Annotated in this window: 53 protein-coding genes and 2 pseudogenes (2 of these 55 only partly in view); 33 read left to right on the top strand and 22 right to left on the bottom strand. The window is 71.4% G+C overall.

What is annotated here, in order from left to right; translation table 11 throughout:
* From ABH940_RS24610 to ABH940_RS24640, 7 genes are all read left to right on the top strand, one after another.
* Positions 1-307: the 3' end of a type I polyketide synthase gene (locus tag ABH940_RS24610; RefSeq protein WP_370106183.1), read on the top strand. Its footprint begins 3737 nt before the window's first position; the window shows 307 of its 4044 coding nt (coding positions 3738-4044); the start codon falls outside the window, past its left edge; the stop codon is at positions 305-307.
* Between the two features lie 316 nt (positions 308-623).
* Positions 624-1241 carry a TetR/AcrR family transcriptional regulator gene (locus ABH940_RS24615; protein ID WP_370106184.1) on the top strand — a complete coding sequence of 206 codons (618 nt, stop codon included), beginning with the start codon at positions 624-626 and terminating at the stop codon, positions 1239-1241.
* Between the two features lie 171 nt (positions 1242-1412).
* Positions 1413-2627: a metallophosphoesterase gene (locus ABH940_RS24620; protein ID WP_370106205.1), complete on the top strand. Its 1215-nt coding sequence runs from the start codon at positions 1413-1415 to the stop codon at positions 2625-2627.
* Between the two features lie 16 nt (positions 2628-2643).
* On the top strand, positions 2644-2949 hold the full coding sequence (locus ABH940_RS24625; protein ID WP_370106185.1) for a hypothetical protein: 306 nt from the start codon (positions 2644-2646) through the stop codon (positions 2947-2949).
* Positions 2950-3155: 206 nt separating this feature from the next.
* Positions 3156-3947, top strand: a complete 792-nt coding sequence (locus ABH940_RS24630; RefSeq protein WP_370070845.1) for a class II aldolase/adducin family protein — start codon at positions 3156-3158, stop codon at positions 3945-3947.
* Positions 3948-4013: 66 nt separating this feature from the next.
* On the top strand, positions 4014-4289 hold the full coding sequence (locus ABH940_RS24635; protein ID WP_370070741.1) for a hypothetical protein: 276 nt from the start codon (positions 4014-4016) through the stop codon (positions 4287-4289).
* Positions 4290-4353: 64 nt separating this feature from the next.
* Positions 4354-5544: a PucR family transcriptional regulator gene (locus ABH940_RS24640; protein ID WP_370106186.1), complete on the top strand. Its 1191-nt coding sequence runs from the start codon at positions 4354-4356 to the stop codon at positions 5542-5544.
* Between the two features lie 7 nt (positions 5545-5551).
* Here the strand turns inward: ABH940_RS24640 and ABH940_RS24645 are convergent, their stop codons facing one another.
* Both ABH940_RS24645 and ABH940_RS24650 read right to left on the bottom strand, forming a co-directional pair.
* A complete protein-coding gene (locus tag ABH940_RS24645; protein WP_370106187.1) occupies positions 5552-6328 on the bottom strand; it encodes a G1 family glutamic endopeptidase in 777 nt (258 codons plus the stop codon).
* Positions 6329-6441: 113 nt separating this feature from the next.
* Positions 6442-7155 carry a G1 family glutamic endopeptidase gene (locus tag ABH940_RS24650; protein WP_370070735.1) on the bottom strand — a complete coding sequence of 238 codons (714 nt, stop codon included), beginning with the start codon at positions 7153-7155 and terminating at the stop codon, positions 6442-6444.
* 561 nt (positions 7156-7716) lie between these two features.
* Here ABH940_RS24650 and ABH940_RS24655 point away from each other — a divergent pair.
* The 7 genes from ABH940_RS24655 (at position 7717) to ABH940_RS24685 (ending at position 19695) form a co-directional block, all read left to right on the top strand.
* Positions 7717-8277 carry a DUF6542 domain-containing protein gene (locus ABH940_RS24655; protein ID WP_370106188.1) on the top strand — a complete coding sequence of 187 codons (561 nt, stop codon included), beginning with the start codon at positions 7717-7719 and terminating at the stop codon, positions 8275-8277.
* 38 nt (positions 8278-8315) lie between these two features.
* Positions 8316-9911 (top strand): LCP family protein, encoded by a 1596-nt coding sequence (locus ABH940_RS24660; protein ID WP_370106189.1) that lies wholly within the window; start codon positions 8316-8318, stop codon positions 9909-9911.
* Between the two features lie 265 nt (positions 9912-10176).
* Positions 10177-10686 carry a hypothetical protein gene (locus tag ABH940_RS24665; RefSeq protein ID WP_370070729.1) on the top strand — a complete coding sequence of 170 codons (510 nt, stop codon included), beginning with the start codon at positions 10177-10179 and terminating at the stop codon, positions 10684-10686.
* 93 nt (positions 10687-10779) lie between these two features.
* Positions 10780-13803, top strand: coding sequence for an AAA family ATPase (locus ABH940_RS24670; RefSeq protein WP_370106190.1), 3024 nt, complete (start codon positions 10780-10782; stop codon positions 13801-13803).
* 188 nt (positions 13804-13991) lie between these two features.
* Entirely contained in the window at positions 13992-15638 is a 1647-nt protein-coding gene (locus tag ABH940_RS24675) for a protease pro-enzyme activation domain-containing protein (RefSeq protein WP_370070725.1), read from the top strand.
* A 229-nt stretch (positions 15639-15867) separates the two neighbouring features.
* The gene (locus ABH940_RS24680) at positions 15868-16194 is read left to right on the top strand and encodes a hypothetical protein (protein ID WP_370106191.1); all 327 of its coding nucleotides are present in this window, start codon (positions 15868-15870) and stop codon (positions 16192-16194) included.
* A 129-nt stretch (positions 16195-16323) separates the two neighbouring features.
* Positions 16324-19695, top strand: a complete 3372-nt coding sequence (locus ABH940_RS24685; RefSeq protein ID WP_370106192.1) for a BTAD domain-containing putative transcriptional regulator — start codon at positions 16324-16326, stop codon at positions 19693-19695.
* A 50-nt stretch (positions 19696-19745) separates the two neighbouring features.
* Here ABH940_RS24685 and ABH940_RS24690 read toward each other — a convergent pair whose 3' ends face one another.
* Positions 19746-20582: an ABC transporter permease gene (locus ABH940_RS24690; protein WP_370070719.1), complete on the bottom strand. Its 837-nt coding sequence runs from the start codon at positions 20580-20582 to the stop codon at positions 19746-19748.
* Positions 20579-21634: an ATP-binding cassette domain-containing protein gene (locus tag ABH940_RS24695; RefSeq protein ID WP_370070716.1), complete on the bottom strand. Its 1056-nt coding sequence runs from the start codon at positions 21632-21634 to the stop codon at positions 20579-20581. Before ABH940_RS24695 ends, ABH940_RS24690 begins: the two co-directional genes overlap by 4 nt.
* A gap of 248 nt (positions 21635-21882) precedes the next feature.
* Between ABH940_RS24695 and ABH940_RS24700 the strand changes: the two genes are divergently transcribed.
* Both ABH940_RS24700 and ABH940_RS24705 read left to right on the top strand, forming a co-directional pair.
* Positions 21883-22080: a ferredoxin gene (locus tag ABH940_RS24700; protein ID WP_370070714.1), complete on the top strand. Its 198-nt coding sequence runs from the start codon at positions 21883-21885 to the stop codon at positions 22078-22080.
* Positions 22081-22150: 70 nt separating this feature from the next.
* Positions 22151-23350, top strand: coding sequence for a cytochrome P450 (locus tag ABH940_RS24705; protein ID WP_370070712.1), 1200 nt, complete (start codon positions 22151-22153; stop codon positions 23348-23350).
* 67 nt (positions 23351-23417) lie between these two features.
* Here the strand turns inward: ABH940_RS24705 and ABH940_RS24710 are convergent, their stop codons facing one another.
* Positions 23418-24986, bottom strand: coding sequence for a cutinase family protein (locus ABH940_RS24710; RefSeq protein WP_370106193.1), 1569 nt, complete (start codon positions 24984-24986; stop codon positions 23418-23420).
* Positions 24987-25285: 299 nt separating this feature from the next.
* Between ABH940_RS24710 and ABH940_RS24715 the strand changes: the two genes are divergently transcribed.
* Complete coding sequence (locus tag ABH940_RS24715; protein WP_370070708.1) at positions 25286-25681, top strand: hypothetical protein; 396 nt, start codon at positions 25286-25288, stop codon at positions 25679-25681.
* An 88-nt stretch (positions 25682-25769) separates the two neighbouring features.
* Here the strand turns inward: ABH940_RS24715 and ABH940_RS24720 are convergent, their stop codons facing one another.
* The 4 genes from ABH940_RS24720 to ABH940_RS24735 all read right to left on the bottom strand — a co-directional run bounded on the left by ABH940_RS24720 (position 25770) and on the right by ABH940_RS24735 (position 27591).
* Entirely contained in the window at positions 25770-26009 is a 240-nt protein-coding gene (locus ABH940_RS24720; RefSeq protein WP_370070706.1) for a hypothetical protein, read from the bottom strand.
* A 91-nt stretch (positions 26010-26100) separates the two neighbouring features.
* Positions 26101-26373 (bottom strand): hypothetical protein, encoded by a 273-nt coding sequence (locus ABH940_RS24725; protein ID WP_370070704.1) that lies wholly within the window; start codon positions 26371-26373, stop codon positions 26101-26103.
* A 152-nt stretch (positions 26374-26525) separates the two neighbouring features.
* Complete coding sequence (locus ABH940_RS24730) at positions 26526-26861, bottom strand: hypothetical protein (protein WP_370070702.1); 336 nt, start codon at positions 26859-26861, stop codon at positions 26526-26528.
* A gap of 355 nt (positions 26862-27216) precedes the next feature.
* Positions 27217-27591 carry a hypothetical protein gene (locus ABH940_RS24735; protein ID WP_370070700.1) on the bottom strand — a complete coding sequence of 125 codons (375 nt, stop codon included), beginning with the start codon at positions 27589-27591 and terminating at the stop codon, positions 27217-27219.
* Positions 27592-27890: 299 nt separating this feature from the next.
* Here ABH940_RS24735 and ABH940_RS24740 point away from each other — a divergent pair, with 299 nt between their 5' ends.
* The 6 genes and pseudogenes from ABH940_RS24740 to ABH940_RS24765 all read left to right on the top strand — a co-directional run bounded on the left by ABH940_RS24740 (position 27891) and on the right by ABH940_RS24765 (position 31993).
* Positions 27891-28094, top strand: coding sequence for a cold-shock protein (locus ABH940_RS24740; protein ID WP_370070698.1), 204 nt, complete (start codon positions 27891-27893; stop codon positions 28092-28094).
* 279 nt (positions 28095-28373) lie between these two features.
* Positions 28374-29588, top strand: a pseudogene (locus ABH940_RS24745) (DEAD/DEAH box helicase); the annotation flags it as partial.
* A gap of 176 nt (positions 29589-29764) precedes the next feature.
* On the top strand, positions 29765-30256 hold the full coding sequence (locus ABH940_RS24750) for a DUF5994 family protein (protein ID WP_370106194.1): 492 nt from the start codon (positions 29765-29767) through the stop codon (positions 30254-30256).
* Between the two features lie 185 nt (positions 30257-30441).
* On the top strand, positions 30442-30924 hold the full coding sequence (locus ABH940_RS24755) for a CBS domain-containing protein (RefSeq protein WP_370106195.1): 483 nt from the start codon (positions 30442-30444) through the stop codon (positions 30922-30924).
* 147 nt (positions 30925-31071) lie between these two features.
* The gene (locus ABH940_RS24760) at positions 31072-31293 is read left to right on the top strand and encodes a hypothetical protein (RefSeq protein WP_370070692.1); all 222 of its coding nucleotides are present in this window, start codon (positions 31072-31074) and stop codon (positions 31291-31293) included.
* 268 nt (positions 31294-31561) lie between these two features.
* Positions 31562-31993: an SRPBCC family protein gene (locus ABH940_RS24765; protein ID WP_370070690.1), complete on the top strand. Its 432-nt coding sequence runs from the start codon at positions 31562-31564 to the stop codon at positions 31991-31993.
* Between the two features lie 64 nt (positions 31994-32057).
* Here ABH940_RS24765 and ABH940_RS24770 read toward each other — a convergent pair whose 3' ends face one another.
* Complete coding sequence (locus ABH940_RS24770) at positions 32058-32492, bottom strand: CBS domain-containing protein (protein ID WP_370070688.1); 435 nt, start codon at positions 32490-32492, stop codon at positions 32058-32060.
* A 114-nt stretch (positions 32493-32606) separates the two neighbouring features.
* Positions 32607-34148, bottom strand: a complete 1542-nt coding sequence (locus ABH940_RS24775) for a ricin-type beta-trefoil lectin domain protein (RefSeq protein ID WP_370070686.1) — start codon at positions 34146-34148, stop codon at positions 32607-32609.
* A gap of 329 nt (positions 34149-34477) precedes the next feature.
* Here ABH940_RS24775 and ABH940_RS24780 point away from each other — a divergent pair, with 329 nt between their 5' ends.
* The 7 genes from ABH940_RS24780 to ABH940_RS24810 all read left to right on the top strand — a co-directional run bounded on the left by ABH940_RS24780 (position 34478) and on the right by ABH940_RS24810 (position 43517).
* Positions 34478-34777 carry a WXG100 family type VII secretion target gene (locus ABH940_RS24780; protein WP_196194734.1) on the top strand — a complete coding sequence of 100 codons (300 nt, stop codon included), beginning with the start codon at positions 34478-34480 and terminating at the stop codon, positions 34775-34777.
* A 94-nt stretch (positions 34778-34871) separates the two neighbouring features.
* Positions 34872-39320 (top strand): FtsK/SpoIIIE domain-containing protein, encoded by a 4449-nt coding sequence (locus ABH940_RS24785; RefSeq protein WP_370106196.1) that lies wholly within the window; start codon positions 34872-34874, stop codon positions 39318-39320.
* Entirely contained in the window at positions 39320-39595 is a 276-nt protein-coding gene (locus tag ABH940_RS24790) for a hypothetical protein (protein WP_370070681.1), read from the top strand. The genes ABH940_RS24785 and ABH940_RS24790 overlap by 1 nt, the downstream gene beginning before the upstream one ends.
* Before the next feature lie 79 nt (positions 39596-39674).
* On the top strand, positions 39675-41201 hold the full coding sequence (locus ABH940_RS24795; protein ID WP_370070679.1) for a hypothetical protein: 1527 nt from the start codon (positions 39675-39677) through the stop codon (positions 41199-41201).
* Between the two features lie 32 nt (positions 41202-41233).
* Positions 41234-41989 carry a hypothetical protein gene (locus tag ABH940_RS24800; protein WP_370070677.1) on the top strand — a complete coding sequence of 252 codons (756 nt, stop codon included), beginning with the start codon at positions 41234-41236 and terminating at the stop codon, positions 41987-41989.
* Positions 41986-42765 carry a hypothetical protein gene (locus tag ABH940_RS24805; protein ID WP_370070675.1) on the top strand — a complete coding sequence of 260 codons (780 nt, stop codon included), beginning with the start codon at positions 41986-41988 and terminating at the stop codon, positions 42763-42765. The genes ABH940_RS24800 and ABH940_RS24805 overlap by 4 nt, the downstream gene beginning before the upstream one ends.
* A gap of 35 nt (positions 42766-42800) precedes the next feature.
* Positions 42801-43517: a helix-turn-helix transcriptional regulator gene (locus ABH940_RS24810; protein ID WP_370070673.1), complete on the top strand. Its 717-nt coding sequence runs from the start codon at positions 42801-42803 to the stop codon at positions 43515-43517.
* Here the strand turns inward: ABH940_RS24810 and ABH940_RS24815 are convergent.
* The 7 genes from ABH940_RS24815 to ABH940_RS24845 form a co-directional block, all read right to left on the bottom strand.
* Entirely contained in the window at positions 43432-45927 is a 2496-nt protein-coding gene (locus ABH940_RS24815; RefSeq protein WP_370070671.1) for a BTAD domain-containing putative transcriptional regulator, read from the bottom strand. The genes ABH940_RS24810 and ABH940_RS24815 overlap by 86 nt on opposite strands.
* A 118-nt stretch (positions 45928-46045) precedes the next feature.
* Positions 46046-47155: a carbohydrate kinase gene (locus ABH940_RS24820; RefSeq protein ID WP_370106197.1), complete on the bottom strand. Its 1110-nt coding sequence runs from the start codon at positions 47153-47155 to the stop codon at positions 46046-46048.
* Positions 47155-48144 carry a zinc-dependent alcohol dehydrogenase family protein gene (locus ABH940_RS24825; RefSeq protein ID WP_370070667.1) on the bottom strand — a complete coding sequence of 330 codons (990 nt, stop codon included), beginning with the start codon at positions 48142-48144 and terminating at the stop codon, positions 47155-47157. The genes ABH940_RS24820 and ABH940_RS24825 overlap by 1 nt, the downstream gene beginning before the upstream one ends.
* Positions 48141-49013, bottom strand: coding sequence for a carbohydrate ABC transporter permease (locus ABH940_RS24830; RefSeq protein WP_370070843.1), 873 nt, complete (start codon positions 49011-49013; stop codon positions 48141-48143). The genes ABH940_RS24825 and ABH940_RS24830 overlap by 4 nt, the downstream gene beginning before the upstream one ends.
* A gap of 11 nt (positions 49014-49024) precedes the next feature.
* Positions 49025-49987: a carbohydrate ABC transporter permease gene (locus ABH940_RS24835; RefSeq protein ID WP_370070665.1), complete on the bottom strand. Its 963-nt coding sequence runs from the start codon at positions 49985-49987 to the stop codon at positions 49025-49027.
* A 12-nt stretch (positions 49988-49999) separates the two neighbouring features.
* The gene (locus tag ABH940_RS24840) at positions 50000-51367 is read right to left on the bottom strand and encodes an ABC transporter substrate-binding protein (protein ID WP_370106198.1); all 1368 of its coding nucleotides are present in this window, start codon (positions 51365-51367) and stop codon (positions 50000-50002) included.
* 185 nt (positions 51368-51552) lie between these two features.
* Entirely contained in the window at positions 51553-52314 is a 762-nt protein-coding gene (locus ABH940_RS24845; protein ID WP_370070661.1) for a DeoR/GlpR family DNA-binding transcription regulator, read from the bottom strand.
* 476 nt (positions 52315-52790) lie between these two features.
* Between ABH940_RS24845 and ABH940_RS24850 the strand changes: the two genes are divergently transcribed.
* Together ABH940_RS24850 and ABH940_RS24855 are read left to right on the top strand one after the other, a co-directional pair.
* Complete coding sequence (locus ABH940_RS24850) at positions 52791-53600, top strand: DUF3050 domain-containing protein (RefSeq protein ID WP_370106199.1); 810 nt, start codon at positions 52791-52793, stop codon at positions 53598-53600.
* Between the two features lie 155 nt (positions 53601-53755).
* Entirely contained in the window at positions 53756-54961 is a 1206-nt protein-coding gene (locus ABH940_RS24855) for a PP2C family protein-serine/threonine phosphatase (protein ID WP_370106200.1), read from the top strand.
* Between the two features lie 26 nt (positions 54962-54987).
* On the opposite strand, the gene ABH940_RS24860 is transcribed toward ABH940_RS24855, so the two are convergent.
* The 4 genes and pseudogenes from ABH940_RS24860 to ABH940_RS24875 all read right to left on the bottom strand — a co-directional run bounded on the left by ABH940_RS24860 (position 54988) and on the right by ABH940_RS24875 (position 56197).
* Positions 54988-55191: a hypothetical protein gene (locus ABH940_RS24860; protein WP_370070655.1), complete on the bottom strand. Its 204-nt coding sequence runs from the start codon at positions 55189-55191 to the stop codon at positions 54988-54990.
* 57 nt (positions 55192-55248) lie between these two features.
* Complete coding sequence (locus ABH940_RS24865) at positions 55249-55437, bottom strand: hypothetical protein (protein ID WP_370070855.1); 189 nt, start codon at positions 55435-55437, stop codon at positions 55249-55251.
* A gap of 122 nt (positions 55438-55559) precedes the next feature.
* Positions 55560-55937 (bottom strand): annotated as a pseudogene (locus tag ABH940_RS24870) (DUF5994 family protein); the annotation flags it as partial.
* 89 nt (positions 55938-56026) lie between these two features.
* Positions 56027-56197, bottom strand: coding sequence for a hypothetical protein (locus tag ABH940_RS24875; protein WP_370070653.1), 171 nt, complete (start codon positions 56195-56197; stop codon positions 56027-56029).
* Positions 56198-56673: 476 nt separating this feature from the next.
* Between ABH940_RS24875 and ABH940_RS24880 the strand changes: the two genes are divergently transcribed.
* A protein-coding gene (locus tag ABH940_RS24880) for a DUF5994 family protein (RefSeq protein WP_370070651.1) crosses the window boundary here: on the top strand, positions 56674-57052 show its 5' portion. 101 nt of this gene lie beyond the right edge of the window; only the first 379 of its 480 coding nucleotides appear in the window; its start codon is at positions 56674-56676; its stop codon lies beyond the right edge, outside the window.

Here is a 57052-nt window from a genome sequence, read left to right on the forward strand (position 1 = left end):
CGAGTGGGCCCGCCGCAGCGAGCCCGAGCCCGTCGTGCCGACCGGTTCGGATCTCCCCGCCGACCGGCTCATCGTCCACGCCGCGACGGTCCTCGGCACCACCGTCGAGCGGGTCGACCCGCGTCGGCCGTTGCGCGACCTCGGCCTCGACTCCCTCATGGCGGTCCAGCTGAGGCGGATCCTGGAGCGGGACTTCGGGGTGGAGGTGTCGACCAGCCGACTGCTGGGCGACGAGAGCACGGCCGCCATCGCGGCCGGTCTGGAGAAGGCACGTGCCGGACTGGCAGGGGGAGTTGTCGCTGCGTAGCGGCCCTCACGCACCGCCTTGCGCATAGCCTTACGTACGGCCTCACCAGCGGCTGCACCGCGTTTCCTCGGCGGTGCAGCCGCTTCTCACGTTTCCGGAAGGTTGCCGCGCATCTAGCACTGAGATGTATTGATGCACTACAGTACACGAAAGCGTTACGCAGGGGCGGGCCCTGTGACGCGCCGGCACGAGTGCCGTCGTCGGGCTTCGAAGAGAGTCGGAGACTCGTCGACGGGCCAAGGAAAGAGAGACGATGACGACTGAGGCAACCCCGGCCGTGCGCACCCCCGGCAGAAGGGAGCGGAGCAAGCAGCGTGTGCATGATCGCCTGTACACGTCCGCTCTGGAGCTCTTCGCCGAGCAGGGATACGAACACACCACCATCGACCAGATCACCGAGCGCGCCGACGTGGCCAGGGGAACCTTCTTCAACCACTTCCAGCGCAAGGAAGACCTCGTCACCACCTGGGCCCACCGGCGTCAGGAGCAGCTCCGGGAGTTCATGGAGAAGTCCCTGGCCCACACGGACGACGGAACCACCGTCCAGCTGGAGCGGTGCATGTCCGCGCTCGCCGACTTCAACGAGGCGGACAACAACCTCACCCCGGTCATGCTGGCCGCGTGGGTGAAGTCCGGCCAGCCGCTCCAGGAGGAGACCGAGTACGCCAGTCACGTCTTCGTCCGGGTGCTGTCGGCGGGCCGGGACCGGGGCGATGTGGCCTCCGACGTCGATCCGGTGATGGCAGGCAACATGCTGCGGGACGCCTACCTGGGGCTCCTCTACCGGTGGAGCCAGGCCACCGACGAGGTGGTGCCGCTGCACGCCGAACTCCGCGCCCTGCTCAGGATCGCGCTCTGCGGCGTCCTGTCGTACGCCAGCCGCTGCGGCGGCACGACGCAGCGGACCCCGGAGACGGCCGCATCCGGGGCCTGACGCACACCGAGCGGCAACCACGGGGGTGCTCGGGCCTGTTCTGGCCCGTGTGGGTCGCTCGGACGCATGCGGGATGATGGGGTCAGGCGAACGGTCGACGCAGACGACCTGGCAGATCACATGAGGGGCGGCGCTGTGGCAGACGGCGTATCCACCGGCGTGTCCACCGACGTGTCCACGGACGCATCCGCGGAACCGCGTTCGGTCCGCGAGGACGGCTCCGAGGCCGCAGCGGCCCCGCGGGCTTCGCTGCGTCGGCGACTGGGTGGGGGTGTGGTCTTCCTCGTCCTGGTCCTGTTGTTCGCGCTGCCCTGGGGCACGCTCTTCGCCATGGGCGTCCACTGGCCGTTGCCGGTCTTCGTGGCGGGCACCGTCGTCTTCGCCGTGGGCCTCGTCTCCTTCCCGTTCCTGATGGTCGCGGGCCATGGACGCCGGCGGATCGACCGGGCCTCCCGGATCGCGGACAGCACGCTCGGGATCGTCTGGGTGCTCTTCACCTGGTCCGTCCTCGGTGACCTGGCGCACCTGATCCTGGTCGCGCTGGGCATGGGCGGGGTCGGCCAGGCCCGGATCATCGCTGTCGCCGTCGTCGTGGTCGCGACCACGCTGCTTGCCTGGGGCCACTTCGAGGCGATGAGGGTGCCCCGGGTGAAGCAGGTGGAGGTCACCCTGCCGCGGCTCGGCGCGGGCCTCGACGGCACGCGTGTCGTCGTGCTCGCCGACACCCACTACGGCCCGATCGACCGGGCACGCTGGTCGGCGGGCGTCACCGAGGCGGTGAACGCGCTCGACGCGGATGTCGTGCTCCACGCCGGCGACATCGCGGACGGCACCCCCACCCAGCGCCGGGAGCAGTCGGCGCCGCTGGGGTCGATCCGCGCACGCCTGGCCAAGGTCTACGTGACCGGTAACCACGAGTACTTCAGCGAGGCGCAGGGCTGGCTCGACCGGATGACCGAGCTCGGCTGGGAGTCGTTGCACAACCGCCACGTGATCGTGGAGCGCGGCGGCGACCGGCTGGTGCTGGCGGGCGTCGACGACGTGACCGCCGAGTCCTCCGGCCTGGCCGGGCACCGCGCGAACCTGCTGGGCGCACTGGCCGGGACGGACCAGGACCAGCCGGTCCTGCTGGTCGCCCATCAACCCAAGTACGTGGCACAGGCCGCCGCCGCAGGGATCGACCTGCAGGTCTCCGGGCACACCCACGGCGGCCAGATCTGGCCGTTCAACTTCCTCGTCCGCGTCGACCAGCCGGTCGTGAGCGGCCTCAGCCGACACGGGGAGCGCACCCAGCTCTACACCAGCCGGGGCACCGGCTTCTGGGGACCGCCCTTCCGGGTCTTCGCACCGAGCGAGATCACCCTGCTCACGCTCCGGGCAGGGTGACGACAGGAGGCCGGCATTGTCCGCAACGCTGACGGTGACGCACAAGGCCATCGGGGCCGAGGTTCGGCGCAGCCCCTACGACGTCGTGCTCGACGGGGAACGCGTCGGGACGGTCGCCATGAACGCCATGTTCGAGACACCGGTCGAACCCGGCCGTCACGCCCTGCAGGTCCGCAGCGGCCGAAACTGCAGCCGCACCACGACCTTCGACGCCGCCGAGGGTGAGACCGTCGCCTTCCGCTGCACCGGAAAGAGCTTCCTGCCGGTCTTCCTCCTGTCCTTCGCCGTCCCCAGCCTGGCCCTCCGGCTCAAGCGCCAGTAGGCACGGTTCGCGGGCTGCCGTTGTGCCGGGCGACAATCCGGCACCCGCATTCCGCGTCCCCTGGACCAAGACGGTGTGCCGTCGCGCCCGCCAGCATGGGTCGAAGCCTCGCCAGGCCGCACGCCGTATGCCGCACGCCGTATGCCCGATCAGGAGGACCCGTGACCGCCCAGCCGACCGCGAACGAGCACCCCCAGGCCGAACCGCTGAGCCGCACCGACCTCGTGCCCGTGCCGGAGGAAGAGCTGATCTTCCGGCTCCCGCCGGTGTTCACCGATCCCGCCGTCGAACGCCGCCACCGCAAGGAGCGGCTCGCGGGCGCGCTGCGGCTGTTCGGGCGCTTCGGCTTCGAGGAGGGCGTGGCCGGCCACATCACGGCACGCGACCCGGAGTTCACCGACCACTTCTGGGTCAACCCCTTCGGCGTCTCCTTCAAGCACATCAAGGTCAGCGACCTGCTGCTGGTCAACCACGACGGCGACGTCGTCCAGGGCCGACACCGGGTGAACCGGGCCGCGTTCGCGATCCACGCGGCGGTCCACGCCGCCCGGCCGGACGTGATCGGCGCGGCGCACAGCCACTCCGTGCACGGCAAGGCCCTGTCCGCGACCGGGCAGTTGCTGGAGCCGCTCACCCAGGACGCCTGTGCCTTCTACGAGGACCACGGCTGTTACGAGACCTACTCCGGCGTCGCCAACGACCCGGAGGAGGGCCGCCGGATCGCGGCCGCCCTCGGTGGGAACAAGGCGGCGATCCTGCGCAACCACGGCCTGCTGACGGTCGGGGCGACCGTCGACTCCGCCGCCTGGTGGTTCATCACCATGGAGCGCTCGGCCCAGGCACAGCTCCTGGCCAAGGCCGCCGGCGAGACGATCCGGATCCCGCACGAGGAGGCAAAGCTGACGTATGGTCAGGTCGGCTTCGAGCTGGCCGGCTGGGTCCAGTTCCAGCCGCTGTTCGACCAGATCTCGCGTACCGATCCCGACCTGTTCGACTAGGACGCGATCACCCTTGCGAGAGCGGCCCAGGACAGCGCCCGACTCTACGGCGGAACGCCGAGACTGATGGCCATGCTGTCCATGCGCGAGGCGTTCGGCCACGCGAGCGCCCGGGACCAGGGGGCCACCCACCAGGCCATCGAGGATGCCCACCACCACTTCAACCGAATCAACGCCGGTGACGACGACCCCGCCTGGGTCCAGTACTTCGACCGGACGAGGTCTACATGCTCGTCTGACCCCGATGCTCAGCCTGAGCTCCCCCTGGTGCTCCGCGCGGCGGACGTGGCCCGGCACGGATACGGCCCGGCGGTCGTTGATCGCTCCGGCCTGCGGTTCTAGCCTGCCGTGGACGGGCCCTGTGCGCGGGCCCGCCGCGAGTGGACCGGACGAGCAGGGGAGCAGCGTGGATTCCGCCGATTCCGCGATCAGGGAGCTGTGCCGCCGTGCCTTGACGAACGCGGACGACCTCGCCTCCCGCGTGGTGGAGCAGATCGTCCGCGACGAGTCCGAACTGGCCGACGGCTCGGAGGTGTCGGTCGCCGAGATCAGTGACGCCACCGGGCATCTGATCCGCAACTTCCTTCTCCACATGGCTGAAGGAGTCCCTCCGGACCTCGGCGCGGTGCGGGCACTCGGACATCGCCGCGCCCAGCAGGGCGTGCCGCTGCCCGCCCTGCTGCACAGCTTCCGGATCGGGTTCCGGTTCGCCTGGTCGTACCTCGTCGACCAGGTCGTCCCGGTCGACACCGACACCCTGCGTGCGCTGGTAGAACAGGCCGACCGGATGTGGGTGCTGCTCGACGACTACTCCGCCGAACTGCGCGACGCCTACCGGGACCGCACCGCCGAACTGCTGCGGATGGCGGAGGCCGAGCGCCACCAGCACCTCGACACCCTGCTCGCCTCGGGGCCGGTCGAGACCAGCAGGCGACTGCAGAGCGCGGAGGCGCTGGGGCTCGCGCGCAAGGGCCGCTACCTCGTGATCGCGGCCCAGGGTGCCGGGCCGGCCGTGCGAACGGCCTGGGAGGGCGCACTTGCCGGTCGCGGCGCCGGAGTCCTGTGGCGCGACTCCCCGGACGGTACGGTCGGGGTCGTCGGCGCAGGGCGGGCACCGCTCGACTGGGCGGGACTCCCCGACCTGCTCGACGCCGAGGACGTCCGGCTCGGGTCGAGCGAGACCTTCACCTCGATCCTCGACGCGGCCCGCGCGCTGCGCCAGGCACGGCTGGCACTCGGCAGCATCCCCGGAGGCGCCCGCGGCCATCACCGCTACGGCCAGTTCCCGCTGGGATGCCTGATCAGCGCGAACCCCGAGGACGCGCTCGACCTCGCCGTGAGCACCCTGCACGGCCTGGCGGACCTCCCGCAGCCCCAACGCGACGCCCTGCTGGACACGTTGACCGCCTGGTTCGACGCCGGCGGGTCCACGGACGGTGCTGCCCAGGCGCTCTACTGCCACCGCAACACCGTCCGCTACCGGCTGCGCCACGTCGAAGAACTGACGGGGCTACAGCTGAAGGACCCGAGGGACGCGTCCCATCTCTATCTGGCGGTCCAGGCCTTCGACCAGTTCGGTCGCTCCGACCTGAATTGACGAGCCGTCAGGCATGCAGCCAGGAGACCGGGAAGGAGCTGCCGGAGAGCGCGCCGTCCTGGGTGAGCAGGGTGCCGGCGCGTTCGAGGTTGGTGGTGTTCACCGTCCCTGCCGAGGCGAAGTCCTCGCCGTTCGCGGTGACGTTGCTGAACTGCACCTGGTGGAAGTCGGGGCACGGCGGGATGGTCTGGCTGCCGATCGCCTCGACGATCACCTCGGCCGAGCTGAGTTGCGCGTTCGCGAGGGTCTTGGTGTAGGTCTTGGTCCAGCCCCGGGTGGGGTCGGCGAGGGTGAGCGTGAAGTCACCGCTGCCGTCCGTGGTGACCGAGGACGTCATGGTGTCGCCGGCCTTGATCGTCTCGGTGAAGTAGATCGAGTTGGCCGGGTACATCTCGACCCACGGGTTGTACTGGACGGCGCCCTTCCGGGTGCAGACCGCGTCGAGACCGATCTGCTCGACGGTGGTGCTGGACCATCCGTCCAGGCCGGACCAGAAGGATATGTCTCCGGCGGTGGCCGAGCAGTCCAGCGCCGGAACGGTCCAGTCGCCGGTGACGGTGTGGTAGGTCCCGCCGGTGACGGCGTAACCACCCCAGTTCTCGTTGCCGCTCTGGTGCCGGCGCAGACGGTGGTCCAGGTGCGGCACGGGTGCGGGCTTCGAGGCTGTCGCGGCGACGCGCGAGCCGGCGGGAGCGGCGGAGGCGTCGGCGGTGGCGCTGGTCGGAGCGGCGAGGACGCCGGCGAGAGCAAGTGTCAGCAGTGCGGCCGGTGCGGTGCGGCGCATGGGGGTCCCCTGTTCAACATGGCTGCGGTCGAGGGCGTGACGGATGCAGGAGAGGGCGGGTCCCCGAGCGCGTGTGGAGGACGCCGCTCGGGGACCAGCCCTGCCCTGCTCGGTTACTCGTGCAGGAACGTTTCTGTGAAGCTGGTGCCGCTGGAGCCGAGCGCGCTGGTGTGGGCCTCGGTCACGCCGTTCGAGGGGTCGAGCGCGGTCGGGCTGGAGGAGCCGAGCGACTTGCCGTTGACTGTGGCCGAACTGAAGCTCAGGGTGCCGAAGTTCGGGTAGGCGCCGGTCGGCGACTCGATGATGACCTCGGCGCTGGCCCGCGATGCGGAGAGCGACTTGGTCGTGGTGTACGTCCAACCCTTGGTCGAGTCGGCCAGCTTCAGGGTGTAGCGGTTGCTCCCGGCGTACGTCACCGACGCGGTGAGGTGGTCGCCCGCGGAGACCGGGTGCGAACTCGTGCTCAGGTAGACCGGGTTCGCCGGGTACATCTCGTACCAGGGCTCGTCCACCGGGCTGCCGCTGGAGCAGTCGGTCGCCACCCCGGTCTGCTCCACGGTGGAGGTGCCGTAGCCGTCGATCCCGACCCAGGGGGCGTAGAGGTCGTTGCTGGAGTTGCAGGTGGCGCTCGGCTCGGTCCAGCTCGCCGAGACCGAGGTGAAGCCACTGCCGGTGGCGGCGTAGCCGCCCCAGTTGTAGCCGTTGATGTTGTAGTGCAGCGGGCGGAACGACAGTCCCTGGGCAGCCGCCGCGGTGGCCGGCACGGCGGGGGCGGCGAGAGTTGCTGCGGCCGCGACGGTGGCGACGCGTATCAGAAATCGGCGCATGCTGGCTCCTTGGTGAGGGGCGATCAGGACGCTCGTAAGCTGGCCCTCGTGTGGGCAGCGGTGCCGAGCATGCCGATTGTCATGGGACACAGCAAGAGGTTGCGCAGTGCAAAGTTGTGGGCGAACTTCCACGCAGGGCTGAAGAATGACGAAGTATCAGACTAAAGCGGTCGCGGAAAATCCCGGATCGGTCCCGGCGGCGAGAACGGCCGAGGATGTCCGCCCGAAGACCGCGGGCTCGGTTGCCGGTGAGCCGGACGCCCTCCCCGCGTGGGCGCCGCGACCTGGCGGGTGGCTCAACCCGTGGAGTCGGGTAAGGAACCGGTAAGAGGAGCGGGCGGCGTATTGGCGCGGCCTTGACGCCCGGGGGCAGGGCGGGCCGCATTCCGGCGGGTTGCGGGCCGGTGTGGCTGGTCGGGGATTCTCATCTTTCGGGGGTCCCCGGCGGGCGACACGCATTCGCCTTGCTAGATTGCGCAACTCTGCAACCGTCCGTGTGGTCGGAGCGTCCCTCGGGTGAACGCGGTTGCCGTGGTCGCTGGAGTGCGAAAGGTGTGAACGATGTCCGACGCGTGGGGCGGTCCTCCCTCGGGAGGCGGCTTGCAGCAAGGCGGCGACCCGTATCCGGGCCCGGACGCGGCCGGACGGGCGCCGCAGGCGACGGGTGCCGCCCGGCGGTCCGTGCCGGAGCAGCGCGGCGCGGGGGAGCCCGCGGTGGGTGGCCGCGCGGACCGCCGTCGGGGCGCAGCGGAGGCATCGCAGGAGCGGCGCCGTCCCGGCGCGGTGTCGGCTTCGGTGCTGATCGGGCTGCCGCTGGTCGGCGCCCTGGTGAGCGGGGGCGGCGGTGCGGCGCTCGACGCCGGTGCCGTGCTGGGTGCCCTGTGCGCCGCGCTGCTCTGCTCGCGGCCGGGTGTGTGGTGGGTGTCCACCGGTGCTCCGCCCGTCGTGCTGCTGATGGCCCTGGCCGGCTTTGTGGTGCGCGACTCCGGAGGCTCGACGGGGAAGTTCGCGACCGACATGGCCAAGTGCGTCGCGGGGGCCTTTCCCGCGATGGCGGCGGCGATGGCTGTCGCGGTGGTCGTGGGTGTGGCGCGGCTGGTGGCCGCGCGTCGGAGCGGGTGACGCAGGTTGTGGCGGAACGCCGGGAGGAGCAGAGCGGCATGGGCAGGGCGGCACAGCGGGGCAGGGGCGCGGCCCGACGTCCGGGGAGGGCGTCGAAGGCGGTCGTCGTCGGGCGGACGGCGGCGGTCTTCGGGTCGGTGACGGTGCTGGGCGTGGCCGGGGTGTCCTGGTACGGGGTGCAGCAGTTGACGTCGGGTGTGCTGAGTTCCAACGCCCTGGCGGTGTCGGGGCAGAACGCGCCGCCGAAGCTGGACAACTCGGAGAACATCCTGCTGATCGGGCTGGACAGCCGGAAGAACAACGACGGCTCGAACCTGCCGGGTTGGTTCGTCCAGGACGAGCTGCACGCGGGGTCGTCCAGTGACGTCGGCGGCTACAACACCAACAGCCTGATCCTGCTGCACATCCCGGCGGACGGGAGCGCCAAGGTCCAGGCGGTGTCGATCCCGCGTGACGACTACGTGATGACCTACAACGGCGACGGCTCCGAGCAGGGCATGCACAAGGTCAAGGAGGCCTACGGCCTGGCCAAGGCCGCAGCCATGCCGGGGCTTGAGGCCAAGGGCCTGACGGGTGCGGCGCTGGAGCAGGCCAGCCGTGAGGTGGGGCGTGAAGCGACGCTGACCACGGTGCAGAAGTTCCTCAACGTGCACATCGACCACTTCGCCGAGGTCAATCTGATCGGGTTCTACGACATCGCCCAGGCGATCGGCCCGGTCACGGTCTGCCTCAACCACGCCACCTCCGACCCGGCGGAGGACGGCCAGGGCTCGGGCGCGAACTTCCACGCCGGTCTCAACGTGCTGCAGACGCCCGCCGAGGCGCTGTCGTTCGTGCGCCAGCGGCACAACCTGACCAACACCGACGGCGACGGCGGCGACTTCGCCCGCACCCACCGTCAGCAGGCCTACATCACCTCGGCCGAGACCCAGTTGAAGAAGGGCGGGGTGCTCTCGGACCTGACGAAGCTTCAGGGACTGTTGAACGTGGTCAAGAAGGACGTGGTCATCGACAACCAGTGGTCGATCCTCGACTTCGCCCAGCAGGCGCCGAACCTGACCGGCGGCAAGGTCACCTTCAACACCCTTCCCATCACCGGACTTCCCACCGTGGACATCCCTGGCGAGGGCATGCAGTCGGTCAACTCGGTCAGCGTCCCGCAGGTCCAGCGCACCGTCACGGCCCTCTTCGCGGACGCCCCGGCGCCGTCCTCCGCGCCCAAGGCCGGCGCGTCGTCCGCGCCTGCGTCGGCGACGACCGTTGACGTGCTCAACGCCTCCGCGCCGACCGGGTCGGCCGGGGTCGAGTCCGCCGCGCTGGTCGCTGCCGGGTACACCAAGGGCCTGGTCGGCGACCACGCCCCCGTCAGCAGCACCGAGATCCTCTACGGCGCGGGCGAGCAGGCCGCCGCGCAGCAGATCGCGTCGAAGGTGGGCGTCGGCGCGCCGCAGGCGAGCAGCGCGGTGGCCGCCGGGCACGTCGAGGTGATCCTGGCCTCGGACTTCACCCCGCCCGCCGCCGGATCCGCCTCCAGCGGCGCGGGCAGCACGCCCAGTCCGGCCAGTACCGCGCACCTGGTCTTCCAGGGCCCGGCGGTCAACGGCGGTGGCAGCGGCATCCCCTGTGTCGACTAGGGCCTGTCGTCAAACTCCCGCCGGGCCCGGCCCGCCTGGCACGCCCATCTGCTGCGTTGTCGGATCACCCAAGTACGGCCCAGTACGTGGGCGACCCTCCGCCTTGCATCTGACCGCGCCAGACGAGCCGGGCTGATCCGACGGGAGTTTGACGACAGGCCCTAGTTCCGCGCCCGCCGGCCCTTGCCCGCCAAGCCGCGGCGTCCGGGGCGTGCGCACGCCGGCCCGGTCGCTCTGACGCCAACGAAGCTCCTGGAGGCAGCCCATGACCGAGTACGAGCACCTTCCCCACCCGCACATGCCCTCGCGACGGGCCAACCACCCGGTGCGCACCGCGGACCAGCATCCCCAGGGGAGCGCGGTCAGCCGCTTCAACACCAAGGTGGCGCTCATCGTCACCCGCGCTGTCGGCAGCATGTGGTGCGCCTACGCGTTCGCCCTCTTCGACCTGATCAGCCTGCCGTCCGCGATCCAGGGCGGGGCCTCGGCCATCGTCTCCTGGGTGGCCCAGACCTTCCTGCAACTGGTCCTGCTGTCGGTCATCATGGTCGGCCAGAACGTGCAGGCCGACGCCGCCGACAAGCGCTCCCAGGCCACCTACGAGGACGCCGACGCGACCCTCCACGAGGTGGCGCTCCTTCAGGCCCACCTCGCGGCCCAGGACATGCTGCTCACCCGCATCGCCGAACAGGTCGGTGTGAGCCCGGTTCCGGTCATCGACCCGCCGACCGGGATGACCATCCCCGCCCCCGCGGGTGGCGCCGAGCGGTTGTAACCACGGCGTGGGGTTACTCAACACCCGATTGTCGTGTAGACAGTGGCTCTGAACTTCCTCTGAACTGTTCCACTGCAGGAGGGGAGCCAGTTGGTGCGCCAACTCGATGCCGCCGCCGCGACGGTGACCCGCGATGACGTCCTGGACAGCGCCGTCCGGGCACTCCACGAGGCACCGGGGCTGGTCCTCCTCGGTGCGGCCGGCAGCGGTCGCTCCCACATGGTCGAGCGGCTGGTCGAGCACGGCCGGATCAACGGCGTGCGGGTGCTGCGCTGCGCGCCGGCCGAAGCCGAACTGCCGCTGCCCTTCATGTGCCTGATCGATCTGTTCGACACGGTCCCCGACGAGACCCTGGAGGCGCTGCCGACCGGGCAGCGGGACGCCCTGCGCGCGGCGTTGTTGCGCGGCGCGGACGAGGACGTGGATCCGGCCGGGGCCCGGGTCCCGCTCGCGGTGCTCACCCTGCTGCGCCGGTTGGCCGCCGAGGGCCCGGTCTGGCTGGTGGTGGACGACGCGCAGTGGGTGGACGAGCCCACCGCCCGGGTCCTCTCCTTCGTCGCCCGCCGCACCGCGGGGACGGGGCTGCGGATCATCGCCACCGAGCCGACCGGCTGCGGTCGGGCACTCGTCCATGACGTGCTGTGCCCCGACGGTGCCGTGCGGCTGACCGTGCCGCCGATGGGGCCTGCCGAGTCGGCCGCGCTGCTCGCGGAGCACGCGGGCGGCGCCCCGCTGCCCAGCAGCACCGTGCAGCGGATCGTCGAAACCGCCGCGGGCAACCCCCGCTACGCGCTGGAGTTGCTCCGCTCGCTACCGCCGGGCGGTCGCCCGGAGGCGGCGGCGTTGGGCGGCGCCGACCGCGCCGACCGCGCCCCGCTGCGCGGCCTGCTGCTCGACCGCCTGCACGCGCTGCCGCAGGAGGTACGCGAGGCGCTCGTACTCGTGGCCGCGGCCACCCGCCCCGACCTCACGCTGCTGGCCACGGCGGGCGGCCCGTCCGTGACGCTGCATCTGGAGACCGCGGAACGCCTGGGGACGATCCGCATCGGACCGGACGGACACGTCCACTTCGACAACCCACTGCTGCGCAGTGCCCTCTACACGGAGGCGAGCGGACACGAGCGACGGAACGCCCACGCCCGGCTCGCCGACGCGGTGATCGAGCCGGTGGAGCGGGCACGGCATCTCGCGCTCGCCAACCCGGCCCGGGACGAGGGCGTGGCACAGACCCTGATGGTCGCCGCTGCCGCCGCCCGTCGCCGCGGCGCCCCCGGGGCGGCGGCGGAACTCGCCGCCCTCGCCGTGGTCCGCACGCCCGCCGACGCCGAGGCCGCCCGCACCGAGCGGCAGTTGGCCGCGGCCGACTATGCCGTGGACGCGGGCCGCCGCGATGTCGCCCGCACCGAGGCGCAGTTGCTGATCACCGAGGCCCGGAGCCCGGAGACGCGGGCGCAGGCCCGGATCGTGCTGCTGCGCTGTGCGGGGCAGTCGCTGGAGCACGAGGGCGGACTGATCCGGGACGGGCTGAGCGACGCCGCTGCCGCCCGCTCCCCGGGCCTGGAGGCCCGGTTGCGCTGCTGGAGTGCCTCCCGTGACCTGCTCGCCGGACGGATCCACCGGGCCGAGACGGAGGCGCGGCGGGCGGCCCGCCTTGCCGTCGAGACCGGCCTGTGGGAGACCGAGCTGGAAGCACTGACCACGCTGGCGTATCTGCAACGGCTGGGCGGCGACCCGGAGGCCGAGGCGACCTTGCGGCGGGCGCTGGCGAACGCGCGCGGGCGCGGCATCGACGAGCTCGTGCTGGGGGAGGCACTGCGGACCGAGGCCGTCTTCCACCTGCACGCCAACCGCCTGACGGCGGCCGAGAGTTCGCTGCTCGGGATGCTCGCCCGCCTCGGGGGGCAACTTGGCGTCGAGGAGCAGATGGGCCTTCAGATCCATCTCGCGGATGTGCGCATCAACTCCGGCGACTGCCGGGGCGCGCTGCAGGCCGCTCGGCGCGCCCGCGAGCTCCACGCCGAGCTGGTGGGGACGGAGGCGCTCCACGTTGCCGGCGGCCGAGAGGCCGTCAGACACGAGACCGTCGGGCACGAGCGGATCGGGCGCGAGCCCACTGACCACGCGGTCATCGGGCACGCGGTCGTCGACCACGAGGTCAACGGTCACGAAGCCATCGGTCACGAAACCATTGGCCGCGAGGCGGAAGCGGCGGGCCCGGTGCTGTACATCACCGCCGCCGCCGAGTCGGTCGGCGGTTCGCTGGACCGGGCCCGGCTACTGGCCCAACGTGGCGCCCACCGCGCCGCCCGGGAGGGCAACCGCTTCTGGCGGCTGTGGAACCTGACGGTGCTGGGCCGGGTGCATCTGATGGCCGGAAAGGCGGCGCAGGCCGCCGAGGTCCTGCGTGAGGCGCGCGCGATCGAGCGGGAGATGGGCATCGTCGACCCGGGTGTCGGCCGCTGGCACGCCGATCTGGCCGAGGCCCTGGTCGGCGAGGGAACGGAGCAGTCGCTGGCCGAGGCGGAGGAGTTCCTCGACGAGGTGTCCGCTGCCGCCCGGCGCCTGGGCCGGGAGGCGGTGCTGGGCACGACGGAGCGCGCCGGAGCCCTGCTCTGCCTGAGTCGCGGTGAACTGCCGGAGGCGACCGCGCTGTTGGAGTCCTCGATCGCCCGACTGCGACGGGAGGGCCTGCCGCTGGAACTGGCCCGCGCGCTGGCCGCGTCCGTCGAGGTGGAGCGGCGCGGACGGCGGCACGCCGCCTCCCGGCGGGCCGCCGACGAGGCGCTGCAGATCTTCCAGGACGCGGGCGCCGCAGCATGGTTGGCCTCGATCGAGCCACGCACGCAGGGTGCGGTCCAGTCGGCGCCCGCCCGTCGGCGGACCCCGCATGCGGCAGTCTCCTCCCCGCTCACGCCCTCGGAGCAGCGGATCGCCGCACTGGCCGCGGCCGGCGCGACCAACCGCGAGATCGCGGCGGACTGCTACCTCAGCGTCAAGACGGTGGAGGCGTCGCTGTCCAGGGTCTACCGGAAGATCGGCGTCAGATCCCGCACCGAGCTGGCGTCCCGTACCGAGCAAGCGTCCCGTACCGAGCAAGCGCAGACGCTGTCGGGTTGACGGTCGATCGGTAGCTCCAGAAGTGGGCGGTCTTCACCAGAGTTTCACAGGCAAGGGTCAGGCGACGCACAGTCGAGGGTTTTCCCGCCTTACGTCGAGGGAGCGGGAGTTCCTACGGTTGGGGCAACTGCTTGACCCGTGCATGATCACCTGCACGGATCAGACTCGACCTCCATGGAGGACGTCCCGTGACTGCCCGCCGCCTCAAGACCCTCGGTCTCCTCGCCGCTCCGCTCCCGGCGATCGCCGCGCTCGCCCTCACCACGCCCGCCCACGCCGTGGCCCAACCGCAGGTCGCGCTGCGCGGCGACGTGGTGAGCGCCATCAGCCACTCCGTCCGCACCGGCGCCGTCGCCTCGTCGACGCGCCTGAACGTCACCGTCAGCCTCGCGATGCGCGACCAGGCCGGTCTGCGGGCCTTCCTCGCGCAGGTCACCGACCCGCACTCGGCGCAGTACAAGCACTATCTGACGGTCAGTCAGTTCGCGGCCCGCTACGGGGCCGGTCAGGCGACCGTCAACGAGGTCACCGGTTACCTGAAGTCGCAGGGCCTCCACGTCGGACAGATCGCGGCGAACCACCTCTCCGTCACGGCCGCGGGCAGCGCGCAGCAGGTGGAGAAGGCTTTTGGCACCAGCCTGGCGACATACCACGACGCCGGTGTGAAGCGCGACTTCTTCGCCAACACCACGGCCCCGAAGATCCCCGCCGCGTTCGCCGCCGACGTGGTGGACGTCTCCGGGCTCGACAACTTCGCGGCGCACCGCCACTTCAACCACGTCAACACCGCTGTCCGGCCGAACGCCACCGCGCCCGTGGCCGGCCTCGACCCGACCAGCGGCCCGGCGGCCTACGACCTCGCGTCGCTCCAGTCCAGCGGTGACAACGGCACCGGGGTGACCGTCGGCCTGGTGGAGTTCTCCGCGTTCTCCCAGTCCGACATTTCCACCTACGACTCCACCTACGGCCTGAACGTCAGCGCGCCGACCGTGGTGAACGTGGACGGCGGCACCACCGACACCTCCGGCCAGGACGAGGTCGACCTGGACATCGAGGTCATCCAGGCGCTGGCCCCCGGCGCCACCATCAAGGTCTACGAGGCGCCCAACTCCACCGCCGGCGACGAGGCGCTCTACTCGCAGCTGGCCAGCGACAAGGTGCCGGTCGTCTCCTCCAGCTGGGGCCAGGCCGAGTCGCAGATCGACGCCGCGAACCGCACGGCCGACGACCAGTCCCTCCAGGAGGCGGCAGCCCAGGGGCAGTCGGTCTACGCGGCCTCCGGCGACAACGGCTCCGACGACGCGGGCGACGGCGGCACCTCGGTCGACTTCCCGGCCAGCGACCCCAGCGTCTCGGGCGTCGGCGGCACCACCCTCTCCACCAACTCCGACGGCTCGTACGGCGGGGAGACCGCCTGGTCCGGCAGCGGCGGTGGTACCTCCACCGTCTTCACCCAGCCCAGCTACCAGTCCGGCGTCACCAGCGACACCAACCGCGACGTGCCGGACGTGGCCGCGGCCGCCGACCCCAGCACCGGCTGGGCGGTCTACACCGGCGGCCAGTGGGAGGAGGTCGGCGGCACCAGCGGCGCCGCGCCCAACTGGGCCGCCTTCACGGCGATCTACGACCAGGTGGCGGCCGCGAAGGGCCACGCCGCGTTCGGCAACGCCAACTCCACGATCTACGCCGACGCGGGCGGCTCCAACTACGCCAACGACTTCCACGACGTCACCAGCGGTAGCAACGGCGCGTTCAGCGCCGGCACCGGCTACGACGAGGTGACCGGCTGGGGCTCCTACGACGGCGCGAAGTTCATCTCCGACAACCTCGGCTGACGCCTTCGCACTCCGCCCCGAGAGGTCCCGGCTCCCTTCTGCGCAGGGGGGAGCCGGGACCTCGGGCTGTGCGGGAGCGCGTCCCTCCCGCGGCATCGGCGCCTGCCCGGGGCGCTGGTGCCGCGGGGATCGCCCGACACGCGAACGGGATCGGAAGAATCGTTTGGCCACGGACGACCGGCTCTAGTGTGAGCGCCGTCCCCGTGACCACTCAGTTCGAGGAATCCCCATGCGCCTGCGCAATGCCGTCACCTCGGCCGCCGCCGCTCTGCTGCTCACACTCGCCCTCCCCGCCGCCGCCCACGCGGCCGACGGCGAGTTCCGCTACCAGTTCGGCCCCGGCCTCACGTCCTCCCTGGACGAGCCGCCGAGCGGTGAATGCATCGACATCCCCGAAGCGGCCCTCGACAGCCCCGCCTACGCGCCGCAGAACTTCACCGACGTGACGGCGACGGTCTTCCTGGACTTCGGGTGCAGCGGCGACACCTACCACGTGATGCCCCCGGGTGCGGTGCGCGGCCAGCGCCTCATCGTCCGCTCCGTCGTCTTCTCCTGACCGCCGCACTCGCAGCACCCCGTACGGCCCTGGCCGCCGCCCACTGCACCTGGGCGGCGGCCCGAGGATCTCTTCGCGCTGGCGACCGGGGCGAGTAGGCGCGCGGGCCGGGCGCGTTGCACTGCGATGATGGGACGCGTGCGCTACCGCATCCTCGGCACCACCCAGGCGCTCCGCGACGACGGCATGGCCGTCCAGGTCGGCGGAGCGCGGCTGCGTGGGCTGCTCACCGTGTTCGCGCTGCGGCCAGGCCGCAGCGTGCCCGTCGCGATGCTGGTCGACGAGGTGTGGGGCGCGGACCCGCCCGCCGACGGGCCAGGCGCACTGCAGGCGTTGGTGGGGCGGCTGCGACGGGCTCTCGGGCCCGGCGCGATCGTCTCGGTCGACGGGGGTTACCGGCTCGCCGCCGCGGCCGAGGACGTCGACCTCTTCCGGTTCGACCGCCTTGCCGCCGACGGTGTCCGCGCTCTCTCCGACGGCAACCCGGCCAAGGCCGTCGAGGTGCTCGACGACGCACTGGCCCTGTGGCAGGGGCCCGCTCTTGTCGATCTGCCCGATCGGGAGGCCGAGGCCTCGCGCTGGGAGGTCAGGCACCTGGACGCGCGCCGTGCCCGCCTCGACGCGTTGCTGACGCTCGGCCGGGCGGACGCGGCGCTGCCCGAGCTCGCCGCGCTGTGCGACGCGTCCCCCCTGGACGAGTTGTTCCAGGCACAGCGGCTGCGCGCGTTGCGGGACTTGGGGCGCACGGCCGAGGCACTGGCCGGGTACGAGGACGTACGCCGCAGTCTCGCCGACCAGCTGGGCGCCGACCCGGGCCCCGAGCTGCGGGCGCTGCACGCCGAGTTGCTGTCCCCGGCCGAGCGCGCCGAGCGCGCCGAGCCTGCTGGGCCTGCTGGGCCTGCTGGGCCTGCTGGGCCTGCAGTGCGGCCCGGCAACGCGTCCGGCCGGGCAGCGCAGACCCCGCCGGGAGCGCCCCGTCCCCCGGGCAACCTGCGCGCGCGGCTCACCTCCTTCGTCGGCCGCAGCGCCGACATCGACACCATCCGTGCCGACCTGGCCGGGGCCCGACTGGTCACCCTGATCGGTCCCGGTGGCGCGGGCAAGACCCGACTCTCGCAGGAGGCGGCCGAGGGGCTCGGCGGCACCGCGGCCGCGCCGGACGGCGTCTGGCTCGCCGAGCTGGCTCCCGTGGGGGACCCGTCCGCCGTCCCGGAGGCGGTGGTCAGCGCCCTCGGCGCTCGCGAGACCGTCCTTTCCGGCGCCGGCGCGGAGGAACTGCGCGCCGTCTCCGAGCGGCACGGCGACGACCCGCTCACCCGGCTGGTCGAGCACTGCACCGACCGCCGCATGCTGATCGTCCTCGACAACTGCGAGCACGTGATCGACGCCGCGGCCGCGCTTGCCGAGCAGCTCCTCGCGCGCTGCCCCGGCCTGACCGTCCTCGCCACCAGCCGCGAACCGCTCGGTGTCCCGGGGGAGTTGCTGCGACCGGTGGAGCCGCTCCCGGAGCCGTACGCGCTGCGGCTCTTCGGTGACCGCGGCGCGGCGGTGCGCCCCGGATTCACCCCGGACGAGGACCCGGAGGCCGTCGCCGAGATCTGCCGCCGCCTGGACGGGCTGCCGCTCGCCATCGAACTCGCGGCCGCCCGACTACGGATACTGACACCTCGTCAGATCGCCGACCGGCTCGACGACCGGTTCCGACTGCTCACCTCCGGTTCGCGCACCGCTCTGCCCCGCCAGCAGACGCTGCGTGCGGTGGTGGACTGGTCCTGGGACCTGCTCGACGAGCCCGAACGGGGTGTGCTCTCCTGGCTGTCCGTCTTCCGGGGCGGCTGCGATCTGGCGGCGGCCGAGGCGGTCTGCGGGCCCGATGCGCTGGACGCGTTGGCCTCGCTGGTCGACAAGTCCCTGGTCGTCGCCGGGCCCGACGAGGGCGACGGCGTCGACGGGGGCATGCGCTACCGACTGCTGGAGACGGTCGCCGAGTACGCGGGTGACCGGCTCGACGAGACCGGCCGGCGTGCCGACGCCGAGCGCGCGCACCTCACCTACTACCGCGAACTCGCCCGCACCACCGACCCGTTGCTGCGCGGGCACGGCCAACGCGCCGCGATCGCCAGGCTCGAGCGTGACTACGAGAACCTGCGCACCGCGCTGCACCGCGCCGTCGACGCCCGCGACGAGCAGGAGGCGATCAGCCTCGTCCTGTCGCTGAGCTGGTTCTGGCAGATGCGCGACCTGCGTCCCGACGCCCGCGTGTGGGGTGAGGCCACCTCTGCGCTCGGCCCCGACCCCTTCGCGGGACCGGTGCGCCCCGCGCCGCCGCTCCTCCAGCGCTGCACGGACACCCCGCCGCCGCTCGCCGGAGACCTGCTCGACGAGGCCCGACGCCAGGTCCACCTGCTCCGGCTCGCGTACCTGGACGTGGAGGCGGAGCAGTGGCAGACCGAGGAGGGCCAGGCCCGGCTGCACGCCATCATCGACACCTACCGCGCCGACCTGCCGCAGGCCTGCCGTCCGCCCGGCAACGTCTGGTACTTCGCGGTCCTGATGGTCGGTCAGCCGGATCTCCTGCGCGAGCTCAGCGACCTGACCGTGCGCACCTGCCGCGAACTCGGCTACACCTGGGAACTCGCCCTCGTCCTGGAGACCCGCGCCAACCTCCTTGCCAACCGCAGCGAGTGGGCGCAGCAGGCGCTCACGGACGCGGACGAGGCCATCGAGCTGTTCACCCGGCTCGGCGACGAGTGGGGCGTCGCCGAGGGGCTGTCGGTGCGCGGTGAGGCGCACGAGAAGCTCGGCCACCTCGCCGAGGCCGCTGCCGACTACATCAGCGCCCGCGAGCTCGCCGAGGACATGGGCGCCCACACCCAGGCGACGATCCTCCAGGTCAGGCTCGGTCAGGTGCTCATCGACCAGGGCGAGGGGGAGCGTGGCGAGCGGATGCTGCGCGAGACCCTGGAGCCGTCCCGTCGGCTCGCGAACGAGGCGCGGCCCGCAGCCAGGATGTTCCTGGTCACCCGGCTCGGCGAGACCGGTCGCATCGCCGAGGCACGTGAGCAACTCGCCCTGCTCCGCGGGGAGGTCACGTCGAGGGAGGCCCCGTTCGTCCATGGCGTGCTCGCGGGGATGGAGGCGATGATCGAGGTCCTGGACCGGCGCCCTGACCCGGCCCTGGAGCGGTTGACGCAGGCCCTCGACCTCGGCGCCGACCCGCTCATCTCCGTGATCATGCCGCACCTGCGGGCGACGTATCTGCTCACTGCCGCCCGCGCCCTCGCCCAGCGTGGCGACGAGGACGGCGCCCTGCGCGCCGCGCGGCTGGTCGGCGCCTCCGACGCCGCGCTCCCGGACGGCCATGTCCCGACCGCGACCGAACTGCGTTGGCGGACCGCGGCCGAGGCGGAAGCGCGGGCCCTGCTCGACGAGGCGGGTTACGACCGCGCCTACGCCGAGGGCGGCGGCCTCTCCGTGGAGGAGGCCGCCGCCCTGCTGTGACGGGCACCGGGGGACCGGTGTCCCGCGGGCCGACGAGTCCTGGCGGCGGGTCAGCTCTTCCTGGTGAACTTGCGGATGGCGACCGGGGCCATGACCAGGGTCAGACCGGCGGTCCAGGCGAGGGTCACCGTCAGCCCGTGGGCGATCGGGCCGCCGGTCATCAGGCCGCGCGCCGCGTCCGCGAGACCGGACATCGGGTTGTAGGTGGTGAAGCTCTCCAGCCAGCCCGGCATCGAGGTGGTCGGGGTGAAGATCGACGAGCCGAACTGCAGCGGCATCATCACCAGGAAGCCCATCGCCTGCACGGACTGGGCGTTCTTCATGGTCACACCGAGGACCAGGAAGATCCACATGACAGCGGAGCCGAAGAGCGCGGACAGGCCGACGGACGCCAGCAGACCGACCCAGTGGCCGTTGATCTGGAAGCCGACCAGGAGCGCGACGATCATCTGGACCGTCATGGCGACCAGGAGACGGACCAGTTCCACCGAGATCTTCGCGACCAGTACGGAGCCACGGCCGATAGGCAGTGACCGGAAGCGGTCCATGATGCCCTTGTTGAAGTCCTCGTTGAACCCGGTGCCGACGGCCTGCGCGATGTTCATGCTCATCATCGCGATCATGCCCGGGATCACGTACTGGACGTACGCCGCCTGACCGCCGCCGAGCGCCTTGCCGATCGAGCCGCCGAAGACGTAGACGAAGAGCAGGGTGAAGATGACGGGCATCAGCACCGCGTCCATCATCGACTCGGGATCCTGCTTGATCCACAGCAGGTTGCGGCGGATCAGCGCACCGGTGTGGCGGAGGTGGCCGCGCAGGCCGATCTTCGGGTCGGCCTCGATGGTGATGGTGGGGACGGTGGGGGAAAGGGTGACGGCGCTCATGCGGAGACCTCCTCGAGAACGGGCGCGGTCTGCTGCGGCACGGACGCCTTCTGGCCGGTGAGAGACAGGAACACTTCGTCCAGGCTGGGCAGTTCGGTGGTGATCGAGCCGATCGTGAGACCGCGGGCGGTGACCGCGCCGACGACCGTGGTCAGCTGCTCGTCGCTGACGATCGGCACCAGGACCTCGCCGGACTCGGCGTCGATGACAGCGCCGGGGACAAGGGCGGTGGCGGCGGTACCGGCCTGAGCCGGTTCGCCCGGACCCAGTTGATCAAGAGCGTGCGCCAGCGGGTCCAGCTCCAACGGGTCGGCGGGACGGATCCGCAGAGTGCGGCCGCCGACCTTCGCCTTGAGTGCGTCGATGCCACCGCTGGCGATGACCTTGCCGCGGTCGACGACGGTCAGCTCGGAGGCCAACTGCTCGGCCTCCTCCATGTACTGGGTGGTGAGCAGTACCGTCACGCCGTCCCGCACCATGCTCCTGACCTCGGCCCACACCTCGTTACGGGTGCGGGGGTCGAGGCCGGTCGTCGGCTCGTCCAGGTACAGGACGTGCGGGCGGCCGATCATCGACGCGGCCAGGTCGAGGCGGCGGCGCATGCCGCCGGAGTACGTGCGGGCCGGACGGGTCGCGGCGTCCGTGAGCGAGAACCGCTCCAGCAACGCGTCCGCGCGGGAGCGGGCCTCCTTGCGGGACAGGTCCAGCAGCCGGCCGATGAGGTAGAGGTTCTCCCGGCCGGAGAGCTTCTCGTCGACCGAGGCGTACTGGCCGGTCAGGCCTATCACCCGGCGCAGCTGCCGGGGCTGCCGCACCACGTCGTACCCGGCGACGATGGCCTGCCCGGCGTCCGGGGTGGTCAGGGTGGACAGGCAGCGTACGAGGGTGGTCTTGCCGGCGCCGTTCGGGCCGAGGACACCGAGGACGGTGCCTTCGTGCACGTCCAGGTCCACGCCGTCCAGTGCCCTGGTCTCGCCGAAGTGCTTGACCAGTCCCCGGACGGACACGGCCACCGGGCGGCCGGATTCGGGGGTCTTGTCGATTCGCGTCATGACCGCCAAGCTGCCAGGCCCTGCCGACAGACCGCCGACACGGCGTCGACACGGGGCTGGTAGGGGCGGCGTCCGCCGACAGATCTCCGACAAGCCGCCGACAGGTCTCGGTCGGAACTCGTGGGACGGGTACGGAGCACTTCCGGCCATTGTGTTCCCGAATGCCGTTGCGTACTACACCTACGGGAGGACGTGGACTACGTTGGCGACGTAGTTAGGTGTTCATGCCATCTACGTGGAGGCCCGTCATGCGCGTCAGTGTCGACCCGGACCGTTGCTGCAGTTCCGGGCAGTGTGTGGCAGCCGTGCCGGAGGTGTTCGACCAGTCCGAGGACGACGGGGTCGTCCTGCTGATCCAGCCCCGGCCCCCGGCGGAGCTGCAGTCCGCCGTACGCACGGCGGCCGGCATCTGCCCGGGCCGGGCCATCTCGGTACAGGAGCCCTGAGCAGCCGGGCGGCGCCCGCCAGCCGCGCCGCCGGGCCGCGGAACCGTGGAACCATGAAGGAGAACCACTCGTGACCACTGTGGAGCCGATCGACGCCATCACCTTCCCGGCCGCCCGCGGCGGCTGCCCGTTCGCGCCGCCGCCCGCCTACCAGGAGGCCCTGGAGCAGCGGCCGATCACCCCGATCTCGCTCTGGGACGGTTCCCGCGCCTGGCTCGTCACCCGGCACGAGGACGTCCGCGCCGTCATGGGCGACAGGCGGTTCAGCGCCGACGCACGCAACGCCGGCTTCCCGTTCCTCAGCGACGGGCGCCGGGAGTTGGCGACGGAGAACCCGTCCTTCATCCGGATGGACGATCCCGAGCACGCCAGGTTCCGGCGCATGCTGACCGGCGACTTCATCATCAAACGCGTGGAGGCGCTGCGGCCCGAGGTCCAGCGGATCGTCGACGGCTTCCTCGACGGGATGACCGCGCACCACCCCCCGGCGGATCTGGTCGCCGAGTTCGCGCTGCCGGTGCCGTCGCTGGTGATCTGCAGGCTGCTGGGCGTGCCGTACCAGGACCACGACTACTTCCAGGAACGCAGCCGGATCCTGCTGAACAACCACACCACGGCCGACCAGGTGCGCCGGGCGAACGACGAACTCCGCAGTTACCTTGAGGAGTTGGCGGAACGCAAAGCGCACGAGCCGGACGACCGGATCATCAGCCGGCTGGTCGCCCGCGGGGATCTCACCGGCTTGGAAGTGGCCGGGATGAGCCTGCTGCTGCTGATCGCCGGCCATGAGACCACGGCCAACATGACCGCCCTGTCCACGCTCGCGCTGCTGCGCGATCCGGCCCAACTCGCCCGGCTCCGTGAGGATCCGACGCTGATCAAGGGCGCGGTCGAGGAGTTGCTGCGCTTCCTCAGCATCGTCCAGAGCGGTACGGTCCGGGTCGCGGTCGAGACCGCGGAGCTCGGCGGCACCACGATCGAGGCCGGGGAGGGCGTGGTGTGCATGCTCTCCACCGCCAACCGGGACGGCTCCGTCTTCGCGTCGCCGGACGAGTTGGATGTCGGGCGGGACGCCAGGCGGCACGTCGCCTTCGGGTTCGGCGTGCACCAGTGCCTGGGACAGCCGCTGGCCAGGCTGGAGTTGCAGATCGTGCTGGAGACCCTGATCCGGCGGCTGCCGGGGCTGCGGCTCGCGGTTCCGGTCGAGCAGGTGCGGTTCCGCACGGACGCCGCCGTCTACGGCGTCGAGGAACTGCCCGTCGCCTGGTGAGCTGAGCGGTGGTTACCGCCCGGCGGCGTGCGGGCGGGAACCACCAGGCCTTCCTGCTGGCCGACCGTCAGCAATGCTTGATGATCTTGCTCCACTGTGCGTAGGTTCCGGTGGTCAGGTACCGGTCGTTGACGTAGCCGGAGAAGTTGGCGCCGTCGTCGACCGAGAACCAGTAGTGGTCGCCGGTCCCGTCGGCGTCGTCGGACCCGGTGGTCCAGCAGTAGGTGATCAGCTGGTTGCCGTTGTGGCCCTGGTAGTACGCGTTGTGGCCGTGGTCGTAGTCCGGCGAGTTCTGCATCGAGAGGTACGAACCCGGGGCGATGTCGGTGACGTGTGCGCACCAGTCGTTGGGGTTGCCGCCGATGGAGCACTTGTAGAGCCCTGACGGTGGTCCGGGGGTGGGCCCGGCGCACTGGTCCACGCCCGGTAGCCAGGCCGGTCCCTTGAGGAAGATGTTGCTGAGCCACCCGTGTTGGGCAGGCAGGTAGGACCAGACGTCGTTGGTCACCCCGCCCGAGGTCACGGGATCGGCGTGCTCCTGGCAGCTGACGTAGACCGTGGTGGGGGACGGCAGGGTCGCCGTGACCGCGGCCTGCGTCGTGGGGGCGGTCCGCACGTGGACGTCCGTGGCCCACGTCTGCTCGGGGGTGCCGCTCGGCGGTGGCGGGGTGGGGCCGGGGTGGACGATGTCGCGCTGGCGGATCGCGGCGGCGACCGCGCGCCCGGCGGTGTCGGCCGCCACAGCGTGTGCCTTGAGGTTGTCGCTCGCGCTGTCGCCGTAGTCCCGGTACGACACGTGCGGCGGGTCAGCGCCGACGAAGCCGCTGTCGGCGAAGTCCGTCAACCACTTCTGCTGCCAGCTGGAGGAGCCGGGGTACGCGGACTCGTCGCAGACGGCGTCGTCGGTGCGGCACACGTCGAAGTACCGTCCGTCGCCCACGAATCCGGCGAACACCTCGGGCACGGGCAGTCGCTGCATCAGTCCACCGTGGTCGACGTCGGCGGTGCCGACGGAGAAGTCGGGGTTCAGCGTGGTCATGTACCCACGCTGGGCCAGGCCGACCTGGCCGTTGTAGCGTGACGCGTCCCCGACGTCGACGATCGCGCCGATCTCGTCGGACTCCCGCTGGTTGCCCGCGATCACCGACTGCGCGATCGCGTTCTTGACGACCTGGGCCCCCTGGGAGTAGCCGAGGAGGATCAGCGTGGGGCGGCTGGCGCAGGCCGAGTAGAACTGGATCGCCTCGACCAGCTTCTGCCATCCCTCGGCCATCGACGTCGGGTAGTCGTCGGGTCCGAGGTGCCACGGGAACCAGGAGGGCAGGTTCGCCGCCGACGCCGGGTAGGGAAGATTGCGCACGGTGAGCTCGTCGGACGTCACGTGCCGGTCGGCCAGCGCGCTCACGAGCGCCCTGACGTAGGTGTTGTTGACGCCCACGTCGCCGTACGGGTAGATCTGGCCGGTGGAGCTGTCCTTGTCGTATTCGCCGGTTCCGTAGGCGGAGAGGATCACCCAGGGCTTGTCGCAGTTCATCGCCGGCTGCGGCATCGGGTACTCCGCCCGCGCCGCGGTGGCGTTGCCCAGTGACAGCATGGACGCCAATGCCAGCAGCAGTGCCAGTGCGGCTGCCCACACCGGCCTCCGGAATCCCTCACACGTCGCCGGCATCATCTGCCCTCCTCCGCCCGACCAGGTCCGCGCCTGGGCATCTGACACCTCGTCCGTATCCCAGACAGGCGACGACCATACTGGACGTACACGTCCGATCTGGGGCGGATGCTTTGCGATAACTCGATCGAGTGAAGAGTGAAGGATGAAAGGTCGGGTCGGTCCCACGGTGACCGGAGCCGCTGTCAGCCGCAGTCGCCTACCGGGCGACGGCGAACGAGTGGACGCACTTCGAGCGCCTGAAGCGGTGGCCGCGCGGCCTCCTCGTGGCCGGGGACGCGCTGTGCCGGTTCAACCCGGTCCACGGGCACGGGATGACGGTGGCGGCACTGCAGGCCCAGGTGATCGCCGCGCAGACTGCCGCGCGTGAGCCGGCCACGGTCGCCGCTGAGGCGCAGAAGCTGCAGAAGGCCGTGGCGAAGTGCCCGAAGGCGGCCTGGGCGATCGCCACCGGAGAGGACTCCCGCTATCCGAACACGGACGGGCCGGCACCGGGCCGACTCGTCAGGATGCAGCAGGACTACCTGGCCCGCGTGTTGGCCGCGGCCCACACCGACCCGGTGGTGTCCGAGAGCTTCTCCGCGGTGCTCTCGCTCAACCGCGGCCCCGAGATGCTGCTGACGCCGCAGATCGCCGTACGCGCCCGCCGCCGTCAGACCTGAGGTTCCGCATCCGCGTTCCGTCGGTCACCGAAGGTCCGCCGCTGCCGACGGATGTCGTCACCGGCATCCGTCCGGTGGTCCGCGCGGCTCACGCCCACACGTCGGGTCCGCCGCCCTGCCACTCGACCATGTCCTCGGATTCGAGGTCGAGTTCTTCGAGGCCGGCGAGGCGGCAGAACTCGGCCACGTCCGCGAGCACGTGGGCCTTGCCGACGTGCCTGCCGAGGATGGTCACGGGACGGTACGGGCCGGCCATCGGCTCGGTGTGGACCGGGTGGACGACGACGTGCGCGTGATGGCCCGCACCTTCCGGGCTTGCTTCGCTCATGTCGCCCAGCCTGCGGTGTTCGCAGGGTGATCGCATCCGGGTGGAGTGCGCCGCTCGAACGAGCGACGGGGGCGGAGGGGGATGCTTCGGCCTATGCCTCGCCCCGGCCGGTGGCGGCACAGGCATCGGAGCAGAAGCGCGTGCGGGCGCTGCTGCCCCAGCGCTCGTGCGGGGTGCCGCAGCGGGGGCACTGGCGTGTGATGCCCGCGGCGACGTAGTCGAGCAGATCCAGAGCGTGGAGCAGTGCACGGCAGTCCTCCGCGCCCTGCGCTCGCGAGGCCACGAGGAGGCGGGCCTGTTGACGGGTTCTGCGGTCCTGGGCAGTGAAGATGTCGAAATCGCCTGAGCTGTAGGGGTCGTGCACGGGTGGGCCATCCCTCCGCACCGCGGTCGCGGTGTCCTGTCGCTGCCACCCGGGCGGGTGGTCTGTCGCACACCGCGCCCGGGGGTCGCCCGGGGACGCGGTCCGCTGGACGGTCGCTGTCGCGGTTGCTGTTACGGTCGCGGTTGCGTGGTTCAGCGTGCTCCGTCGCGGATGTCCCAGCTGGCGAAGCCCAATGGGTCGGGTGGGTTGAGTTGCTCCAGGCGCGCGTGGAGCCAGGCGATGCGCTGGTCGGCGTCGTCGCCGCGGATACCGAAAGTCAGGCCGCGCGGACCGCCGCGGTGGCGGCGCTGACGGTCGCCGGCGGCCTGGTCGAAGGTGTCCAGCGCCTTCTCGAACAGAAGGGCGTCGGAGCGGCTGTGCGGGGCGAGGTTGTCCAGGGTGAGGAAGCGCCACCCGTGGGCGATGTCGCCGGCCTCGGCCACGATGAGCTGTTCGGCCAGGAACTGCGCGTCGTCCTCGGCGGTCACCGGACCGCTTCCGGTTCCAGGAACAGGTCGGTGTGGTTGAGCGTGTGCGTGGGTGCCTCGGTCTGTGGGCTGCGGAGCGGCAGGTGCCGAACAGGCGCCTTCGCGGCGTGCCGCGGCATGCGAGCTAGGCCGGGACGGCGGGGGATATGGAGGATGAGGCACCTTCTCGCTTGCGCGTCGGCGGGAGCCGCCTTGACGAGGACACCGGCGGTGCAGCGTGGCTGCCTGCCGTCGTGGGCCTTTGGGACAGGTTCGCGCAGGATGGAGGCTTCTGGCTAGGGGCAGCGGCTGGGTGCGGCCCGATGGGGTGTACGGCGGAGGGGTGGTTCACCGCGGGAGAGTGGTGCCGGGCGGACTACTGGTCGACGTAGCCGAAGTCCCCCGCGGTCCAGGCGCTGACGTCCGCGATGGCGATCCGGTACATCCCGCCGGTCTCCGGGATGCCCACGTGACCCTGGAGGATTCGGGCCAGGTGGAAGTGCAGGTATGACGGTGCCTCGGCGGCCCGCCCCCGCGCGTCTGCGGTGGGTCCCATGAAGATGCCGGCGAAGGGCCCCAGGCGCTCGGAGTCCTGCAGCAGTTCCGCGACGTGCTTTCGCCACACCTTCTCGGGTACCAGCCTGCCGGTGATGACCGTGCCGTGGACCACCACGGTGAGCGGCATCTGATTGGTCTGCTCCGCTTCCACAACGGTGGCGATCTCCATGAGCAGCGCATCAGGCGTCGACATGGAGCCGAGGGTACAGGCCGGACTGCGCCGGGCGGGGCCGATGCCGGAGTCGGAATGAGCCCGCCGGGCGCCACGCGGGCCCGCGTGGCGTCGGGGAATGCTGCGGGTACGGCATCTTTCCGTGCTACTGTCGATATCAGTTGCAGTTGTGGTTCCCAAAACTTCGAGTCGCCTGTCGGTCCTCTCCGGTCCGCGGGTGTGCTTGCGAATTTCCGGTGCTTCCGGGCGGGGCAATCATCACGGTGACACGGGGTCCGCAGGGTGCGGGTCCCGGGTATTGCCCCTGAAGGAGATTCAAGATGGCATCCGGCACTGTCAAGTGGTTCAACGCGGAAAAGGGCTTCGGCTTCATCGAGCAGGAGGGCGGCGGTCCCGACGTCTTCGCCCACTACTCGAACATCGCCAGCCAGGGCTTCCGTGAGCTCCAGGAGGGCCAGAAGGTGACCTTCGACGTCACCCAGGGCCCGAAGGGCCCGCAGGCGGAGAACATCGTTCCGGCCTGACGCTGACGCGTACGACGCGGCCCGGGGCCCGCATCCGTGTGGTGCGGTCCCCGGGCCGTCGGCATTTCATCGCACGTGTATGAACTGTCGGCAGAACATGTTTTTTCCGGTCGGGTGATCTGGAAATTCGGTCATCCTTCTCGTCTGCCGGAATGCCGGTGCGGGCGAGAAACCGACGTGCTTGACGTTGTTTCCGTCGCCCCGGTTCGGTCCTGATTCGCGCTGCCCTCGACGGCCAGGAATTCCCTCGACACGCCCGCTCGATCGAGGAGGCGCTTCATGGACCGTACGCACAGCCCGAACGATCCGGCCACGCCGCCGCCCGTCGTCACGTCCTTCGGCGATCTGTGCCTGCCCGCCGCGCTGCTGAAAGAGCTGACCCGCCAGGGTGTCTCCGCGCCGTTTGCGATCCAGGCCGCCACGCTCCCCAACTCCCTTGCCGGGCACGACATCCTGGGGTGCGGGCGCACCGGATCAGGGAAGACGCTGGCGTTCGGGCTTGCCCTGCTGGCCAGGACCGCGGGGCAGCGTGGCACCCCCCGGCGGCCGCAGGCACTCATCCTGGTCCCCACCCGCGAGCTGGCCCAGCAGGTGACCGAGGCGCTCACCCCCTATGCGCGATCACTGGGCCTCAGACTGGTCAGCGTGGTCGGCGGCCGGTCGATCAGCGGTCAGGCCCGCGCGCTGCGCGCCGGGGCCGAGGTCGTCGTCGCCACCCCGGGGCGGCTGGCGGACCTCGTCGAACGCGGCGACTGCCGGCTCGACCGCGTCGCGGTGACCGTGCTCGACGAAGCCGACCAGATGGCCAACCTGGGCTTCCTGCCCCAGGTCACGGCCCTGCTCGATCAACTGCCGTCCGGCGGACAACACCTGCTGTTCTCTGCCACGTTGGACGGTGACGTCGATCTGCTGGTGCGCCGCTACCTGACGGATCCGGTCGCGCACGCGGTCGACGCCTCGGCCGACGACAGTGGCAGGGCGGAGCACCACGTCATCGAGGTCGCCGCGGCGGACAAGCACGCCACCGTCACGCGGCTCGCCGCCGGCGGCGAGCGGGTGCTGCTGTTCGTGGAGACCCGAAAGGCGGTCGACGAGCTCGCCGAGCGGCTGCTGGGCGAAGGCATCCGCGCGGCCACCCTGCACGGGGGCAGGTCCCAGGCCCAACGCTCGCGCACGCTGGAGCAGTTCAGGGCCGGGCAGGTCACCGCGCTGGTGGCCACCAACGTCGCGGCCCGCGGCCTCCACATCGACGATCTCGGCCTGGTGGTCAACGTCGACCCGCCCGCGCACCTCAAGGACTATCTGCACCGCGGCGGACGCACCGCCCGCGCCGGCGCGTCGGGCCGCGTCGTCACCCTGGTGCTGCCCCAGCAGCGTTGCACCGTCGCTCAGTTGTTGGTTCAGGCCGGCATCACCCCGCAGACCACCCGGGTCGGCTTGGGCGGCGTCGAACGCGGTGGCGAGCTGAGCCGGTTCACCGGAGCCCGGCGACCGTAGCGAAGCGCAGGTCAGGCCTGGCATCCCGCTTTCTCTGCGTGCGGTTCCGGCCACCGGGAGTCAGGACCGGAGTAGGGTGGGGACTACCGAGTAAGCGCCTTCCCACCAGCACCCGCGCTGGTGCCGCCCTGGGTCATGACGGGCCCGCTCGCGGGCCGGACTGGCGGCCTCCCATGGCGTCGACTCCTCTCCCTCTTCCCGTTCCCTGGTCGCTGCCTCCTCCGCTGCGCATGGACGCCCTCGGCGCCCCGCTGCTCCCGAGACTGCTGCTCGAACCGACGCTGTTGCGCACCGGCATGTTCGACGGTGCCTGGTGGCCGCGGACGAACCACGTCAGCGCCGAGTTGCCGGACCTGATCACGGCACTCACCGCGCACCTCGGGCGGATCGTCCGGGTGGGCCTCGAAACCGCCGCCTGGGACGCGGCTCCCCGGACGGTCACCGTCAACGGCCTGGTCGTGAGGATCAGTTGGTTCACCGGGGGCAACCGCACGATCAACGTCACCCGGGGTTTCCAGGACCATTTCCTCCTGCTTGTCGTCCCGCCCGGAACCGACACCCGGACCGCGTCGGCTGCGATGATCCAGGCCTCGGCCAGCGAGAACCACCGATCGGCGGCGGAGCTCCTGCGACGGAGGCCCGGCCAGACCGCCTGGCACGGCTGACCCCGGCCGCGGGACCGCCCCACCGCGCGACGTCCAATCCGGCGGTCCGGGACCGGCCGCCCCTCGGGCCGGAGTAGCCTTGGGAGGTCCAGGGCACCTCGTACCGGTACACGTTCCGGCTCGTCCTGGGCGCACAACACCGCCGGGCAGCCACTGGCAGCCCGGAGACGGGCTCAGGTGCCGCCGTGGCCAGCCAGACTCCCTCCCACGCAGGTTTCTGCCTCACCGTGGCCGACGCCATGCAGCCGCACACGGACCAGATCGCCGACGACACCACGATCGACCAGGCCAACGACCTCTTCGACGACCCACGCGTGCCCTACCTGCTCGTGCGCGACGCCGCCGGCCGCTGCGAGGGCCTGGTCACCCGCTCGCGGCTGCTCGTCTTCCTGGCCCGCTCCTGGTACACCAAGCGCACGTTCATTCGCGACACCACCCACCAGCGCGGCCCCTTCGCCCGGCCGGGCATGACACTGGAACGCGCCGACGAAGCCATGCGGGTCGGCAAGCTGCGGGTCTGGCCCGTCGTCGACGACAACGGCCACCTCCTGGGCGTGCTCAGCGCGCGCCACGTCGAGGGCCTCATGACCGCCACGAGGCAGGACTCCTCAAGCTCGGCGATCCGTCAACCGGCCGCCGCCGCAGAGCCTGCGCTCTCCGCATCATGAGACGTGCCCGGACCGCTGTTCACGACGGTCGAGGCGCACGGACGGCGCAGCTGTGGCCGCGGTCGTCGTGGCCGTGGTGACCACCGTTACCGGAGAGCAGCCCGGGCAGGGGTGATGCATGGGCCTCGTGACCGCATACTTGAAGTGATGACAAGATCTGAGGGACCCCGACGCATTCTTCCCGCCAGCCCCTTCACGCGCCCCACCGCAGCAGCGCCCGAGCAGTTTGCCGTGGGGGACCGGGTGTCGCACGACAAGCACGGCCTCGGCCGGGTGGTCGCGGTGGAGGACGACTACTCGGTGATCGTCGACTTCGGCTCGGCGCACCGGCGCATCTCCACGCCCTTCTCCGCGATGACAAAACTCTGACACCGCCGACACCGCGCACGCCCGAAAGGGCCCCGACCTGTGGTTCCGCACCTCGGGACGACAGGATTCGACCCTGCGCCCCCCTGGCCCGCACGTGTCCGCGTCGCTCTTTGCGCAGACAGTCCGGGCAGGGGCGGCGGTGGGCCGGGGCCTCGCCGAGCTGAGCCAGGGCGCCGTCGAACGTGTCCCGTTGCCGTGTGACGGGCCTGCCGCGCAAGCTGGACGTAACCGATGGGCCCGTTCCGCCGGGCCGGAGGTGAGGTTCACGATGAGCAGGCTCGAAGAGCAGATCACCATCGACGCTCCGGCGCGGGAGGTCTGGAACCGGCTGCACGACGTCGAGTCCTATCCGGCGTTCATGCACGGGGTCCAGCGCGCCTACGCGCACGGCAGCAACCACGCCCATCTCGACGTCCGGACCAAGGGTGTGGAGCGCGAGTTCGAGGCGGTGCTCGCCGACCGCGGCAACGAGCAGGTGATCACCTGGCAGACGCAGGGGAGCCCCGAGCTGAAGGGCGACATCGTGGTGCGCCCGCTGGACGGCACTCACAGTCAGGTGCAGATCCGGGTGGCCTACGAACCGGATGCGATCCACGACGCCTTCGGCGGCCCACGGGGAATGGCCCAGGTCCACCGGATCGAGAACACCGTCCGGGACGACCTGGAGCAACTCAAGGGCCTGGTGGAGGCGGCGAGGTGACTCGGGCCCGTCGGTGCGGGCCGGGATTCCCGCATCCCGGCCCGCGCTGCGGTGCGGCAGCGTGTCAGTGCTTGACGAACATGCTGTCCATGAAGTCGATGATCTGCTGATCGGTCACGCCCTTGGCCATCTTGTGCCCCATGGCCAGGTCCTTCTCGGTGATGATGCCGACCAGGCGCTCGTTGTCGATCACCGGCATTCGACGCACCTGGTGCCGTTCCATCTTGAGCAGCACGTCGTCCAGGCCGTCCTCCGCCCGCACGCAGTGCAGGTGGCCGGACAGCTCGATCGCCTTCATCTGGTCCGGGTCCTTGCCGGCGGCCAGACAGTCCATCACGATGTCGCGGTCAGTGATCATGCCCTTGAGCTTCTGGTCGGGGCCGCAGATCGGCAGGGCGCCGACGCCCTTGGACTGCATCATCTTCGCGGCTGCCCGCACGGTCTCGTTGGCGTCGATGCACTGGGCGCCGGCGTGCATGATGTCGCGCGCTGTGATCATGATTCTCTCCCTTCGGTGCCGGACAGTACCGGCTTGCTCACCGTAGGTGGCCGTGGGGAGGTGCGCGACCGGGCGGTGGCCGTCACGAAGCGCTCGCGCCCACAGGGTGACGCGTCAGGGACGTTTGAAGGTCGTGGTGGTGCCTGCGCAGGCGGCCAAGTGGATCGCCGCACCGCCGTTCGCGACGCCGAGGCACAGATTCGCCTGCTGTGAGTAGACCGTGTTGTTGCGCATCGAGAACAGCTGCGCGGGATTGCCGCTGCACCGCGCGACCTGCACCACCGTCCCGGGAGTCGTGCCGCCCCAGGCGGCGTCCATGCACAGGCCCTGGCTCTGGAGCGTTCCGTTCGAGACGACCTGCCACCCCTGGTTCGCGTTCCCGTTGCAGCTGCTCAGCCGCAGGGGCGTGCCGTCGGTGCCGACCCCGGCGCTGAGGCACTTCCCGGTGCCGGGGTTGAGCAGCGTGGGCGCGGGCGGACCGGCCGGGCCTCCCACCGGAGCTCCGGTGGAAGGCGCCCCCGTGGGCGGTGCGCCGGTCGTCGGTGCGCTCGCACCGCTCGTCGGCGTGCTCGCACCGGTCGCGGTGACCCGCGGAAGAGCCGAGCCCCGCGCAACGGGCGTGTTGCCCGAGGACCCGAAGCGACCGGTGGTCAGCGCCACGACCACGGCCGCGACGACGACTACGGCAGCGCCTGCCGCGACGACGCCCCGCCAGGTGAGCCGCCGCTCACCGCCCTGCCCCTGCCCGCCGGAACGGAAGCCGCCAGGAGCAGCAGGCACGGGATCGGAGTCGGTGTCGGGCTCGTCGAGGTCGTCGGGGCCGGGAGCCGCATCGGGGTGGTCCAGCCGGCGCGCCACGGGATCGCTCAGGAACCCGGTCTCCACCATTCCCTCGGGGTCCAGGGTCAGGCGCCACCGCGGCTGTGCCACGCGACCAATGACCACCACCGTCCAGCGACCGGTCTGCTCCTCCGCCGCACGGTGAAGTGTCTCGAGGTCCCGCCCGTTCGGGGAGCCCGACAGGACGAGCACCGCGCCGTCGAGCCCTGCCAACGTGGACGCCGCGTCGCGCAGGGCGGCGAACTCGAGGATGCCCGGCTCCTCCCGGGGGGTCTTGAAGCCGACGCGCACCACCTGCACGTCCCGTGCCCACGGGTTCGTCGTCAGCTCGCGGATCCAGTCCTCGGCCAGCGTCCGCGCCTGGCGCCCGTCGCCCTCCAGAGTGATGATGCCGCCGGCTCGGCCGAGGTTGAGCAGCACGAAGCCCTGGCGTGAGCCGCCCAGCGAGACCAGCCGCGGAAAGGGGTCGGTCAGCGCCTCGGAGACGTTGGCGAGCTGGATATCGCGCAGTGCGGCCTGCCAGACCCTGCCGTCCTGTTCGCAGAGCCAGCCGGTGGGCGGCTGTTCGTCGGGGGTGCTCAGGAACAGTCGGACCGTCTGGGCTCCGACGATGAGCGTGTGCACCGCCGGCACGTCGCGGTTCGCGTCGTGGCAGGCGGCGGTGAGGGCACGGACCACCCGGTCCACGGTCCACAGACCGTGGTCGGGGCGGGTGGCCCGGCCCGGTCGGGAGGAGTTGCCGCGCCAGGGGAGCAGCCGGGCGGCCCACGCGCCCCGGGCCGGAACTCGCTGTGCGGATCGGCTCGACACGGTCACCTTCGTCTCCTCGGCTGGGTGGGGGGCACGGTCTCGGCCGCGGGTGGGCGGCCGGACCGACGGGGAGACCCGTCCGCGCGGCCCTCCCGCGCACTGACCGGGGGGCCCGGCCCGTGGTGCCCCTCAGATCGTTCGCCGGGGCCGCATCCTGTGTCAACGACGGGCAGGGGTAGGCCTCCTGGCCTTGGGCCCGTGGACCCACAGCGCGGTCGGTGGGCCTGGACCGGCCCTCCCGAGGGTTCCTAGCATCGTCGGCGTCCCCAGTGAACACGCAGCGCCAACGCGTGGATGCGAACCGAGTCGGGGGCACGACGGAGAAGGGACCTCCCATGGCAAACGTGAACGTCACTTACCAGGAGATGTCGGACAGCGCGAACCGCATGCGCAACAACAAGTCGGACATCGACGCCAAGCTGAGCGAGTGCAAGAGCATCGTCGACAGCCTGACCGGCTCGGGCTTCGTCACCGACCAGGCGTCGGGCAAGTTCGACGAGGTGCACACCGAGTTCGTGAACTCGGCGAACCAGGCCATGGAGACCCTGGACCAGCTCTCGCAGTGGCTCGACAAGGCCGTTTCGGCGATGCAGGACATGGACTCCCAGCTGGCCGGATCGCTGAACAAGAGCTGAACAGGGGCTGATCCCGGCGCGACGCGCCGGAACCCGTCAGCTCTGGTCAGGCACCGGCGTCCAGCTACACGAGGAGTGGGGAAGCAGCAGCGCCATGATGATCACGATTTCCCGGCTCCCCGACTGGTCCGCCGACGTGGTGGTGGACGCCGAGCCCGCAACCAGCGTCCGCGACGTCGTCGCGAACCTGCTGGACAGCCTGGAGCCGGAGCGGTTGCCGGTCGTCGACACACCGTCGGCGACCCGGGTCTACCTCGCCGGCCGACTGCTCGATCTGGACCAGCCGTTGGCGGGCAGCGGCATCCAGGACGGGGCCGTGCTCTGGCTCGACGAGCCCGGCCCCGCCAGGACCGGTCTGCGGGGACTGGTCACCCTGCGGGCGGTGGCCGGGGCCGGTGCGGGCCGGGTCTGGTATCTCGACGCCGGGTTGCACCACATCGCGGCGGACCCGGCGGGCGGGATCGTGGTGGACGGGGAGCAGCCGCTGCCGGTCGCCGCCGTCGCCCGGGTGTCCCTGGACGCCGTGGTGCGGGTCCGCGCGGGCCACGGCGGCGTCCTGCTGGACCGGGCCCCGTTGCCGGACGACACCGAGGTGCGCTGGCGGGAGCAGGCCCAACTCGTGGTGGGCGAGACCGTGTTGGAGGCGCACGTGCTGTCGCGCCCGGACGCGGTCATCGCCGCCTCGTCCGACGGCGGGTTCCTGGACTACAACCGGCCTCCCCGGCTGCTGCCACCGGTCAGGCGCACCGCGTTCAAGCTGCCGAGTCAGCCCAAGGCGCCTTCGCTGAACGCCCTGCCGTGGTTGGCGACCGCGCTGCCCGCCGTCTTCGGCGGGGCCATGGCGATGATGCTGCACAACATGATGTACCTGATGATGACCGCCATGTCGCCGGTGATGATGCTCGGCACCTGGTACTCCGGTCGACGGCAGGGCAAGTCGAGCCACCGGCGCCATCTGGCCGAGTTCCGGTCGCAGCTCCAGGCGACCGAGGCGGACATCACCGCCGCGCTGGGCCAGGAACAGGTGGATCGCCGGGCCGAATGCCCGGACCCCGGCGAGCTGTTGGTCGTGGCCACCGGACCGCGGGCCCGGTTGTGGGAGCGCCGCCGGACCGACCCCGACCACCTGCTGGTCCGGGTCGGCACCGCCGACCTTCCCACGGCGGTCGCCGTCGAGTCGGGTGAGCCGGGCCAGCGCGGTCGCGAGCTGCGGGCCGCGCAGGACGTCCCGGCTGCCTTCTCCATCGCGCAGGCGGGCGTCGTCGGCGTCGTCGGGCCGGAGGACTGGCCCCGCCGCACCACCCGCTGGCTGGTCGGCCAGTTGGCCGTGCTGCAGAGCCCACGTGACGTGCAGTTCTACATCCTGACCGACCCGGAGGGGGAGGCGCTGTGGGAGTGGGCGACCTGGCTGCCCCACGCCCGGCCGCTCCTCGGCCAGCAGGCGCTGGCGCTGGTCGGGGCCGACGCCGAGACGCTGGGCCACCGGGTGGCGGAGCTGACGGAGCTGATCAAGGCCCGTCGGCAGGCCCGCCTCAACTCGGGTGCCGTCGCGGTCTCCGCTGACCCGGATGTGATCGTGGTGATGGACGGGGCCCGCCGGTTGCGCGCCCTGCCCGGTGTGGTGACGATCCTTCAGGAGGGCCCGGCCGTCGGTGTGCTGAGCATCTGCGTGGACTCCGACGAGCGCACCCTGCCGGAGGAGTGCACCACCGTCGTCGTCGGCGGGCCGGGCCGACCGGTCGGCCTGCGCCGTCAACGCGAGGAGCAGATCGACGGCATCCGCGCGGACGAGGTCGTCGACGACTGGTTCGACGCCGTCGGCCGCTGCCTCGCCCCGCTGCGCGACGTCAGCGACGGGCAGGGCGAGACCGCGTTGCCCGGCGCCGCCCGGCTGCTGGAGGTCCTCGGACTGGAGGAGCTGACGCCGGGCGCGATTGCCGCCCGCTGGCGTGCCTCGGGACGCAGCACCAAGGCGGTGGTCGGCTACTCGCTGGACGGGCCGTTCGCCCTGGACCTGGTGAACCACGGGCCGCACGGCCTGGTGGCCGGTACCACCGGTTCCGGCAAGTCGGAGTTCCTGCAGAGCCTGGTCGCGGCGCTGGCGGTGGCCAACCGTCCCGATGCGATGACCTTCGTGCTGGTGGACTACAAGGGTGGCGCCGCGTTCAAGGACTGCGTCGACCTGCCGCACACCGTCGGTCTGGTCACGGACCTCGACACGCACCTGGTCGAGCGGGCGCTGGTCTCGCTGAGTGCCGAACTGACGCACCGTGAGCACCTGTTGGCCGACGCGGGGGCCAAGGACCTGGAGGACTACCTCGACTTCGCCGAGCGCAGACCCGGCGATCTGGCCCCGATCCCGCGGCTGCTGATCGTGATCGACGAGTTCGCGTCCATGGTGCGCGAACTGCCGGACTTCGTCACCGGACTGGTCAACGTCGCACAGCGCGGCCGGTCCCTGGGCATCCACCTGATCCTGGCCACGCAGCGGCCGTCCGGCGTGGTCTCGGCGGAGATCCGCGCCAACACGAACCTGCGGGTTGCCCTGCGGGTGACCGATCCGGCGGAGAGCACCGACGTCATCGACGCCCGCGAGGCGGCCGGAATCTCCGCCGCCACGCCGGGCCGCGCCTACGCCAGGCTCGGGCACAGCTCCCTGATTCCGTTCCAGACCGGGCGGGTCGGCGGCCGGCGACCGCTGGGCGACGGGGAGGCCGTCGCGGTCCCGCCCTTCCTCCAGCCCGTCTCCTGGCTGGACCTGGGGCGCCCGGTGCCGCAACGCCCCCGCGGCACCGTCGAGACGGACACCGAGACCGACCTCGCGGCGCTGGTGCGTACCGTCAAACAGGCCAACGCGCTGGTGGGCGTCGCCCCGCAACGCCGACCGTGGCTGCCCCCGCTGCCGCTCTCACCGGTCGTCGAGCTCCCCGCGGATCCGGTGCGCGGAAAGCGCGGAGACCCGGTCTTCTCCTGGGCCGTGCAGGACCTGCCTACCAAGCAGCGCCAGGAGCAGGTCACGGTCGACCTCGCCGGCTTCGGGCATCTGCACATCGTCGGCGCACCCCGCTCGGGTCGCTCCACGGCGCTGCGTACGTTCGCCGCCGCAGCGGCTGCCGCCTCGGCGGTGACCGACCTGCACCTCTACGGGCTGGACTGCGGGAACGGCGCACTGCTGCCGCTCAGCAGGCTGCCACACTGCGGTGCGGTGGTCCAGCGGGTGGAGACCGAGCGGGCCGCCCGGCTGCTCAAGCGACTGCACGCCGAGGTGCTCAACCGTCAGCGGATCCTCGGCGAGGGCGGTTTCGCCGACCTGGCCGAGCAACGCGCCTCCGCCCTCGAGGCGGAACGGCTGCCGCACATCGTGCTGCTGCTCGACCGCTGGGAGGGGTTCGTGGGCACCCTCAGCGAGTACGACGGCGGTTCGCTGACGGACCTGGTCCACACGCTGCACCGGGAGGGCGCGAGCGCCGGCGTGCATCTGGTCGTCGCCGGCGACCACATGCTGCTGAGCGGCCGGATGGGCTCGCTCTGCGACGACAAGCTGATCCTGCGCCTGTCCGACCGCATGGACGCGAGCCTGGCCGGGCTGAACCCCAGGAAGATCCCCGAGCACATGCCGCCGGGACGCGGCTACCGCGCGCCCGGTGCGATCGAGACCCAGGTCTCGCTCATGGCGGCCGACCCGGCCGGTCCGGCCCAGGTCGCCGCGCTGCACGCGCTGGGGGCGAGCCTTGCCGAACGGGAGGCGGGGGTGCCGAAGTCGGCACGCCCGAACCGGATCGCGGCGCTGCCCACCCAGCTCTCCTTCGAGCAGGCCTGGGAGCTGGCCGAGACGCCGTCCCCGATGTGGGCGATGATCGGCGTGGGGGGCGACGAGCTCGAACCGGTGGGCGCGGACCTGCTGGGCGACCAGCCCACCTTCCTGGTCGCCGGACCGTCGCGGTCCGGGCGCAGCACCGCGCTGTGCGTGATGGCCGAGTCGCTGCTGCGCGGCGGCGCGGAGGTGGTGCTCGGCGCGCCGATGAACTCCCCGTTGCGCGCGTTCGAGGGACGCGCCGGAGTACGGGGCGTGCTCACCGCCGAAGCCCCGACCGAGGCGGAGTTCGCGGCCCTGCTCGACCCGGGGGACGGCCCGGTGGTGCTGCTGGTCGACGATGCCGAGGTCTGGCGCGACCTGCCCTGCCGGGACTGGCTGAAGGCCTTCGTCCGCAAGGCGTCGGGTTCCAACCGCGGTGTCGTCATCGGCGGGGAAGTCTCCACGGTGGCGAGCGGCTTCTCCGGCTGGCAGGCGGAGGTCAAGCGCAACCGGCGCGGGGTGCTGCTGTCGCCGTCCAACACGGGCGACGGGGATCTCGTGGGCGTGCGGCTGCCCCGGTCGCAAGTGGCCGCGCGGGTGGTGCCCGGTGCCGCCCTGGTGCACCTCGGCACCGGCAGCCTGACCACCGCTCAGATCCCGCTGCCGGCCGCGCAGCCGGCCCCGGCACCGTCCCCCGTACCGGCCGCCGCGTCCGGCGCGTCGGTCCCGACCGAGAAGGAGCAGTGATGGCAGACGTCGTGGTGAAGGACCTGCAGGCGCTCGTCAGTGACCTCAACGACCTGATCGGCCAGTTCGAGGGCGCGCTCGACTTCCAGAACGACGACAAGGGGCTCTGGGGACAGCACAACGCCAACCTCTCGATGGGCGACTTCGCCGCCAACTGGACCATCCACCGCGACGCGATGGTCAAGGACATGAAGAGCCTTCGGGACGAGGTCACCAAGGTCGACCAGGCATGGGCGCAGAGCGACACCCAACTCCTCCAGTCGTTCCAGAACTGAGGACCGGGATGAAGCAGAAGAAGCAGACGTATCGGACGCACGCGGAGCAGAGGACGCGGAGCGAAGTCGAGGAGAGCCGATGAGTGTCAGGAATCTCGGGGACTGGATGCCGCTGGGTCTGGGCTCGGACCCGGTCCGCGCCGACCCGGACGCCGTCAGCGCGGCGCAGCAGCGGTACCAGCACATCGCGGACACCATCGATGACGCGACCGCCCAGCTGCAGAAGATCGTCGGTACCAACAGCGACAGCCTGGCCGGGCAGTACGTCCAGGGACTTCAGTCGGCGGCGAGCTCGCTCAACGACCGGCTCACCAAGGCCGGGGTCCGCTACCACGACGTAGCGAGCCAGATCAGCACGTACGAACCCGACTTGGAGCAGGGGCTCAGCGAGACCGCCGGAGCTCTCTCCGACGCCGAGGCCGCGCAGAACGCGCAGACCAAGGCGAGCAGCATGCCGGAGCCGCAGAAGAGCTCCGACGGCAGCATCTCGCCCGACGAGCAGGCCAAGGGCGACGCGAAGACCAAGGCGACCGACAACGCGAACGCGCAGCTGACCGCCGCGAAGACCCGCCTGAACAACGCGATGGACGCGCTCAACACGGCGGGCAAGCGCTTCGGGGACGCGGTCAACTCCAAGAACTACAAGGACGGACTGACCGACACCTTCAAGGACAAGCTGGACGCGGTGATGGCCAAGATCAGCCAGGTCTTCGCGATCATCGGCATGATCCTGGGAGCGCTGGCCATCCTCATCCCCGGGGTCGACGTGTTGGTGCTCGCCTCGGTGGTCGCGGGAGCGATCACCCTGATCGCCAACATCACCCTGTACCACGACGGGAAGGGCAGCCTCGCGGATGTGATCCTCGGCGCGGTGGGGCTCGGCCTCGCCGGCCTGGGCGCGATCGCCTCGGTCGTCGGCAAGGGCATCTCCGCTGCGGCCAAGGCCGTTGCTGTCGCAGGCAAGACGCGACCGGTTCCTCTCGGCGGAGGGGACGGGTCCATCCCGCTGGTGCCGCTGCGGCCGGTGGGCGGTGCGGGAGGCCGCCCGGTCCCCAACTTCTCCCGTCCCTTCGGGCCCGGAAACGAGCGCCCGGTGCCCAACTTCTCCCGTCCCTTCGGACCCGGCAACCGTCCGGGCGGGCCGGTCGGGCAGGGCTTCGGCGCGGGCCGTCCGATCCCCAACTTCTCCCGGCCGCTCCCGCAGCCGGCCCCGAACGCGGCGGCGGACTGGAAGAACCTGTCCGACTGGTTCAACAACCCGGCCACCAACTTCCTGTTGGGCAAGGGGGGCGCGACCACCCCCGAGGTCGGCTTCTGGGGCTCGGCCGGGCAGCAGCTCGGTGACGTGGGCGACATGTGGAAGGGCCTGCTGACCAACCCGCTGCAGTTCGGCAAGGACCTCGGCAGCATCATCGCCGGTGTCAAGGGAGCCCAGGGCCTGCAGGACGTCGTCGGCGCGGCCGGTCTCGGCAAGATCTCGCCGCTCTGGTACGTCTGGGGCGGCCTCAACGGAGCCTTCGGCGCGGGCGCCGGCTTCGTCTACACGGGCGGGCGTCTCAACGGCTGGATCCCCGCACTCAACCCGCCCGGCTACGGAGCGGCATGAGCGGGGGAGGACACATGGGCGCGGGAGGAACCATGAGCGAGGATCTTTCGGAGCTGACCGGCACGCCGTGGTACTGGGAGTGGGTGCCGACCGGGTTGCCGGGGGAGCCCGAGGCGGAGGCCTGGACCGAGCACCTGACGGGCCTCTTCGACGACTGGACGGCCGAGGGCGTGGCCGCCGCCCGCGCGGGCTGGCCCAAGGACGCGGAGGCCGAGTTCCCCTTCGATCCCGCCGAAGTCGGCCGCGACACCGCCCGTTGGCTGCGCGAACGGGCGGAGCAACTGCCCGAGTGGTCACGGCTCGCCTGGGGCGCGGCGTTCGTGGCGGGCAGGGCGAGGTGGGCCCCGGTCCCGGTGGTGGTGGAGTTCCGCGCCCCGGAGGCGGAGGACCCGAACTACCTGATGGACGTCGTGGGCGCGCGCGGACTGGAGATCGACGCGCGCGAACCGGCCGTCGACTACGTGACCACCCCGAGCGGTGACGGGGTGCGGGTCTTCGCCCTGTGCCGCAGCACGGAGGGAGCGGCCTACGCCCGCCTGGACGCCGCCCTGCGCCTGGACGTCCCGTCGAGGGACGACATGCCCGGCGTCAGTGCGGACGTCGTGTTGAGCACCTGCGTCTTCGAGATGGGGCTGATGGCGCTGATCGGCCCCGGAGTCGAGCAGTTGATGCAGCAGATCGCCGCGGACTGCGACCCTGCCGACGGCGGGCGCGCCCGGCTCGGCCTGGTCGCTGCCGCCGGAGGAGCTGCCGCCGGGGGCGCGGACAGTGGAGAGGAGCAGGAGTGATCGACTTCGAGCTGGTCGTCCCCGACGGCTGGGTGCAGATCCCCACGACCGCCGACACCACCGCGCTGCGCCGTCGGATCATCGAGGAGGTGATCCGGCACCACCTGCCGGACTCACTGCCACGCGACAAGGCGGGCCCGTGGCGTCGGATGCTGCGCCGGGAGCTGACCGAGGCGACCGACGAGGCGGCGCGGAACAACGCTCGCTCGGTGCTGCTGCCGCTGCAGGAGTTCAGCGGGATCAGGTTGCCGGGATCGATGCTGGTGACCGTCCTCGAGTCGGAGGCGGAGGACGAGGACGCCGTCGAGGACGCGGAGCAGCTGCTGGCCGCCGTGCTCGCCGAGGCGGGCGACGGGGGCACCTACCTGGACATCGGCGGCGGCCCCGCGGTGCGCGTGGCCTCAGTGGTGGAGAGCAGCCGGATCGGACGCAAGGCGCCGTCGCGGAAGGTCTCCTACTACGTCGCGCACCCGGAGACGCCCGGCGTGTGGGGGCTGTTGACGTTCACTGTGCTGACCGACGGAGACGTGGAGGCCGCGCCGGTCCAGGCGGTCGAGCTGCTCTTCGACGCGATCGTGACCACGCTGCGCTGGGCGGACCGGGTCGATGTGCCCACGGAGGAGGAGGTGTTGGCCGAACTGGCCCAACTGGCCCGGGAAGCAGGGGAGTCCGGAGAGACAGGGGAGTCAGGGGAGGCCGTGACGCCGGACGGCGAGCCGCTCGCAGACGCGGTAGCCGCGACCGCCGGACCTGAAGGCGGCATGGACACGGCCTGAAGAGGGCGTGAAGCGGGGTCCGTCACGCTGGATTCATGACGCAGCCGCCCACCCCGGCCGCACCCGACGGGCCCCGCCTCGGCCTGGTGCGGATCGCCATCACGAGCCCTGACATCCTCGCCGAGATCCGGCAGGTGTTCGCCGGAAAGAACCTGGACGTCGAGTTCGTCCGGATGCCGTATGTCGAGGTCGCCGTACGGCCCGCGGCCGGGGCGGTGGCGCTCCGGCCGCCGGCCGCGGCTCCTGCGGTCCCGGTGGCCCCTGCTGCGCTCCCAGCAGCCAGGATCAATCCCCGCAGGCTCTGCGCCGAGTACCGGCTCAACGTGATACCGGTCGCCGACCGGGGCATGGGCGAACCCGCGGCTCCCGGTGGGACAGCGCCCGGGTATGCGCCCGCGTCGCAGACGCCCCACCGGCCGACCGTGCCGTTGTCGCAGCGTCAGCACGAGGTGATGGCGCTGGTCTCACGAGGCGTGCGCAACGCCGAGATAGCGGCCCGGCTGCGCCTCAGCGAGAAGACCGTGAAGAACCACATCAACCGGATCTTCCGCTCCCTGGGCGCGGACAGCCGGATCGAGGCAGTGCTGATCTGGCAGGCCCAGCAACGGGACGCGCGGGCGGGCCGGGTGCCGGGCAGCGGGGGCGCCCCGGGCATTCCCGGAGCGGCTACCCCGCGCCCACCCGACGGCCTTCGCGTCCCGGGTCAGCGGACGCCGACCGGGCAGCATCCGGTGCTCGCAGGAACGCGGTGACCTCGGCGGCCTCCGTGGCGCCGACCCCCTCCAGCCGGGCCAGGGCGTCGAGCGCCAGTTCCCGCACATGAGCGGGTCGGCTCCCCGACACGGCGCGCACCTTGGCCAGGCCGAAAAGGGCCAGGCCCTCCAGGCGGCGGTCCCCGGCGGAGCTGCCCGTCGCCAGCGCGTTGCGCAGCAGCCCGAGAGTCGCGTCCACCTGGTCGAGCCCGTCCTGGCCCAGCCGCGAGCAGGCCCGGCTCAGCTGGCGCAGCAGCCCGGCGCGGGAGTCCTGGTCACGCGCCAGATCGGCGCTGCGTAACCCGAGTTGCAGCAGCCCGACCCAGTCCCTGGGCCGGCCGGAGCCGTAGCAGTGCTCGAAGAGCAGACCGACCAGGTGCGCGGCCTCGGCATGACAGCCGATCCGCTGCGCGGTCTGGACCAGCGGCGCGACGTCGTCCCAGGCCTGCGCACGCCAGGCCGCAGGATCGCCCGGAGGAAGCGTCAACGCCGTGATGTGCCAGTGGAGCAGACGCGCCAACGTCTGCCTGCGCCAGGAGGCGCTCTCGCCCTCGCCGGACAGTTCCCCGGCGTAGAGCCGGGTCAGCTCGTGCATGCGGAACCCGCCGTCCGCGGCCTCGACCAGGTGGTGCGCGGCCAGGTTGCGGAGCGTGGCGACGGTCTCCGGCACCGAGAGGTCCAGCAGGGCGGCCGCCGCCTCCGCCCGGACGGGGGTCCTCGGCAGAAGTCCCAGGGTCCGGAAGGCCCGTGCGGATCCGGCGTCGAGCCGGGCGTAGGACCAGGAGAGCACCCCGCGCACCGAGGAGAGTTCGTCGTCCGGGATCTCCAGGCCGTCGAGGCGGTGCCGCACGTCCTCCAACTCGGCGGCCAGGTCCGCGATCCGGGCGGCCGACCCGGCGGTCACCTGCTCCGCGGCGATCCGCAGGGCGAGCGGCAGTCGGTCGCAGAGCTCGGCCAGGCGGCGGGCGGCCGACTCCTCGGCGGCGACCCGGGCCGGGCCGATCGCCGCGGAGAGCAGTTCCAGCGACTCGGGGTGGGTGAGCGGGCCGAGGACCACGCGGCGGGCCGAGTAGCGCACCGCCAGGCGGCTGAGCCGGTTGCGGCTCGTCACCAGGGTGAACGAGGGCCCCGAGCCGGGCAGCAACTCCTCGACCTGCTCGGCGGAGTCGGCGTTGTCGAGCACGATCAGCATGCGCTTGTCCCGGACGATGCTGCGCCACAGGGCCGCCCGCTGCCCGTGGTCGGGCGGGATGTCCGTCACGTTCAGGGAGGTGAGCAGGTGGTGCAGACCGTCCGCCGAGGAGCGGGCCTGCTGCCTGGGGGCGAAGCCGCACAGATCCAGGTACAGCTGGCCGTCCGGGTATTCGTCCATCAGCCGGTGGGCGCAGTGGACGGCCAAGGCCGTCTTACCCACCCCGCCCACTCCGGCGACCATCATGATCGCCGGAGTGGGCTGACCGCCGCTGCTCTCCTGGCCCCCGCGCGCCGCCGCCAGCACCTGTCCGATCGCGTCGGCGCGGCCGACGAAGGCGCCGACGCCGTGCGGCAGTTGGGCCGGCCGGACGACCGGGGCGGGCGTCGCCGGAGCCCCGGCCGGGGCCGGGACAGCGGCCAGGGCGGGGGCCGGGACGGGAGTCGGCTCGGGCGCACCCGTGCCGCGCCCGTTCCCGGTCAGGATGGCGGAGTTGAGCTCCCGCAGCTCCGCCGACGGGGCGATGCCCAGATCCTCGGCCAGCACCCTCCGCAGGTCCTGGTACTGGGCGAGGGCGTCGGCAGTCCGGCCGCTGCGGCACAGCGCCGTGATCAGCAGGGCACGCAGCCGTTCGTCGTACGGGTGGGCGGCGACATGGGTACGCAGCTCGTCGGCCAGGCCGACGGGACGGTCGAGTGCGAGCAGCAGCTCCGCGCGTTCCCGCACGAGCCGCAGCGACAGGTCCGCAGCCCAGGCGCGGAATCCCTCGGCGAACGGGCCCGGCACGCCGGCGAGCGCCGAACCCGGGCGCCAGTGCGCCAACGCCTCGTCGTAGGCGGAGAGTTCGGCGAGGGGGCGGTGCTCCGGAGCGGTCGGTGCCCGGGATGCCAGACGCTCGACGACGCGGATGTCGAGCTGGTCGGGAGCGAGCCGCAGCCCGTAGCCGGTCGCCGAGCTGGTGAGCGACGCCTCCGCCTCGCCGAGCGCGCGACGCAGCCCCGACACGTAGGTGTGGATGCTCCCGGCCGCGGTGGCTGGCGGAGCGGACCCCCACAGGTGGTCGATCAGATCGCCCCTGGTGACCAGGGTGTTGTTGCTGAGCGCGAGCACGGCGAACACGGCCTGCTGCTTGGGCGGCCCGAGGGGGATCTCCCGCTCGCCCACGTACACGCGCAGTGGCCCCAGGGTCTCGACCCAGAGGCGACCTACCTCCGTCACGTCCGACCTCCCGTGCGTGCGATGCCGCAGTTCGAGCCCCGTGCCCCGACGGCGGTCGGCCCACGCGGGGTGGGACGGACGCCGTCAAGGGGGTGATGTGGATGGGTGGCGACGGGCCCTACAGCCGGGCCGACGCTCGGTGGGGAGTCCGCAGCCCTCGGAAGGCGTGCAACTCGTCCATGGTGGGTGGGTCGGCGCCCACGCGGCTGCACGTGGCCGCCGCCGCGTCAGCGGCCAGGCGCAGCGCGGTGAGCAGCGCCGGTGGCGGCTGCGGGGAGCGCGTCGCCGCCCGCAGCGCCGCCCGACCGGGGACCGGCGTGCCCGAACCGCCGTCGCCCTCGCGGCCCTCGCGGCCCTCGCGGCCCTCACCGCTGTCACTGCTGTCGCCGCTCTCGCCGCCGAGCAGCCGGGCCGTGAGCAGGCCGTGGAGCAGCCCGGCCATGAAGGCGTCGCCCGCGCCGACGGTGTCGGCGACGGCCACGGGCACCGACGGGACCTCGCAGCTGCCGTGTCGCCAGAAGGCCGTGGCCCCCGCGTCGCCGCGGGTCAGCACCACCAGCGTCGGGCCCCGCTGGAGCCAGGCCTCGGCAGCCTGCTCCGCGCCGAGGTCCGGGTAGAGCCACTCCAGGTCCTCCGCGCTGGCCTTCACCAGGTCGGCCGCGCTCACCAGGGTCTCCACCCGGGGACGCTCGGCGTCCGGTTCGCCCAGCAGCGCGGGCCGCAGGTTCGGGTCGTACGAGACGGTGGCGTGCGGGTGAGCCGACCGCACCGCGGCCACGACCTGGGTCGCGCCCGGCTCCAGGGACGTGCCCAGCGAGCCGGTGTGCAGGTGGGTGCAGCGCACCGATCCGCTCCCCAGCCGCTGCGCCGTCGGGGTCGGCAGCTCCCAGCGCAGGTCGAAGGTGTAGGCGGGGGAGCCGTCCTGATCGAGGGTCACCGAGGCGGTGGCAGTTCGCCCGGTCACCGTCGATCCGTCGACGAGCTCCACGCCGTCGCCGGTCAGGTGGTCGCGGACCAGCGCTCCGTGGGCGTCGTCACCGATCCGGGTGGCCAGCTGCACCGGCGAGCCCAGGCGGGCCAGCCCCAGGGCCACATTGGCCGGGCTGCCGCCGGGGGTGGCCCGGCGCACGCCCTGATCATCCGTCAGCACATCGACGAGGGCCTCACCGATGACCAGCGTCGGCAGCATCCCCACCGGTGTCTCCGTCCCGTCTCCGTTCGCTCGCATCACGGGGTCACCAGGATCTTCCTGCCCTTGCCGTCCTTGAACCGCTGCAGCGCCTCCGGATAGGCGGCCAGGCCGAACCGGTCGCTGATGAAGACCTCCGGGTCCAGCACCCCGGACGCGAACAGGTCGGCGGCCCGTTCGTAGCTGTGCAGCACCGCCATCGACCCGGTGATGGTGATCTCCTGGTTGTAGATCCGGTAGGGGTCGATGGTGGCGCGGGTCGCGTAGTCGGCCACGCCGAACTGCAGGTAGGTGCCCCCCTTGCCGACCCGGCCGAGCGCGTCCTGGATGGCCTGCGCGTTGCCGGTCGCGTCGATGACGACGTCCCAGCCACGCGGCTGCTCCAGCTCGTCCGGTGAGGCGGCGGCCCGGCTGCAGCCGAGCAGGCGGGCCGTGGCCAGCCGTTCGGGGTTGAGGTCCACCACGTCGACAGCGGCGGCGCCGGTGCGCTTGGCCAGCTCCAGCATCATCAGACCCATCGTGCCGGAGCCGTAGATCAGCACCTGGCTGCCCATCCGGGCGCGCAGCACGTCGTAGCCGCGTACCGCACAGGAGAGCGGTTCGATCAGCGCGGCGTCCTCGGTGCGCACGTGGTCGGGCAGCTTCACGCAGTTGCCCCCGGGCGCGAGGGCGAACTCGGCTGCGGCGCCGGGGCGGGACACCCCGATCGCGTTCCAGCGCTCGCACAGGTTGCCGCGGCCCATGCGGCAGTAGTGGCAGGCGTGGCAGTACAGCGAGGGGTCGACCGCGACCCGGTCGCCGACGGCGAGCCCGACCACGTCCGCGCCCGCGGCCACGATCCGCCCGGCGAACTCGTGCCCGGGGACGATCGGCAGGGTGGGTGCGAACTCGCCCTCCAGGATGTGGAGATCGGTTCCGCACAGCCCGACGGCGGCGACCTCGACGACGACGTCCTCGCGTCCCGGGGTGGGGTCGTCGACCGTGACGACGTCGACCACCCCGGGGGCGCTGATGACGGCTGCCTTCACTTGACGGCTCCCAGCGAGAGGCCCTGGACCAGCTTGTCCTGGGCGGCGAAACCGGCGACGAGAACCGGTACGGAGATGCAGACGGCTGCGGCGCACACCTTCGCCAGGAACAGGCCCTGGCTGGTGACGAACCCGGTGAGGAAGACGGGCGCGGTGCCGGCGACCACGCCGGTGAGCACCCGGGCGAAGAGGAGTTCGTTCCAACTGAAGATGAAGGAGATCAGCGCGGTGGCGGCGATGCCCGGAGCGGCCACCGGGCCCACGATCCTGACCAGCGTCGTCAGCAGGGACGCACCGTCCAGTGAGGCGGCCTCCAGGATCTCCTTGGGTACCTCGCCCAGGAAGGACCGCATCATCCACACCGCGATCGGCAGGTTCATCGACGTGTAGAGGATGATGAGCAGCCAGATGTTGTCCAGCATCCCCGCGTTCTGCGCGATCAGGTAGATCGGCAGCAGCCCGGCGACGACCGGCAGCATCTTGGTGGACAGGAAGAAGAACAGCACGTCGCTCCACTTGCGCACCGGCCTGATCGACAGCGCGTACGCGGCCGGGATGGCCAGCGCCAGCACCAGGAGGGTGGACGCGACGCTCGCGGTCAGCGAGTTGATCAGCGGCGGCCAGGGGCTCACCCCTGTGCCGGCGCCGAAGAACTCCCGGTAGCCCTGCAGGGTCAGCCCGGCGCCGAGGCTCGGCGGGTTGGTCGCGGCGTCCTGCTCGCTGTGCAGGGAGGTGAGCACCATCCAGGCGAACGGCAGGAAGAAGAGCAGCCCGCACAGCCACGCCACCAGGCCCAGCACGGGTCCACCGCGACGGTCGGACTGGTCCCGGCGGGCGGAGCGCCCGCCGGACCGGGAGCGGGAACGGATCACAGCGATGGTCACAGCGTCTCCTCCTTGAGCAGCGACGAGACGGTGCGCAGCGCCAGGGTGGCCAGCAGCAGGGAGCAGATGACGACGATGACGCCCTCGGCCGACGCCTGCCCGTAGTCGTGGCCCTCGTAGAAGGTCTGGTAGACGGCGTAGGGGAGGTTGGCGGTGCCCAGGCCCCCGGACGTGATGGTGAAGACGGCGTCGAAGTTCTGCACCACGTAGATGCTGCCGAGCAGTGCGGCGAGCTCCAGATACCTGCGCAGGTGGGGGAAGGTGAGGTAGCGGAACACCTGCCAGGTCCCGGCCCCGTCGACCCTGGCGGCCTCGACCACGTCCGCCGGGCGGCTCTGCAGACCGGCGAGCAGGATCAGCATCATGAACGGGGTCCACTGCCAGACCAGGGAGGCCTCGACCGAGATCAGCGGCACCGAGGACAGCCAGTCGGGCTGCGGCGCGTGGCTGCTCCCGAACAGGCTCCAGATCCAGGTCAGGCTTCCGTTGAGCAGGCCGTACGTGGCGTTGTAGATCGCGTGCTTCCACAGCAGCGCGGAGGCGACCGGGACCACCAGGAACGGCGTGATCAGCATGGTGCGGACGAGACCGCGACCGAAGAACTTCCGGTCGAGCAGCAGCGCCAGCCCGAGCCCGAGGGCCAGGCTCACCAGCACCACGGTGGCGGTCAGCACGACCGTGGTGAGGATCGCAGAGCGGAGCGTCGGGTCGCTGATGGCGTTGCTGTAGTTGGTCAGCCCGCCGAAGCCGCGGTCGGTCGGGTCAAGTGCGTTCCAGCGCATGAAGGAGATCACCACGGTGCCGACGAAGGGCAGTTGGGTGACGACGATCATGAAGATCAGCGCCGGGAGCAGCGGGGCCCGGCGCGCCCACGCGCTGAGCTGTCTGGGCTTCCTCGACGACGCGGGTGCGGTGACCGCAGGGGAACCGCGACGGGTGGTGATCAGGGGAGTGCTCATGTCGTCCCTCCCTTACTGGCCCGCGTGCTGCGCGGCGACCTTGGCGGCTAGCGACTGACTGGTGCTCAGCGCCTGCCCCACGCTGACCTGGCCCGCGATCGCGGCGCTGATCTGCTGGGAGACCTGGGTGCCCAGATCCTCGAACTCGGGGATGCCGACGAACTGGATGCCGGGAGCGGGCCGCGGCTGCACGCCGGGGTTCTGCGGGTCGGCGGAGTCCAGCGCGGTCAGCGTGGGCTGGGCGAAGGCGGCTGCGGCTGCGGCGTAGCCGGGGTTGGTGTAGGTCGAGGCGCGCTTGCCGGCCGGCACCCGGGACCAGCCGAGCGTGGTGCCGACCAGCTGCTCGTACTGCTTGCTGGAGGCCCAGGAGATGAACTTCCAGGCGTCACTCTGGTGTTGGCTTGCCTTCTGGACGCCCCAGGCCCAGGTGTAGAGCCAGCCGGAGCTCTTGGTCTGGTCGACCGGCGCGGGCACGTAGCCGAGCTTGCCGGCGACGGGCGAGCCGCTGCCCTCCAGGGAACCTGCCGCCGAGGTGGCGTCGTACCACATGGCGACCTTGCCCTGCTCCATGTCGTTCAGGCACTCGGTGAACCCGGACTGCGCGGCGCCGGCTTCGCCGTGGGCGCGGACCAGGTTGACGTAGAAGGACGTCGCCTTGGTGAAGGCGGGGCTGGTCAGCTGGGCCTTCCAGTCCTTGGTGAACCAGGTGCCGCCCATGGTGTTGACCACGGTGGTGAGCGGCGCGATGACCTCGCCCCAACCCGGCTGTCCGCGCAGGCAGATGCCCTTCATGCCGGGCTGGGCCCCGTCGGCCTCGGCGGCCAGCTGGGCCACCTGCTCCCAGGTCGGGTGCGCGGGCATGGTCAGGTGCTTGGCCGCGAAGACGTCCTTGCGGTACATCAGGAAGGACGACTCGCCGTAGAAGGGCTCGGCGTAGATCTGCCCGTTGGCGGTGAGCGACTGCTGGATGCTGGGCAGGATGTCGCTCTGGTCGAAGGTGGGGTCGGCCTGGGCTTCGGCGGAGAGCGGGGCCAGCCAGCCGTTCTTGGCGAAGAACGGCGTCTCGTAGTTGCTGATCGTCGCGACGTCGTACTGGCCGGACTGGCTGGAGAAGTCCTGGGTGATCTTGTCGCGGACGTCGTTCTCCGGCAGGACCGTGAAGTGCACGGCGATGCCCGTCGACTCGGTGAAGTACTTGGCGGTGAGCTGCTGCAGGTCCTCCATCTGCGGGTTGTTCACCATCAGCACGTTGATGGAGTGCGTCGCGCTGCCGCTCCCGCCTCCTGCGCCCGCGCCGGCGCACGCGGTGAGCAGCGAGGCGCTGAGCACCAGGGCGCCCAAGGGCGCGGTGCGGCGGAGGAGGGTTCGTCTGCCGGTCATGTCGTCCTCTTTCCGGTAGTCGGCTTTCCCGGGTGGGGGATGATGCCTGGTGGGGTGGTGCCGGGTGGTGATGGTGCCGGGTGGTGGCCGGGGCAATTAGTACGTGGGCATGACAAATTCCGCTGTGGAGGCGAAGGAAGCAGGTGTGGCTCAGGGGTCCTGATCGCGCGTCCGCTCGCTTCGCGTCAGACCCTGATCACGGTGGGCCCCAGCAGCGAGTAGCGTCGGGCCTCCGCGATGGACAGGCCGGTGTCGGTGACGATCGCCTCGAACTCGCCGACCTGGGCGAACCTGCAGAAGCTGCTGACGCCGAACTTGCTGTGGTCGCCCATGAAGACCCGCCTTCGGGAGACCTCGATCGCCTTCGCCTTGACGTCGGCCACCACGGGATCGGGGGTGGTGAGCCCGTGCTCCCTGGAGATGCCGTTCGATCCCAGGTAGGCCAGGTCGACGACGAATCCGTCGAGCATCGAGCAGGCCCAGGAGCCCACCGTGGCCAGGGTCCTGGCGCGCACCCGCCCGCCGAGCAGCAGCACGGTCAGGTCGGGGGAGTCGGCGACGGCGGCCGCGGTGGTGAGTGAGGCGGTCACCACGGTGAGCGGGCGGTCCACGGGGAGCAGGCCGGCGAGTATCTGCGGGGTGTAGCCCTCGTCGACGAACACCGTCTCCGCGTCACCCAGCAGCTTCACCGCCTCGGTGGCGATCCGCTGCTTGTTCTCCACGTTGCGGTTGACCCGTTGGGCCAGCCCGGTCTCGAAGCCCGCGCTCTCCACGGGGTAGGCGCCGCCGTGGGTGCGGCGGACCAGGCCACGGCGTTGCAACTCGCCGAGGTCGCGCCGGATCGTCTCCGGTGCGACGCCGAGGTCCGCGGCCACCTTGGCCACGTCGATCCGGCCCTCCTGCCGAGCCAGCACGAGGATCCGGTGCTTCCGTTCCTCTGCCTGCATCTGTCCGCCCCCCTCTCCCCATCGCCGGACACGCCGTGCCCGTTCGGACATCGCGCGCCCATTTCCTGCCCGCAACAGAGTTATACCGTTGCTCCCGCCCGTGGCAGCCGCCCGCACACGACCGAAACAAACCCGAAGTCTGCCCGTTTCTCTCATCCCGTCACAGCAGATCAGGACCGGTATTGCGGACCTGAGGCGGATGCGGCATTGCCCGAATGCCCAGCTCCTTCTGCCCGTTTCCACGCCGGTCGGAGACTCGGTCCGCGGGCGGTGTCCGCGGGCGGCACTCGTGGAGCACGATCGTCGCGCAGGTTGCGAGGCGACGATCTTCCGGCATGACGTCGTCAACGACACGACGCGGAGCCGTCCCCGCTCACTCGTTCGTGCGACCGAACGGCCCCACCACCGCCGGATGAGCGGCCGGTCCTGATGGAGTGGGCATCCAGGGCAGGGCAGTTGAACAGATGGGGACGTCCGTGTCGCGCTACGACCATGCCGTGAACATCCCGGAGATCGACGAACTGCGGGCCGCGGTCGCGTCCGCCCGCACCGAGGTGGTGAACCACTGCGTCTACCGGAGGCTGAACAGCATCGGCGACGTCCGGACCTTCACCGAGCACCACGTGTTCGCTGTCTGGGACTTCATGTCGCTGCTCAAGTCCCTGCAGCGCGAGTTGACCTGCGTCGATGTGCCCTGGGTGCCGCACGGCTCGCCGCAGAGCCGCCGGCTGATCAACGACATCGTGCTGGTGGAGGAGAGTGACGAGCTGGGCGAGGGATTCACCAGCCACTTCGAGCTCTACCTGACCGGTATGGAGACGGCCGGTGCCGACACCCGGCCCGTCCAGGGCTTCCTGGCCCGCCTCCGCCGTGGCGACGACGTCCGCACCGCGCTCAAGACCGCCCAGATCCCGGCAGCGGCAGCCGACTTCGTGGAGGCCACCTGGGACCTCATCGAGAACGCGCCGGTGCACCGCCGCGCCGCAGCCTTCGCCTTCGGACGTGAGGACCTCATCCCCGAGATGTTCGACCAGATCGCCGCCATCGACGACCGGGGCGGGCGCCTTGCGCCCTTCCGCGACTACCTGGCACGCCACATCCAGGTCGACGGCGAGGAGCACACCCCGATGGCGATGGCCATGCTCGCCGACCTGTGCGGCGACGACAGCGCGAAATGGCGGGAGTGCGCCGAAACGGTCCGCGCCACGATGTGTGCCCGCCGCACTCTGTGGGACGCGATCACGGATGCTCTCGACGCACCTGAACACGTCCACGGAGCCTCGTGACCTCCGCAGTCTCCGGACCAGGGTGAGGGCCTCTGCAGAGGCGCAATGTGCTGTTGTCGGGCGTAATGGAGGGACCGGCCGATGAACCGCGCCTGAAGTCGATCGAGGTCGGTCGGTGCCTGCGCGACGCGGGATGAAGCGGACGGTGACCGAGAATGAGCGATGAGCGGTGGCTGGTCGGGGCGCATCCCGGCAACCCGCACGGGCTCGGTGAACGTCTGCTCGGATCCCTGATGGACCTGGCCCAGGAGCTGCCGCCGCAGCTCCTCGCGCCCCTGCTCGTCGGCACGGCGCACAAGTTCGGCGGCCGAGAGCTGTCGATCCTGTTGCCGGACTACGGGCAGACGGCGTTGGTTCCGCTACCGGGCCGCGGCCTGACCGCCGGAACGCCCGAACCGATCGCCGGCACCACCGCAGGCGCCACCTTCCTGCGCGGCGCCCCGGCCGAGGTCCCACAGGCCGACGGCGTGCGGCTGTACCTGCCGCTGTCCGACAGCGGCAACCACGTCGGAGTGATGGCACTCACCATGGACGCCGTGGACGACGCCGCCAGGAGGCTGCTGCATCAGTTCGCACGCCTGGTCGCGGGTCTCCTACTCGCCAAGAACGGCTACACCGACCGGCTGTGCCAGACCCGGCGCCTCGAACCGATGAGCGTCGCGGCGGAGATCCAGTGGTCCCTGCTGCCCCCGCTCTCGATGTCCGTCCCCCGTGTCGCCGTGGCCGGCATCCTCGAACCGGCGTACGAGGTGGCGGGCGACAGCTTCGACTACGCCCTCAACGACGACCTGCTTCATGTCGCCACGATCGATGCGATGGGCCACGGACTGGACGCCGCCACCATGGCGACGGTCGCCATCGGCGCGTACCGGCACGCCAGGCGCGCCGACGTCGGCCTGGCCGACATCTACTCCTTCATGGACAGCGCCATCGCCGAACAGTTCGGGATCGATCACTTCGTGACCGCCCAGATGATGCGCCTGGACACCAGATCCGGCCACCTGGAGTGGGTGAACGCGGGCCACCCCGCGCCGCTGCTGATCCGGGACCGGGTCGTCGTGGAGCGGCTGGAGGGTGCGACCACGCTGCCGGTGGGGTTCGGTGGCGAGGCGCCGGTGGTCAGCGAGCGGGAGCTGCGGCACGGCGACCAGGTCCTGTGCTTCACCGACGGCCTGGTCGAGGAACGCGGAGCGGGCGGCGAGCAGTTCGGTGAGGAGCAACTCATCGAGGCCGTCAACCAGTTGGAGCGCGTCGACGACGGCGTGCGAGCGATCGTGCGGGCGCTCTCCCACAGCCTCAAGGAGCGACGGGGCGGTCAGACCAGCGACGACGCCACCCTGTTCATGATCGAGTGGCGCTGACCCTTCGAACTCTTCCTAATCAGCCGTCAGTCCTCCCAGTGCACCCCTGCCACCGCATGCACGGGCAGACAGTAGTCGGGGGTTGCCGCGCCCGGAACACGGACATGGATCCACGCGTCGTGGATCCAGACGGACAGACGCATGTTGCCGCTGAACGTCCGCCCGTCCACCTCCACATCGCCGGCGAAGCGGACAACGGCGGGCCGGTAGGGGTCAACCTGCGGTTCCATGCTTCCAGCTTCCTGTGACCGCGCGGGCACTGCACGTCGGGGGCACGGGGTCTCCGGTCAGCGCAGACATCCTGGGCAGGGATGGCGGTGGGCCAGGGCTTCGCCGAGCGGAACCAGGATCACGTCGGGAGTGCCGCCGTCGTTCGTGCGCGCGATGTCCTGGCCTGCCAGGAATATCGTGCAGTCCCCGCGGGAGTGGTAGATGTCGCTTGTCTTGGTGGTGAAGACGGCTGCCGGGGTTGGCATGGCGGGCGCTCCTCGCGGTCGCTGCCTGGTGTCGGGGCTTCGGGGGCTTCGGGGGCTTCGGGGCCGTCGGCGAGGAGCGCTCGGGCGGTCTGCCGGTTGCCAGGACGCGTAGCGGCCGCCATGAGCCGATTCGCCCGCCGAGGGGCGCTCTCCGGTGGCACCACCAGCAGTTCCCACTCCCCGATGCGGTAGGAGAAGAGGGTGATCGCGTGGGGATCGTGGGTGGGCTCGTGCCAGTTCACTCGTACGTCGTGGGATCCGGCCGGGACGCTGTGGGACAGCTCGGTCCACGCGGTGACCTGGACGGCGGCCCCGGTGATGCGACCCCATATGCCGTCCAACTCTTCGATCAAGTCGGGGAGTTGCTCGGAGAGGTTGTGTGAGTGCGGCCACCAGGCGCCGCTGAGTCGGGACGGCGGACCCTCGGGGGTCAGCGCCAGCCGCAGCGAAGGTCGGGCCTGCGCGACGGCCGCGAGCGCGGGGCCGGTGTTCGTGGTCATGGGGGTGACTGCCTTCTCCGTCGCCGGCCCGGTCCCAGTCGTGGGTCCGGGTTCGTATCGTTGGCCTCGTGGCGCTTCGGAACCGGTCGTCAGGGACCGCGCTTCGTCCGCCGGGCGCCGGTGCCGAGCCGGTGGAGGTGCCAACGGTGCGGCTGGGCCGTCGTCGGCAGCGCGGCGTGCCGGGCGTTGGCCAGCTGGATGAGCAGCGCGCAGGCGCTGATCATGGCGACGAGCGCGAGGACGGTGAAGAGCGTTGTCATCGTTCCCACCGTCCCTCGGACACGAGGATCCGGCCGATGGGCCTGAGCGGGGGAGACTCCGCCCGGGGCGGGGGGAGAGTGACGGAGGGCAGCCGAAGCAGTGACACGGACATGGTGCGCGTCCCGTCCCCGGGCCTGCGCGCAGGCCCGGTGTCGGCGTTCGCCGAGAACGACAGGGGCACTGCAGCCGGTGTTCGGAAAACCCTCGGTGATTTGAGCCTACTCCGCGCCATGCCGCGGGGGGCCGACCCCGGGTCCCCGATTCCGGCGTGGCCCGGGAACGTCGCCGGGACCGGACCTCGCCGGGGTGCGGGTGCTCGCTGCCCGCGGCCTCGCGCGGCCCGCCGGCAGCCACGCCACCGCGGCCCCACGGGAGTAGCGTGGAATCGGGCCCGAAGCGGCTCGGCGCGTCGGCCTCCGGGCCGACCGACGTCGGCCGTCGGGCGCGGTGGTCCGCGGCGGACAGGCGGTGTTCCATGAGTGTCGATCCTTCGACGCCGGCAGCGGGACGGCTGCTACCGGACACGCACGACTGGCCGCAGGCGCCCGGCGCGGTGGTGCTGCGGTTGGAGACGACGGCCTCCCGGCTGGGGACTCACGACGGCGCCTGGTGGCCGCGCTCACGCGACCTGACCAAGGAGCTTCCGGCACTGGTCACGGCGGTGGCGGAGTCCGTGGGGCCGATCGAACGGGTGGGCCTGGACGCCGCCGCCTGGGACGACGTACCGGGACGGATGACCGTCGACGACCGCGTCGTCCACATCGACTGGTTCCCTGTCGGCGACGACACCGTGATCCTCACCCGCGGCGCCCACGACCACTTCCTGCTCCTGGTCGTCCCTCCCGACGCCGACC

Origin of the sequence: Streptacidiphilus sp. BW17, assembly GCF_041262485.1 — a bacterium.
GTDB lineage: Bacteria > Actinomycetota > Actinomycetes > Streptomycetales > Streptomycetaceae > Streptacidiphilus.

Bases quoted from the DNA above. Each gene is read 5' to 3' on its own strand.
- ABH940_RS24680 (WP_370106191.1), top strand. From the start codon at position 15,868: ATGCGCCTGCGCAATGCCGTCACCTCGGCCGCCGCCGCTCTGCTGCTC.
- ABH940_RS24735 (WP_370070700.1), bottom strand. From the start codon at position 27,591: ATGTCGACGCCTGATGCGCTGCTCATGGAGATCGCCACCGTTGTGGAA.
- ABH940_RS24690 (WP_370070719.1), bottom strand. From the start codon at position 20,582: ATGAGCGCCGTCACCCTTTCCCCCACCGTCCCCACCATCACCATCGAG.
- ABH940_RS24840 (WP_370106198.1), bottom strand. From the start codon at position 51,367: ATGACCGGCAGACGAACCCTCCTCCGCCGCACCGCGCCCTTGGGCGCC.
- ABH940_RS24665 (WP_370070729.1), top strand. From the start codon at position 10,177: ATGACCGAGTACGAGCACCTTCCCCACCCGCACATGCCCTCGCGACGG.
- ABH940_RS24645 (WP_370106187.1), bottom strand. From the start codon at position 6,328: ATGCGCCGCACCGCACCGGCCGCACTGCTGACACTTGCTCTCGCCGGC.
- ABH940_RS24650 (WP_370070735.1), bottom strand. From the start codon at position 7,155: ATGCGCCGATTTCTGATACGCGTCGCCACCGTCGCGGCCGCAGCAACT.
- ABH940_RS24875 (WP_370070653.1), bottom strand. From the start codon at position 56,197: ATGACAACGCTCTTCACCGTCCTCGCGCTCGTCGCCATGATCAGCGCC.
- ABH940_RS24760 (WP_370070692.1), top strand. From the start codon at position 31,072: ATGACAAGATCTGAGGGACCCCGACGCATTCTTCCCGCCAGCCCCTTC.
- ABH940_RS24655 (WP_370106188.1), top strand. From the start codon at position 7,717: ATGTCCGACGCGTGGGGCGGTCCTCCCTCGGGAGGCGGCTTGCAGCAA.
- ABH940_RS24720 (WP_370070706.1), bottom strand. From the start codon at position 26,009: ATGAGCGAAGCAAGCCCGGAAGGTGCGGGCCATCACGCGCACGTCGTC.
- ABH940_RS24790 (WP_370070681.1), top strand. From the start codon at position 39,320: ATGGCAGACGTCGTGGTGAAGGACCTGCAGGCGCTCGTCAGTGACCTC.
- ABH940_RS24865 (WP_370070855.1), bottom strand. From the start codon at position 55,437: ATGCCAACCCCGGCAGCCGTCTTCACCACCAAGACAAGCGACATCTAC.
- ABH940_RS24835 (WP_370070665.1), bottom strand. From the start codon at position 49,987: ATGAGCACTCCCCTGATCACCACCCGTCGCGGTTCCCCTGCGGTCACC.
- ABH940_RS24800 (WP_370070677.1), top strand. From the start codon at position 41,234: ATGAGCGAGGATCTTTCGGAGCTGACCGGCACGCCGTGGTACTGGGAG.
- ABH940_RS24750 (WP_370106194.1), top strand. From the start codon at position 29,765: ATGGCGTCGACTCCTCTCCCTCTTCCCGTTCCCTGGTCGCTGCCTCCT.
- ABH940_RS24860 (WP_370070655.1), bottom strand. From the start codon at position 55,191: ATGGAACCGCAGGTTGACCCCTACCGGCCCGCCGTTGTCCGCTTCGCC.
- ABH940_RS24685 (WP_370106192.1), top strand. From the start codon at position 16,324: ATGGGACGCGTGCGCTACCGCATCCTCGGCACCACCCAGGCGCTCCGC.
- ABH940_RS24780 (WP_196194734.1), top strand. From the start codon at position 34,478: ATGGCAAACGTGAACGTCACTTACCAGGAGATGTCGGACAGCGCGAAC.
- ABH940_RS24660 (WP_370106189.1), top strand. From the start codon at position 8,316: ATGGGCAGGGCGGCACAGCGGGGCAGGGGCGCGGCCCGACGTCCGGGG.
- ABH940_RS24795 (WP_370070679.1), top strand. From the start codon at position 39,675: ATGAGTGTCAGGAATCTCGGGGACTGGATGCCGCTGGGTCTGGGCTCG.
- ABH940_RS24845 (WP_370070661.1), bottom strand. From the start codon at position 52,314: ATGCAGGCAGAGGAACGGAAGCACCGGATCCTCGTGCTGGCTCGGCAG.
- ABH940_RS24700 (WP_370070714.1), top strand. From the start codon at position 21,883: ATGCGCGTCAGTGTCGACCCGGACCGTTGCTGCAGTTCCGGGCAGTGT.
- ABH940_RS24765 (WP_370070690.1), top strand. From the start codon at position 31,562: ATGAGCAGGCTCGAAGAGCAGATCACCATCGACGCTCCGGCGCGGGAG.
- ABH940_RS24770 (WP_370070688.1), bottom strand. From the start codon at position 32,492: ATGATCACAGCGCGCGACATCATGCACGCCGGCGCCCAGTGCATCGAC.
- ABH940_RS24740 (WP_370070698.1), top strand. From the start codon at position 27,891: ATGGCATCCGGCACTGTCAAGTGGTTCAACGCGGAAAAGGGCTTCGGC.
- ABH940_RS24785 (WP_370106196.1), top strand. From the start codon at position 34,872: ATGATGATCACGATTTCCCGGCTCCCCGACTGGTCCGCCGACGTGGTG.
- ABH940_RS24855 (WP_370106200.1), top strand. From the start codon at position 53,756: ATGAGCGATGAGCGGTGGCTGGTCGGGGCGCATCCCGGCAACCCGCAC.
- ABH940_RS24810 (WP_370070673.1), top strand. From the start codon at position 42,801: ATGACGCAGCCGCCCACCCCGGCCGCACCCGACGGGCCCCGCCTCGGC.
- ABH940_RS24635 (WP_370070741.1), top strand. From the start codon at position 4,014: ATGGCCATGCTGTCCATGCGCGAGGCGTTCGGCCACGCGAGCGCCCGG.
- ABH940_RS24820 (WP_370106197.1), bottom strand. From the start codon at position 47,155: ATGCGAGCGAACGGAGACGGGACGGAGACACCGGTGGGGATGCTGCCG.
- ABH940_RS24695 (WP_370070716.1), bottom strand. From the start codon at position 21,634: ATGACGCGAATCGACAAGACCCCCGAATCCGGCCGCCCGGTGGCCGTG.